The 53,615-nt window shown below is 65.2% G+C and carries 63 protein-coding genes (1 of these 63 running past the window's edge); 31 read left to right on the plus strand and 32 right to left on the minus strand.

Translation table 11 applies throughout. The features are described 5' to 3' along the window. The 3 genes from ADAD_RS15250 to ADAD_RS16235 all read left to right on the plus strand — a co-directional run. The coding region (locus ADAD_RS15250; RefSeq protein WP_010407765.1) for a hypothetical protein at positions 1-231 on the plus strand (231 nt) is incomplete at its 5' end. Positions 232-290: 59 nt separating this feature from the next. Continuing rightward, positions 291-1,499, plus strand: a complete 1,209-nt coding sequence (locus tag ADAD_RS0100010) for a DUF445 domain-containing protein (RefSeq protein WP_033193087.1) — start codon at positions 291-293, stop codon at positions 1,497-1,499. 28 nt (positions 1,500-1,527) lie between these two features. Next, complete coding sequence (locus ADAD_RS16235; RefSeq protein WP_010407770.1) at positions 1,528-2,634, plus strand: hypothetical protein; 1,107 nt, start codon at positions 1,528-1,530, stop codon at positions 2,632-2,634. A 21-nt stretch (positions 2,635-2,655) separates the two neighbouring features. Here ADAD_RS16235 and ADAD_RS0100020 read toward each other — a convergent pair whose 3' ends face one another. Together ADAD_RS0100020 and ADAD_RS0100025 are read right to left on the minus strand one after the other, a co-directional pair. After that, positions 2,656-3,585, minus strand: a complete 930-nt coding sequence (locus ADAD_RS0100020; protein WP_010407772.1) for an electron transfer flavoprotein subunit alpha/FixB family protein — start codon at positions 3,583-3,585, stop codon at positions 2,656-2,658. A gap of 39 nt (positions 3,586-3,624) precedes the next feature. Continuing rightward, complete coding sequence (locus ADAD_RS0100025) at positions 3,625-4,371, minus strand: electron transfer flavoprotein subunit beta/FixA family protein (RefSeq protein ID WP_010407775.1); 747 nt, start codon at positions 4,369-4,371, stop codon at positions 3,625-3,627. A gap of 253 nt (positions 4,372-4,624) precedes the next feature. Between ADAD_RS0100025 and ADAD_RS0100030 the strand changes: the two genes are divergently transcribed. Continuing rightward, positions 4,625-5,248 (plus strand): exopolysaccharide biosynthesis protein, encoded by a 624-nt coding sequence (locus tag ADAD_RS0100030; protein ID WP_010407776.1) that lies wholly within the window; start codon positions 4,625-4,627, stop codon positions 5,246-5,248. 33 nt (positions 5,249-5,281) lie between these two features. Here ADAD_RS0100030 and sucC read toward each other — a convergent pair whose 3' ends face one another. Beyond that, positions 5,282-6,481 (minus strand): ADP-forming succinate--CoA ligase subunit beta, encoded by a 1,200-nt coding sequence (gene sucC / locus ADAD_RS0100035; protein WP_010407778.1) that lies wholly within the window; start codon positions 6,479-6,481, stop codon positions 5,282-5,284. Between the two features lie 116 nt (positions 6,482-6,597). On the opposite strand from sucC, the gene ADAD_RS0100040 reads away from it, so the two are divergent. Next, positions 6,598-7,395: a 3'(2'),5'-bisphosphate nucleotidase CysQ gene (locus tag ADAD_RS0100040; RefSeq protein ID WP_010407780.1), complete on the plus strand. Its 798-nt coding sequence runs from the start codon at positions 6,598-6,600 to the stop codon at positions 7,393-7,395. An 88-nt stretch (positions 7,396-7,483) separates the two neighbouring features. Here the strand turns inward: ADAD_RS0100040 and ADAD_RS0100045 are convergent, their stop codons facing one another. Continuing rightward, a complete protein-coding gene (locus ADAD_RS0100045; protein WP_010407783.1) occupies positions 7,484-8,176 on the minus strand; it encodes an OmpA family protein in 693 nt (230 codons plus the stop codon). 189 nt (positions 8,177-8,365) lie between these two features. Here ADAD_RS0100045 and ADAD_RS0100050 point away from each other — a divergent pair, with 189 nt between their 5' ends. The 4 genes from ADAD_RS0100050 to ADAD_RS0100065 are packed head-to-tail and all read left to right on the plus strand — an operon-like array spanning position 8,366 to position 11,864. Then, on the plus strand, positions 8,366-9,688 hold the full coding sequence (locus tag ADAD_RS0100050; RefSeq protein WP_010407786.1) for a hemolysin family protein: 1,323 nt from the start codon (positions 8,366-8,368) through the stop codon (positions 9,686-9,688). Positions 9,689-9,722: 34 nt separating this feature from the next. Further along, complete coding sequence (locus ADAD_RS0100055) at positions 9,723-10,580, plus strand: diacylglycerol/lipid kinase family protein (protein ID WP_010407789.1); 858 nt, start codon at positions 9,723-9,725, stop codon at positions 10,578-10,580. 5 nt (positions 10,581-10,585) lie between these two features. Further along, positions 10,586-11,440, plus strand: coding sequence for a metallophosphoesterase family protein (locus tag ADAD_RS0100060; RefSeq protein ID WP_010407792.1), 855 nt, complete (start codon positions 10,586-10,588; stop codon positions 11,438-11,440). A gap of 7 nt (positions 11,441-11,447) precedes the next feature. Then, positions 11,448-11,864 carry a hypothetical protein gene (locus tag ADAD_RS0100065; protein WP_010407795.1) on the plus strand — a complete coding sequence of 139 codons (417 nt, stop codon included), beginning with the start codon at positions 11,448-11,450 and terminating at the stop codon, positions 11,862-11,864. A gap of 78 nt (positions 11,865-11,942) precedes the next feature. Here ADAD_RS0100065 and rpsI read toward each other — a convergent pair whose 3' ends face one another. The 5 genes from rpsI to ADAD_RS0100090 form a co-directional block, all read right to left on the minus strand. Continuing rightward, positions 11,943-12,503: a 30S ribosomal protein S9 gene (gene rpsI, locus ADAD_RS0100070; protein WP_010407797.1), complete on the minus strand. Its 561-nt coding sequence runs from the start codon at positions 12,501-12,503 to the stop codon at positions 11,943-11,945. Further along, positions 12,503-12,982 (minus strand): 50S ribosomal protein L13, encoded by a 480-nt coding sequence (gene rplM, locus ADAD_RS0100075; RefSeq protein ID WP_010407800.1) that lies wholly within the window; start codon positions 12,980-12,982, stop codon positions 12,503-12,505. The genes rpsI and rplM overlap by 1 nt, the downstream gene beginning before the upstream one ends. A 170-nt stretch (positions 12,983-13,152) precedes the next feature. Beyond that, on the minus strand, positions 13,153-13,857 hold the full coding sequence (locus ADAD_RS0100080; protein WP_139020280.1) for a hypothetical protein: 705 nt from the start codon (positions 13,855-13,857) through the stop codon (positions 13,153-13,155). Positions 13,858-13,880: 23 nt separating this feature from the next. After that, positions 13,881-14,192 carry a divalent-cation tolerance protein CutA gene (gene cutA, locus ADAD_RS0100085; RefSeq protein WP_010407805.1) on the minus strand — a complete coding sequence of 104 codons (312 nt, stop codon included), beginning with the start codon at positions 14,190-14,192 and terminating at the stop codon, positions 13,881-13,883. After that, positions 14,189-15,259 carry a COX15/CtaA family protein gene (locus ADAD_RS0100090; protein WP_010407809.1) on the minus strand — a complete coding sequence of 357 codons (1,071 nt, stop codon included), beginning with the start codon at positions 15,257-15,259 and terminating at the stop codon, positions 14,189-14,191. Before ADAD_RS0100090 ends, cutA begins: the two co-directional genes overlap by 4 nt. 114 nt (positions 15,260-15,373) lie before the next feature. Between ADAD_RS0100090 and ADAD_RS15260 the strand changes: the two genes are divergently transcribed. Together ADAD_RS15260 and thiS are read left to right on the plus strand one after the other, a co-directional pair. Then, on the plus strand, positions 15,374-15,781 hold the full coding sequence (locus ADAD_RS15260; RefSeq protein WP_010407812.1) for a MerC domain-containing protein: 408 nt from the start codon (positions 15,374-15,376) through the stop codon (positions 15,779-15,781). Positions 15,782-15,800: 19 nt separating this feature from the next. Next, on the plus strand, positions 15,801-16,793 hold the full coding sequence (gene thiS / locus ADAD_RS15265) for a sulfur carrier protein ThiS (RefSeq protein WP_010407813.1): 993 nt from the start codon (positions 15,801-15,803) through the stop codon (positions 16,791-16,793). Between the two features lie 25 nt (positions 16,794-16,818). On the opposite strand, the gene ADAD_RS0100105 is transcribed toward thiS, so the two are convergent. Continuing rightward, entirely contained in the window at positions 16,819-18,201 is a 1,383-nt protein-coding gene (locus ADAD_RS0100105; protein ID WP_139020281.1) for a hypothetical protein, read from the minus strand. A gap of 217 nt (positions 18,202-18,418) precedes the next feature. Between ADAD_RS0100105 and ADAD_RS0100110 the strand changes: the two genes are divergently transcribed. Next, a complete protein-coding gene (locus tag ADAD_RS0100110; protein WP_010407817.1) occupies positions 18,419-18,955 on the plus strand; it encodes a hypothetical protein in 537 nt (178 codons plus the stop codon). A gap of 56 nt (positions 18,956-19,011) precedes the next feature. On the opposite strand, the gene ADAD_RS0100115 is transcribed toward ADAD_RS0100110, so the two are convergent. From ADAD_RS0100115 to ADAD_RS0100135, 5 genes are all read right to left on the minus strand, one after another. Continuing rightward, positions 19,012-20,538, minus strand: coding sequence for a hypothetical protein (locus tag ADAD_RS0100115; RefSeq protein ID WP_237700698.1), 1,527 nt, complete (start codon positions 20,536-20,538; stop codon positions 19,012-19,014). A 378-nt stretch (positions 20,539-20,916) separates the two neighbouring features. Further along, a complete protein-coding gene (locus tag ADAD_RS0100120; protein ID WP_010407822.1) occupies positions 20,917-21,306 on the minus strand; it encodes a cupin domain-containing protein in 390 nt (129 codons plus the stop codon). Beyond that, positions 21,303-23,114, minus strand: a complete 1,812-nt coding sequence (locus tag ADAD_RS0100125) for an AMP-dependent synthetase/ligase (protein ID WP_010407827.1) — start codon at positions 23,112-23,114, stop codon at positions 21,303-21,305. The genes ADAD_RS0100120 and ADAD_RS0100125 overlap by 4 nt, the downstream gene beginning before the upstream one ends. A 67-nt stretch (positions 23,115-23,181) precedes the next feature. Continuing rightward, positions 23,182-24,948, minus strand: coding sequence for a gamma-glutamyltransferase (gene ggt, locus ADAD_RS0100130; protein ID WP_010407829.1), 1,767 nt, complete (start codon positions 24,946-24,948; stop codon positions 23,182-23,184). Between the two features lie 8 nt (positions 24,949-24,956). Further along, complete coding sequence (locus ADAD_RS0100135) at positions 24,957-25,991, minus strand: quinone-dependent dihydroorotate dehydrogenase (protein ID WP_010407834.1); 1,035 nt, start codon at positions 25,989-25,991, stop codon at positions 24,957-24,959. 205 nt (positions 25,992-26,196) lie between these two features. On the opposite strand from ADAD_RS0100135, the gene ADAD_RS0100140 reads away from it, so the two are divergent. After that, a complete protein-coding gene (locus tag ADAD_RS0100140; protein WP_139020282.1) occupies positions 26,197-26,592 on the plus strand; it encodes a hypothetical protein in 396 nt (131 codons plus the stop codon). Positions 26,593-26,694: 102 nt separating this feature from the next. On the opposite strand, the gene ADAD_RS0100145 is transcribed toward ADAD_RS0100140, so the two are convergent. Then, positions 26,695-27,342: a hypothetical protein gene (locus ADAD_RS0100145; protein ID WP_010407838.1), complete on the minus strand. Its 648-nt coding sequence runs from the start codon at positions 27,340-27,342 to the stop codon at positions 26,695-26,697. Between ADAD_RS0100145 and ADAD_RS16930 the strand changes: the two genes are divergently transcribed. Next, a complete protein-coding gene (locus tag ADAD_RS16930; RefSeq protein ID WP_010407840.1) occupies positions 27,341-27,481 on the plus strand; it encodes a hypothetical protein in 141 nt (46 codons plus the stop codon). The genes ADAD_RS0100145 and ADAD_RS16930 overlap by 2 nt on opposite strands. A 166-nt stretch (positions 27,482-27,647) precedes the next feature. On the opposite strand, the gene ADAD_RS17335 is transcribed toward ADAD_RS16930, so the two are convergent. After that, a complete protein-coding gene (locus ADAD_RS17335; protein ID WP_083825524.1) occupies positions 27,648-27,842 on the minus strand; it encodes a KTSC domain-containing protein in 195 nt (64 codons plus the stop codon). A 95-nt stretch (positions 27,843-27,937) separates the two neighbouring features. Continuing rightward, on the minus strand, positions 27,938-28,852 hold the full coding sequence (locus tag ADAD_RS0100155; protein ID WP_010407844.1) for an IS1595 family transposase: 915 nt from the start codon (positions 28,850-28,852) through the stop codon (positions 27,938-27,940). Positions 28,853-29,010: 158 nt separating this feature from the next. On the opposite strand from ADAD_RS0100155, the gene ADAD_RS0100160 reads away from it, so the two are divergent. From ADAD_RS0100160 to ADAD_RS0100210, 10 genes are all read left to right on the plus strand, one after another. Then, the gene (locus tag ADAD_RS0100160; RefSeq protein WP_010407847.1) at positions 29,011-29,433 is read left to right on the plus strand and encodes an SUF system Fe-S cluster assembly regulator; all 423 of its coding nucleotides are present in this window, start codon (positions 29,011-29,013) and stop codon (positions 29,431-29,433) included. After that, positions 29,430-30,923: a Fe-S cluster assembly protein SufB gene (gene sufB, locus ADAD_RS0100165; RefSeq protein WP_010407850.1), complete on the plus strand. Its 1,494-nt coding sequence runs from the start codon at positions 29,430-29,432 to the stop codon at positions 30,921-30,923. The genes ADAD_RS0100160 and sufB overlap by 4 nt, the downstream gene beginning before the upstream one ends. Positions 30,924-31,292: 369 nt before the next feature. Further along, the gene (locus ADAD_RS0100175) at positions 31,293-31,886 is read left to right on the plus strand and encodes a DUF559 domain-containing protein (RefSeq protein ID WP_010407856.1); all 594 of its coding nucleotides are present in this window, start codon (positions 31,293-31,295) and stop codon (positions 31,884-31,886) included. After that, positions 31,879-32,394, plus strand: a complete 516-nt coding sequence (locus ADAD_RS0100180; protein WP_010407859.1) for a hypothetical protein — start codon at positions 31,879-31,881, stop codon at positions 32,392-32,394. Before ADAD_RS0100175 ends, ADAD_RS0100180 begins: the two co-directional genes overlap by 8 nt. Continuing rightward, positions 32,391-32,726: a hypothetical protein gene (locus tag ADAD_RS0100185; protein WP_010407862.1), complete on the plus strand. Its 336-nt coding sequence runs from the start codon at positions 32,391-32,393 to the stop codon at positions 32,724-32,726. The genes ADAD_RS0100180 and ADAD_RS0100185 overlap by 4 nt, the downstream gene beginning before the upstream one ends. A gap of 2 nt (positions 32,727-32,728) precedes the next feature. Beyond that, positions 32,729-33,478, plus strand: a complete 750-nt coding sequence (gene sufC / locus ADAD_RS0100190) for a Fe-S cluster assembly ATPase SufC (RefSeq protein WP_010407865.1) — start codon at positions 32,729-32,731, stop codon at positions 33,476-33,478. Next, entirely contained in the window at positions 33,478-34,239 is a 762-nt protein-coding gene (locus ADAD_RS0100195) for a SufD family Fe-S cluster assembly protein (RefSeq protein WP_010407867.1), read from the plus strand. Before sufC ends, ADAD_RS0100195 begins: the two co-directional genes overlap by 1 nt. 2 nt (positions 34,240-34,241) lie before the next feature. Then, positions 34,242-35,471 (plus strand): cysteine desulfurase, encoded by a 1,230-nt coding sequence (locus tag ADAD_RS0100200; protein ID WP_010407869.1) that lies wholly within the window; start codon positions 34,242-34,244, stop codon positions 35,469-35,471. 151 nt (positions 35,472-35,622) lie between these two features. Further along, entirely contained in the window at positions 35,623-36,072 is a 450-nt protein-coding gene (locus ADAD_RS0100205; RefSeq protein ID WP_050803668.1) for an SUF system Fe-S cluster assembly protein, read from the plus strand. Next, positions 36,072-36,428, plus strand: a complete 357-nt coding sequence (locus ADAD_RS0100210; RefSeq protein WP_010407874.1) for a HesB/IscA family protein — start codon at positions 36,072-36,074, stop codon at positions 36,426-36,428. The genes ADAD_RS0100205 and ADAD_RS0100210 overlap by 1 nt, the downstream gene beginning before the upstream one ends. 20 nt (positions 36,429-36,448) lie before the next feature. On the opposite strand, the gene ADAD_RS0100215 is transcribed toward ADAD_RS0100210, so the two are convergent. Further along, positions 36,449-36,895 carry a hypothetical protein gene (locus tag ADAD_RS0100215; protein WP_010407876.1) on the minus strand — a complete coding sequence of 149 codons (447 nt, stop codon included), beginning with the start codon at positions 36,893-36,895 and terminating at the stop codon, positions 36,449-36,451. Further along, complete coding sequence (locus ADAD_RS0100220) at positions 36,888-37,622, minus strand: EI24 domain-containing protein (RefSeq protein WP_237700700.1); 735 nt, start codon at positions 37,620-37,622, stop codon at positions 36,888-36,890. Before ADAD_RS0100220 ends, ADAD_RS0100215 begins: the two co-directional genes overlap by 8 nt. A 112-nt stretch (positions 37,623-37,734) precedes the next feature. Here ADAD_RS0100220 and ADAD_RS0100225 point away from each other — a divergent pair, with 112 nt between their 5' ends. Further along, entirely contained in the window at positions 37,735-38,742 is a 1,008-nt protein-coding gene (locus ADAD_RS0100225; RefSeq protein WP_010407884.1) for an adenosine kinase, read from the plus strand. Here the strand turns inward: ADAD_RS0100225 and ADAD_RS0100230 are convergent. Both ADAD_RS0100230 and purD read right to left on the minus strand, forming a co-directional pair. Next, positions 38,739-39,077 carry a hypothetical protein gene (locus ADAD_RS0100230; RefSeq protein WP_010407887.1) on the minus strand — a complete coding sequence of 113 codons (339 nt, stop codon included), beginning with the start codon at positions 39,075-39,077 and terminating at the stop codon, positions 38,739-38,741. The genes ADAD_RS0100225 and ADAD_RS0100230 overlap by 4 nt on opposite strands. Before the next feature lie 61 nt (positions 39,078-39,138). After that, entirely contained in the window at positions 39,139-40,419 is a 1,281-nt protein-coding gene (gene purD, locus ADAD_RS0100235) for a phosphoribosylamine--glycine ligase (protein WP_010407891.1), read from the minus strand. Between purD and xseA the strand changes: the two genes are divergently transcribed. Genes xseA through ADAD_RS0100250 form a run of 3 tightly spaced genes read left to right on the plus strand, consistent with a single transcriptional unit; the run spans position 40,418 to position 43,084 of the window. Continuing rightward, positions 40,418-41,899 (plus strand): exodeoxyribonuclease VII large subunit, encoded by a 1,482-nt coding sequence (gene xseA / locus ADAD_RS0100240; RefSeq protein WP_010407894.1) that lies wholly within the window; start codon positions 40,418-40,420, stop codon positions 41,897-41,899. The genes purD and xseA overlap by 2 nt on opposite strands. Positions 41,900-41,939: 40 nt before the next feature. Then, on the plus strand, positions 41,940-42,143 hold the full coding sequence (locus ADAD_RS0100245; protein ID WP_010407897.1) for a DUF2093 domain-containing protein: 204 nt from the start codon (positions 41,940-41,942) through the stop codon (positions 42,141-42,143). Beyond that, the gene (locus ADAD_RS0100250; RefSeq protein WP_010407899.1) at positions 42,140-43,084 is read left to right on the plus strand and encodes a M23 family metallopeptidase; all 945 of its coding nucleotides are present in this window, start codon (positions 42,140-42,142) and stop codon (positions 43,082-43,084) included. The genes ADAD_RS0100245 and ADAD_RS0100250 overlap by 4 nt, the downstream gene beginning before the upstream one ends. Before the next feature lie 223 nt (positions 43,085-43,307). Here the strand turns inward: ADAD_RS0100250 and rpmB are convergent, their stop codons facing one another. Continuing rightward, a complete protein-coding gene (gene rpmB / locus ADAD_RS0100255) occupies positions 43,308-43,601 on the minus strand; it encodes a 50S ribosomal protein L28 (protein WP_010407902.1) in 294 nt (97 codons plus the stop codon). A gap of 133 nt (positions 43,602-43,734) precedes the next feature. Between rpmB and ADAD_RS0100260 the strand changes: the two genes are divergently transcribed. Together ADAD_RS0100260 and ADAD_RS0100265 are read left to right on the plus strand one after the other, a co-directional pair. Continuing rightward, positions 43,735-44,190: a nucleoside deaminase gene (locus tag ADAD_RS0100260; RefSeq protein WP_029139788.1), complete on the plus strand. Its 456-nt coding sequence runs from the start codon at positions 43,735-43,737 to the stop codon at positions 44,188-44,190. A 2-nt stretch (positions 44,191-44,192) separates the two neighbouring features. Beyond that, the gene (locus tag ADAD_RS0100265) at positions 44,193-44,519 is read left to right on the plus strand and encodes a hypothetical protein (protein ID WP_139020284.1); all 327 of its coding nucleotides are present in this window, start codon (positions 44,193-44,195) and stop codon (positions 44,517-44,519) included. A gap of 7 nt (positions 44,520-44,526) precedes the next feature. Here ADAD_RS0100265 and ADAD_RS0100270 read toward each other — a convergent pair whose 3' ends face one another. From ADAD_RS0100270 to ADAD_RS0100290, 5 genes are all read right to left on the minus strand, one after another. Next, positions 44,527-45,243: a ribonuclease T2 family protein gene (locus ADAD_RS0100270; protein ID WP_010407908.1), complete on the minus strand. Its 717-nt coding sequence runs from the start codon at positions 45,241-45,243 to the stop codon at positions 44,527-44,529. Positions 45,244-45,246: 3 nt separating this feature from the next. Continuing rightward, a complete protein-coding gene (locus tag ADAD_RS0100275) occupies positions 45,247-45,639 on the minus strand; it encodes a hypothetical protein (RefSeq protein ID WP_010407911.1) in 393 nt (130 codons plus the stop codon). A 61-nt stretch (positions 45,640-45,700) separates the two neighbouring features. Continuing rightward, on the minus strand, positions 45,701-46,576 hold the full coding sequence (gene nadC / locus ADAD_RS0100280; protein ID WP_010407915.1) for a carboxylating nicotinate-nucleotide diphosphorylase: 876 nt from the start codon (positions 46,574-46,576) through the stop codon (positions 45,701-45,703). 105 nt (positions 46,577-46,681) lie between these two features. Continuing rightward, positions 46,682-47,479: a LytR/AlgR family response regulator transcription factor gene (locus ADAD_RS0100285; protein ID WP_010407918.1), complete on the minus strand. Its 798-nt coding sequence runs from the start codon at positions 47,477-47,479 to the stop codon at positions 46,682-46,684. Positions 47,480-47,482: 3 nt separating this feature from the next. Continuing rightward, the gene (locus ADAD_RS0100290; protein ID WP_033193091.1) at positions 47,483-48,739 is read right to left on the minus strand and encodes a sensor histidine kinase; all 1,257 of its coding nucleotides are present in this window, start codon (positions 48,737-48,739) and stop codon (positions 47,483-47,485) included. Positions 48,740-48,832: 93 nt separating this feature from the next. Between ADAD_RS0100290 and ADAD_RS0100295 the strand changes: the two genes are divergently transcribed. Further along, positions 48,833-49,450, plus strand: coding sequence for an HD domain-containing protein (locus ADAD_RS0100295; protein WP_010407924.1), 618 nt, complete (start codon positions 48,833-48,835; stop codon positions 49,448-49,450). Here ADAD_RS0100295 and ADAD_RS0100300 read toward each other — a convergent pair. The 4 genes in view from ADAD_RS0100300 to ADAD_RS15270 are tightly spaced (at most 44 nt apart) and all read right to left on the minus strand, a layout consistent with a single transcriptional unit that may run on beyond the window. Further along, positions 49,447-50,415, minus strand: coding sequence for a hypothetical protein (locus tag ADAD_RS0100300; protein ID WP_083825541.1), 969 nt, complete (start codon positions 50,413-50,415; stop codon positions 49,447-49,449). The genes ADAD_RS0100295 and ADAD_RS0100300 overlap by 4 nt on opposite strands. A 44-nt stretch (positions 50,416-50,459) precedes the next feature. Further along, complete coding sequence (locus tag ADAD_RS0100305) at positions 50,460-51,179, minus strand: DsbA family protein (protein ID WP_010407930.1); 720 nt, start codon at positions 51,177-51,179, stop codon at positions 50,460-50,462. Between the two features lie 13 nt (positions 51,180-51,192). Continuing rightward, positions 51,193-52,572, minus strand: coding sequence for a M48 family metalloprotease (locus ADAD_RS0100310; RefSeq protein ID WP_010407933.1), 1,380 nt, complete (start codon positions 52,570-52,572; stop codon positions 51,193-51,195). A 12-nt stretch (positions 52,573-52,584) separates the two neighbouring features. Next, positions 52,585-53,615 carry the 3' portion of an alpha/beta hydrolase gene (locus ADAD_RS15270; RefSeq protein WP_237700701.1) on the minus strand. The gene runs 76 nt beyond the window's last position, so 1,031 of the gene's 1,107 nt are visible here — the last part of the coding sequence; the start codon falls outside the window, past its right edge; the stop codon is at positions 52,585-52,587.

Here is a 53,615-nt window from a genome sequence, read left to right on the forward strand (position 1 = left end):
GGATCGGGCGATGGCGCCTGGCGCGCGCCGATGGGCACGATGGTGATTGGCGGGCTGGTCGTATCCACCCTGCTGACGCTGCTGATCGTGCCTGCGGGCTTCAGCCTGGCGGACGGGTTCGAGAAGCGCGTCGGCCCGTGGCTGCGCACGCGCCTGCTCAGCTATCAGCCGGGCGACGACGTGAACCCTCAGGCGCGCGGTGACGAGGCCGACCCCGCACCCGCCGAGTGACCCTGCCACCCGCCCAGACCTTCGCCAGCATCCAGACCACGCCCGATCGCGCGCGCGCCATGCGCCGGGCCGCGACGGCAATGCTGGTGCTGATGGCGAGCGTCTTTGCGATCAGCCATACGCTGATCGATGCGCATCCGGCGTGGGGTTACGTCAACGCCTTTGCTGAGGCGGCGATGGTCGGCGGGCTGGCGGACTGGTTCGCGGTGACGGCCCTCTTCCGCCATCCGCTGGGCCTGCCGATCCCGCACACCGCGATCATCCCGAAGAAGAAAGACCGGATCGCCGACACCATGGCGCAGTTTCTGCGCGACAATTTCCTCACCCCTTCAGTGGTCGCGCGCCGGATGCGGCGGATGAACGTGGCGGGCTCCGCAGGCGAATTCCTTGCCCAGCGCGAAGGGGGGGAGCGTTCGCGGCTGATGGGCGGCGGGGCAGAACTGATCGCCGAAGTGCTCGAATCGCTCGATCCGGAAAGGCTTGGCCTGCGGGTGCGCGCGGGGCTCGCAAGCCAGCTCGCCAAGGTGGAGCTGGCCCCGCTGCTGGGCGGATTGCTCGAGAACCTGATCGCCGATGGTCGCCACCGGCCGCTGCTCGACGGGCTTATCCGCTGGGCCGGGCTGACGCTGGAGGACAACGAGGAGGCTGTGCGTGAGATCATCCGCAGCCGCGCCAATTCGGTGCTGCGCTGGACGGGGCTCGATTCGCGCATCTCCAGCTCGGTGCTGGACGGTGTGTATCGCCTGCTGGCCGAGGTTCTGGTCGATCCCGATCACCCGATGCGCGGCAAGATCGACACCGCGCTGGTCAAGCTGGCCGTCCAGCTCAAGACCGACCCGGAGATGCGGGCCAAGGTCGAGGCGGTGAAGATGGACCTGCTGGAGAACCCGGCGCTCGCCGACTGGTGGATGGGCGTTTGGGAGCGGATTCGCCGCTCGCTGATCGCACGCGCACGCGACCCCGACAGCGAGCTGGGCGAGGAGCTGCGCGGTGCCCTGCGCGAAGTGGGCAAGGCACTGCAGGACGATCCGCGCCTGCAACGCCAGATCAACCGCTTCGCGCGACGCACTGCGGTGGGGCTCACCTCACGCTATGGCGCCCAGATCGTGGCGCTGGTGTCCGAAACCGTGAAGCGGTGGGACGCTGGCACGGTGACCGACCGGATCGAGAGCGCGGTGGGCCGCGATCTGCAATTCATCCGTATCAACGGCACGCTGGTTGGCGGGCTGGTCGGGATTACACTGCACGCGATTACACAGGTGGTCTGAGGGTTTCGAAAAGCGAGGGAACTGCGGAATGGCAGCAGGCAATCTGTACGCAATCAATGCCGCCGGGGAGCTGGTCGAGATGAAACCCTCCGCGCCACAGGATGAAGACCAGATGCAGCAGTTGATCGCGCGTCATCCGGCTGTGATTGGCGATGACGATGGCGAACTCCTCCTGGTGCAACGAGAGCAGTCCATCGCGGATGGGGAATCGACGGGGCGGTGGTCGCTCGATCACCTTTACGTGACGAGCGCGGGAGTCCCGGTCCTCGTAGAGGTCAAGCGGGCCGTCGATACGAGGCTGCGGCGCGAGGTGGTAGGCCAGATGCTGGATTATGCCGCGAACGGCACGGCCTACTGGGAAGCTGGAACCATTGCGGGCAGTTTTTACGAGACGGCTTCGGAACATTCGCTCGATCCGGATGAGGTGCTGTCGCGCTTCCTTGGAGACGACCGGGATCCCTCCGAGTTCTGGGATCAGGTCGATGCCAACTTCGCAGCCGGGCGGGTGAAGCTTGTGTTCGTTGCGGATCGTATTCCAAGCGAACTGGCGCGCATCGTGGAGTTTCTCGACGAGCAGATGCGCGCCGACGTGCGGGCGGTCGAACTGCGCTGGTTCGAAGGTGCTGACGGCACGATGGCCCTCAATCCGCGCATTATAGGTGTATCCGAGAGGGCGCGGCTTGCGAAGCGGTCGGGCCAGTCCAAAACGCCCCTTACGATCTCAGAATGGATCGAAAGAACACCATTGAGCGACGAGGCGCGGCTCGCCGCACCCAAATTCATCGATCTCATCGAGAATGCAGGTGGGACCGTCACCGTCACCAAGGCGCAGGCAGCGCTGGTTGCGATCGTGAGCCGGGCGGAACCGGTCTATCCGCTGTCTTTCAGAAAGGATCGATCCGGATCGATACAGGTCCACTTGGAGCGGCTGGCCCGGACGAAGGCCTACGCGGACGAATCAGCGCGGCAGACCCTGTACGCCGATCTGACCGCAATCGTCGGCCCTCTCTTTTCCGAAAACATAGAGGGTCATCCAGGCTTTCCTGCCGAAAAACTCAACGACAGCGAAGCTCTTGCGGCCCTCTCATCCTTGATCGACGCGCTTTTCAGGAAGCTTGGGAGCGCCTCTGGCTGAAGCGCTCCCGCTTATCTTGGGTTAAAGCTTCTCGGTCAGCTCGGGCACGGCCTTGAACAGGTCCGCGACCAGGCCGATGTCCGCGACCTGGAAGATCGGGGCGTCCTCGTCCTTGTTGATCGCCACGATGACCTTGGAATCCTTCATCCCCGCAAGGTGCTGGATAGCGCCCGAGATGCCGATGGCGAAATAGGCTTCCGGGGCCACGATCTTACCGGTCTGGCCGACCTGGTAGTCGTTGGGCACGTAGCCTGCGTCCACCGCAGCGCGGCTCGCGCCGATGGCGGCACCCAGCTTGTCGGCCAGGGGCGTGATGTATTCCTCGAACGTCTCGGCATCCTTGAGCGCGCGGCCGCCCGATACGACGACGCTTGCGCTGGTCAGTTCGGGGCGGTCGCTCTTGGCGAGTTCGCGGCTCACGAATTCGGAGGTGTCGGCGGTTGCCGCTGCATCGACCGATTCCACCGTGCCGCTGCCGCCTTCGGGCTCGGCCTTGTCGAAGGCCGTACCGCGGACGGTCAGCACGAGCTTGTCGTCGGTGCTTTCGACCGTGGCGATCGCGTTGCCGGCGTAGATCGGCCGGGTGAAGGTCTTGTCGCCTTCGACCGACAGGATGTCCGAAACCTGCATCACATCGAGCAGCGCGGCGACGCGCGGGGCGATGTTCTTGCCGGTGGTGGTGGCGGGCGCCACGAAGGCGTCGTGGCCGTCCATCAGCTTGACCACCAGCGGCGCGATGTTTTCAGCCAGCATATCCTTGTAGGCCGCGTCGTCGGCGCAATAGACCGTGCCGACGCCGGCGATCTTGGCGGCGGCATCGGCCACGCCCTTGCAGTCCGCACCCGCGACCAGCAGGTCGACATCGCCGAGCTTCGATGCGGCGGTCACCGTGGCGAGTGTGGCATCGGCCACCTCGCTGTTGTCGTGTTCTACCAGAACCAGAGTCTTCATGTTCTTACCTCGAAATCTATAACCGGGCTCAGGCGCCAATCAGGCGATGCCGAGCGCCTTGATCTTCGCGACCAGCGCATCGACATCCTCGACCTTTTCGCCGGCCTGGCGAACGGGTGGTTCGGCGACCTTGTGGGTCTTGAGGCGCGGCGCGGTGTCGACCCCGAAATCGCCCGGCGTCTTCGTGTCGAGCGGCTTCTTCTTGGCCTTCATGATGTTGGGCAGCGAAGCGTAGCGCGGCTCGTTCAGGCGCAGGTCGGTGGTGACGATGGCGGGCAGCGTCAGCTTGACCGTTTCCAGACCGCCGTCGATTTCGCGCTTCACGGTCACGCTATCGCCTTCCAGCGTGATCGTGTTGGCAAAGGTGCCCTGCGGGCGGTCGAGCAGCGCGGCGAGCATCTGGCCGGTCTGGTTCGAATCGTCGGAGATCGACTGCTTGCCCAGCAGCACGAGGCCGGGCTGTTCTTCCTCGACGATGGCCTTGAGGATCTTGGCAACCGCGAGCGGCTCCAGATCTTCGTCCGTTTCGACCAGGATTGCACGGTCCGCACCCATGGCGAGCGCGGTGCGCAGCGTTTCCTGCGCCTTTGCCGGGCCGATCGAGACGGCGACGATTTCTTCGGCGTTGCCCGCTTCCTTGATCCGGATCGCTTCTTCGACCGCGATCTCGTCGAACGGGTTCATGCTCATCTTGACGTTGGCGAGGTCGACGCCGGAGCCGTCCGCCTTGACGCGTGGCTTCACGTTGTAGTCGATCACCCGCTTGACGGGCACGAGTATCTTCATTTCATATCCTTTCGTCTGGCAGCCCGGCGATTGCCGACCGGACCGCAGAATGTCCCGACTTTCAAATGGCCGGGGCCGGTGTTGCGTTCCGGATACTGTGCCGTCAAGGGCGTGCGCGCAGCTTCGCCAAGGCGTAGCGTAAGCGAGCAGATCCTGAACTTCGTGAGATCGCGCAAGGGCCGCCGCGAATCACCTTGGAGGGTTTGCGGGCGGCACGGCCGGAACCAACGGCGGTCAGGAATCTTCCACCTTCATGGCCGATACGCCGAAAAACGTCTGTGGGATCATCGATCGGCTGACCGAGATCGGCGACAAGAACGACAAGGTCTCCATCGGGGATATCGTCGGCGCGTTCGGCAGCCGCTCCTACGGGCCCGTGTTCCTGGTGCCCGCGCTGATCGGCGTATCGCCGGTGGGCGGAATTCCCGGCGTCCCGACCTTCCTCGCGGCAACACTCCTGCTGATCGCGGTGCAGCTGGTCTTCGGAAAGGACCACCTGTGGCTACCCGGCGTCCTCAAGAACCGATCGGTGGAGGGCGAAAAGCTCGCCAATGCGGCGGAGGACATGGAAGGTGTGGCCAGGAGGATGGACAAGATCTTCCACGGGCGGCTGGAGATGTTCACCGGGCCTACCGCCGCGCGCGTCGCGGCAGGCGTCATCGCGCTGCTATGCCTCGCGGTTCCACCGCTCGAACTGCTGCCCTTTGCGGTCGCCCTGCCGATGGCGGTGATCGCGGCGTTCGGCATCGCGCTGATCGTGCGCGACGGCCTGCTGATGCTGGTCGCGTTTCTCGGCAGCGGCGCGGCGTTCTACGTGCTCGTCACGCAGGTTCTGCTGGGTAGCAGCGGTTCGGGCGGCAGCGGCGGAATGTTCTGACGAACGCCACCGCTGCCGCCGGGAACCACGGGCCTACTTCGCCTTGTTGACCTCGGCCACGATCTTGCGGGCCGCATCGCCCAGATCGTCCGCCGGGACAATTGCGAGGCCGGAATTGGCGAGGATTTCCTTGCCCTTCTCGACATTGGTGCCTTCGAGGCGGACCACCAGCGGAACCTGGATGTTCACTTCCTTGGCCGCCGCGACGATGCCTTCGGCGATCACGTCGCACTTCATGATCCCGCCGAAAATGTTGACGAGGATGCCTTCGACCGCCGGGTCCTTGAGGATCAGCTTGAAGGCGGCCGTCACCTTCTCCTTGTTGGCGCCGCCGCCCACGTCGAGGAAGTTGGCCGGGAATGCGCCGTTGAGCTTGATGATGTCCATCGTGGCCATCGCCAGGCCGGCGCCGTTGACCATGCAGCCGATGTTCCCGTCGAGCTTGATGTAGGCGAGGTCGTATTCGCTCGCTTCAACCTCGGCTTCGTCTTCCTCGGTCACATCGCGCAGCGCCTCGACATCCTTGTGGCGATACATCGCGTTCGAATCGAAGCTCATCTTGGTGTCGAGCACCAGCAGATTGCCGTCTTCGGTCTCCACCAGCGGATTGATCTCCAGCATCGCGCAGTCGTAGGCGATGAAGGCTTCGTAGAGCTGCTTGGCCAGCTTCTGCGCCTGCTTGTTGAGATCGCCTTCCAGCTTGAGCGCGAAAGCCACTTCACGGCCGTGGTGCGGCATGAAGCCCTGCGCCGGGTCGATGGTGATGGTGGTGATCCGCTCGGGCGTCTCGTGCGCGACGGTTTCGATGTCCATGCCGCCTTCGGTCGAGGCGACCATGGCGACCTGTCCGCTCGCCCGGTCGACGAGCAGCGCGAGGTAGTATTCCTTGGCAATGTCCACCCCGTCGGTGACGTAGAGGCGGTTCACTTCCTTGCCCGCATCGCCCGTCTGCACGGTGACGAGCGTGTTGCCGAGCATTTCGCGCGCGCTCGATTCGACTTCCTCGATCGACTTGGCGAGGCGCACGCCGCCGCCTGCATCGGGGCCCAGTTCCTTGAACTTGCCCTTGCCGCGTCCACCGGCGTGGATCTGCGCCTTCACGACGTAAAGCGGGCCGGGCAGCTCCTTCGCGCCGGCAACGGCTTCCTCCACGCTCATCGCCGGAATGCCCTTGGGGATGGCGATCCCGTGCTGGCTGAGAAGATCCTTGGCCTGATACTCGTGAATGTTCATGGGGGCGGTCCGTCCTTACGTCGGCTGAGGCTGAAGCGGGTGTTCGGCACGCGCATAAGCATGGATGTGGCCGCTTGAAAAGGGCGTGCGGCCCACGCACATCACGCCGTGTCGTCATGATAGACTATTCACGCCTCGATGCGATTGTCCGCGAAGCGGGGCTGATCGCCATGAACCGCTGGCCGGTGGCCGGTAAAAGCGTGAAAAGCTGGGACAAGGGCGACAATGATCCGGTCTGCGAGGGCGACCTCGAAGTCGATGCCTTCCTGCGGCGCGAACTGACGGCCCTGTTGCCGAGCGCGGGCTGGCTTTCCGAAGAAAGCGTGGACGAGGCCGCGCGCCTGACGGATCGGCTGGTATGGGTGGTCGATCCGATCGACGGCACGCGCGATTATCTTCGCGGGCGGACCGGTTGGGCGGTGTCGGTCGCGCTGGTCAGTTCGGGTCGCTCCCTGATCGCCTGCCTCGAGGCCCCGGCGCGCAAGGAAAGCTGGCAGGCCACCGCCGGTCGCGGAGCCACGCTCAATGGCGAGCGTCTGGTCGCCTCGACGCGCACAGAGCTGCCCGGCGCACGGATTCCGGCGGCCGACCTTGCCAAAGCGGACCGGCAGCTGGTGCCGGTGGAGCAGCCCAACGGCATCGCCCTGCGCGCGGCCATGGTTGCATCGGGGCAGGCGGACCTGCTGGCGACCATGCGCTGGGGTTACGAGTGGGACATCGCCGCCGCGACGCTGATCGCGCGCGAGGCCGGCGCCGCGGTGAGCGATATTTTCGGCCAGCCGCTGGGCTACAACAAGCGCGATCCGCGCAGTTTCGGCCTGCTGGTCTGCGCGCCGGACATCCAGCAGGCGGCTATCGAGCATTTCGGACCGCGTGCGCGCGATCGGCTGGGCAGCGCAAAAGGCCCGGCCTGACGCGCTTATATTTTGCCGCCCGAATAGAAAGAGGGGGCCGACGCACGCGGCGCCGGCCCCCGGTCGGATTGGTCGCTGACGGTCCGGCTTAGCGGCGCGCGGCGTTCACCTGTTCCTGGCTGATCGGAACGATCTTGATTTCCACGCGGCGGTTGAGCGGCTCGTTCACGCCGTCACCGGTCTGCACGCGCAGATACTGCGGGTCCTCGCCATAGCCGCGCGTGGCGATGCGCGAACGCGAAACGCCGCGCGACACCAGGTAGTCGGCCACGGCCTGCGCCCGGCGTTCCGAGAGCTGCTGGTTGTAGCCCGGGCTGCCGGTCGTGTCGGTGAAGCCATACACGTCGATCAGGCTGTTGGGATATTCGATCAGGCTGTTGGCCACCGTGTTCAGCGTGTTGCGGAAGTTGGTGTTGATCGTGGCCGAATTGGTGGCGAAGGTCACGCCGTCCGGAAGACGCACGAGAATCGCTTCCTGATCGCCGATTTCCTCGACATCCACGCCGCTGCCCGCGGTCTGTTCGTCGAGTTCGCGAATCTGGTCGTCGAACTGGTCGCCGATCACCGCGCCTGCGGTACCGCCGATGCCTGCGCCGATGATGCGCGCGGCATCGCCGCCGATCACGCCGCCCAGAAGATAGCCGAGCGTACCGCCAAGGGCGGCGCCAACGGCCGTGCGGGAGAAGGTCTGCTCGCCGGTATTCGGGTCGGTCACGCAAGCGGAGGTGCTCATCAGGGCCGCTGCGGCCACCGAGGAGAGCACGATACGGGAGGTTTTCATATTTTCTGTCCCTCTAGTGTTTTTATGCGCGAATGGGTCGCGCACGTTTGGGGGCTCGCGTTCCACCCACGCTCGCCGCCTCCGTAACGTAGCCCCTGCCTCGCCGGTTCCCGTGGACCGCCGGCAAGAACGCTGCAGGTGGGATGATGGCTGGCGCGGCGCCGCATTTGTGCTAGCGCGAACAATGTTGTGACACCTTTCCCCTGGACAGACCTGCTCGTCATCGCGGCGCTGATCGTGCTCAACGGCGTATTTGCGATGTCCGAACTCGCCATCGTTTCCGCCAAGACCACGCGCTTGCAGGCCAGGGCAGACGCTGGCAGCAGCGCGGCCGCAGTTGCAATGGATCTCGCTTCCAATCCCGGCAAGTTCCTTTCCACGGTGCAGATCGGGATCACGCTGATCGCGATTCTCACCGGGGCCTTTTCAGGCGCGAGCCTTGAGGCGCCGGTGGGCGAAAGGCTGGCCGCGCTGGGTATTCCGGCGGATATCTCGCGCGAAGTTGCCTTTATCGTGGTGATCAGCCTGACCACCTATTTCAGCGTGGTTGTGGGCGAACTGGTGCCCAAGCAGCTTGCCCTGCGCGCCGCCGTGCCGGTTTCGATGATAATGGCGCGTCCGATGAAACTGCTCGCGATGCTGGGCGCGCCGATCGTCTGGCTGCTCGACACGTCCTCGGCCACGATCGTTCGCCTGTTCGGCGTGCGACCCGGCGGGCAGAACAGCGTGACGGCCGAAGAACTGCAGATGCTGTTCGCCGAAGCGACCCGGACCGGTGTGCTCGAAGCCGAACAGAGCGCGATTCTGAAAGGCGTGGTCCGGCTGGCCGACCGTCCGGTGCGGGAGGTGATGACGCCGCGCACCGAACTCGACTGGATCGATGCCAGCGCCGATCGCGCAGAGATCGAGCAGACCATCGCGGAGAGCCCGCACTCGCTGCTGCCGGTCGCCGATGGATCGCCCGACAAGGTCGTGGGCGTTGTGAAGGTGCGTGAAGTGCTCGCCGCGATGGTCTCGGGCCAGTCCTTCAAACTCACCGATCTTGCGAAGCGGGTGGAAGTGGTGCCCGACCAGCTCGATGCGATGGACGCGCTGCGTGTATTGCAGCAGGCCGATGTGGCGATGGCGATGGTGCATGACGAATACGGCCATCTGGACGGCATCGTCACCCCGATCGACCTGCTGACCGCCATCGTGGGCCAGTTCGAGAGCGACAAGGATCAGGGCGACATACCCGAGGTGATCGAGAGGGCCGACGGTTCGCTGCTGATATCGGGCGCGCTCCCCGCCGAAACGCTCGGCGACCGGTTGAACCTGGATTATGGCGAGGATCGAGAGTTCGCCACCGCTGCAGGCTTCGCGCTGTCGGTGCTCAAGCGTCTGCCCGAGGAAGGCGAGGTTTTCACCCACCAGGGCTGGCGATTCGAGGTCGTCGATATGGATGGCCGCAAGATCGACAAGCTGCTGGTGGAAGAGATCGCACCCGCTGCCACGTCTCCGCAGGCAGGCTGACGGAACCACGCCGCGCGCGCGCGCTTTCCTAAGCATGGCGAAACAACGCGATATCTGGCTGGTCGCTAACGAAGGCAGCGGCTCCGTGCGCGAGGAGCTGCTCGAGGCGCTGCACGATACCTGCGCAAGCTCGGACCTGTGCATTGCTCACCGCGCGGATTTCCCCGGCGATCCGATCCCTACCGCGCAAGAACTGGATCGCGCAGGCGTCGATACGCTCGTCACGCTGGGCGGGGACGGCACGATCAACGCGGTCGTTTCAGCGCTGGCCGGCTGGGGCGGCGCGATCCTGCCGCTGCCCGGCGGCACGCAGAACCTCCTGACGCACCGCTTGCATGGCGAAGCCCGGGTCGAGGATGTGATCAAGGCCTTTGCCGGTGGCAAGGCGAACAAGGTCCGCCCCAAGATCATCCGCTCCTCGCAGGGCATCGCGCTCGCCGGGCTGATGGTGGGCCCCGGCACCAGCTGGAACGACGTGCGCGAGGCGATGCGCGCAGGCGATCCGGCGCAGATGCTTCGCGCCACGGGCGCCGCGATCGAGGGTACCACGGGGCGCCCTCCGGTGCGCATTGCTGTGCCTCCCGAAGGTCAGAGAGAGGGCTATCCGATCATCGAGCTGGTGCCCCATGCGAAGGGCATGGACGCCGCCGCCTATCACGCGCGCACCGGGGCCGACTTCGTCGCGCAGACCTGGGCGCTCATGCGGCAGGAATTCCGCGAAGGCCCGCATGATACGCTGGGCCCGTTCGACCGGCTGGAAATGGAAAGCACCGGGGGTGAACCGCTTGACCTGCTGCTCGACGGAGAGCCGGCCGATGCAACCCCGCGCGAGACCTTCAGCCTCGAACAATGCCCGGTCGATCTGATTGCCACCATGCCGGGAGGGGGCTGACGCCGATGGCCAAGACTCTGCTTTTCCACGTCAGCGACATTCACTTCGGGCTCGAGAATAACGAGGCGCTCGACTGGTTTTCGGCCGAGGTCACGCGCCTCCGGCCTGCCGCGATAGCCATTACCGGCGACCTGACGATGCGCGCACGGCATCACGAATTCCGGGCCGCGGAGGAGTGGATCGGTACGCTCGATGCGCCGGTCACGCTCGATGTCGGCAATCACGACATGCCCTATTTCAATCTGATCGAGCGTTTCTTCGATCCCTACAAGCGGTTCGGGCGGATGCGCGATGTGGTCGAGCGCGAGATCGACCTGCCCGGCATCGCGCTGGTCCCGCTGAAGACGGCGGTGCGCATGCAGCCCCGCTTCAACTGGTCGAAGGGCTGGGTCACGGGGCGAGCGCTGGAGAAGTGTCTTGCCCGGATCGATGCGTTGCCGCCGGGAACACGGGCACTGGTGACGGTCCACCATCCGCTGCGCGAAGTCGGCACGCAGGGCACGGCGCTGACCCGGGGCGGCTCGAAGGCGCTGGCCGAGCTGGCGAAGCGCAATGTAATCGGCGTGCTGTCGGGCCACGTGCACGATGCGTTCGACATCATGGAGGACACGCCGCACGGCCCGGTGCGGATGATCGGGGCCGGCACGCTGTCACAGCGGCTTCGTTCGACCCCGCCGAGTTTCAACGAACTGCACTGGGATGGCGAGAATTTGCGGGTGGATATCCGCACCCTCGAAGATGTGGACGACGAGGCGATGAAGATCGACGACGTTCCCGAAGACGCGCAACCGCCACGCCATGAGGGCGAGCCGGTGGCGCCCGTTGGCGCGGTCCCGCGAACCGATCCGCCGGTGAACTAGGCGCCAGATGGCCAACCAGGGGCAGCTGACAGGGAATGCCGGCCTGAACTACGTTCTCTGGCAGCTCTCGCGCAGAGGCTGGCATGCCATGCCGACCATCCGCAACGCGCGCGGGTCTGATATCCTGGCGACTGATGCCGCCGAAAGCGTATTTCTGGGAATACAGTCAAAGGCCTTGAGCAAACGCAACCCGGTGCCCCTTGGGACCGACCTGGCGAAGCTGCGTTCCGATTGGTGGGTAATCACGATCCACGCCAATGCGGATCAGCCGATCTGCTTCATCATGACCTTGGACGAGGTGCGCGAGCTCGCGCATCGCGGAGAGAAGGACGGTCGCGTAACCTACTGGCTCCAGCCCAAAGCCTACGATCACGAAGCGTTTCGAGACGCGTGGGACCGTCTCGGCACCCCGGTTCTGAACTGACAAACAAAAAGGGCGGCGCCTTGCGGCACCGCCCCTCCTGGTGATCTTGTACGGGTATAGCCTAAGCCGTACCTGCCATCAACGCTTGGAGAACTGGAAGCTGCGGCGTGCCTTCGCGCGGCCGTACTTCTTGCGTTCCACCACGCGGCTGTCGCGGGTCAGGAACCCGGCGGACTTGATCGTGCTGCGCAGCTTGGGCTCGTACTTGCTGAGCGCCTGGCTGATGCCGTGCTTGACCGCACCGGCCTGGCCCGACAGCCCGCCGCCACGCACCGTGGCGATCACGTCGTACTGGCCCTGGCGTTCGGTGATCGAGAAAGGCTGGTCGATGATCAGACGCAGCGTCGGACGCGCGAAGTATACGTCCTGATCCTTGCCGTTGATCGTGACCTTGCCGCTGCCCGGCTTGAGCCAGACGCGTGCGGTCGCATCCTTGCGGCGGCCGGTGGCGTAGGCGCGGCCATGCTGGTCCAGCTCCTGCTCGCGCAGCGGGGCGGTGCTTTCCGCAACCACGGCAGCGTCGGCGGCCGGTGCATCGCTTGCGATGTCGCCCAGATCGGCGAGGTCGCGGATGCTGGCAGTCTTGGGTTCGGATTCCGAACCCGCCTGCGACTCGTTCTGGTTCTTGTCGTCGGCCATTAGCTGAGAGCCTTGTTCTTGCGGTTCATGGAAGCAACGTCGAGCACCTCGGGCTTCTGCCCGTCATGCGGATGCTCGGTACCGGCATAGAGGTGCAGCGCCTTCATCTGCTGGCGGCCAAGCGGCCCGCGCGGAACCATGCGTTCCACTGCCTTTTCCAGCACGCGTTCGGGGAACTTGCCCTCGAGAATCTTCGCGGGCGTGGTTTCCTTGATGCCGCCGGCATAGCCGGTGTGCTTGTAATACTTCTTGTTGCCCATCTTGCGGCCGGTGAACTTCACCTTGTCCGCGTTGAGGACGATCACGTGATCGCCGCAATCGACATGCGGAGTATAGCTCGGCTTGTGCTTGCCGCGCAGATGGTTCGCGATGATCGCCGCCAGACGGCCCACGACGAGGCCTTCTGCGTCGATCACGTACCAGTTCTTTTCGACCTCGGCCGGCTTGATCGACCGGGTCACCTTGCTGAGAGCCTTCATGGCTTTGCTTTCCCTTTTGGGCTTTCCCTTGCGGGGCGGCCCTGTGAAATTCGGGGTATCGCCGGAGCGCTGGCCGCTGGAGTTGCGGATTCGCCTGCCCGGTCGTGGAGCGCGCTAATGCGTGCCGAAGGGCGGCAAGTCAAGCATTCATGCGGGATAGAGAAGAGGTATTATGATACCGCATCCATCAGCCGCCAGGTTTCGCCGCCCTTGCGCGAGAATTGCGGTGAGCTGGTTTCGGCCTCGCGCTGGAAGCTGCGCAGAAGGCCCGATGCCGGGTCGCTCACCGCGATTTCGCGCATGGTCACGATGCCGCTCGTGCCGTCGGGCAGGTCGATGGCCTGGCTGGCCTCGCGTTCTCTCGGCGCGGGGAAGAAGAGATCGCGCGGCAGCCTGGTCAGCCATCGCTGGCCGCTTTGAGACATGTCCGCGACGAACTGGCGGGACGCGGAAACCACCTCGCCCCCGGTCGCGCGGGACCGGGCGAAGGCCACTGCCGCAGCAAGGGCCTCCTCGGGCAGTGGCGCAGGTTCACCCGCCCCGGCGGACAGGATATGGCCCGATTCGTCGAGATGAAGCGGCAGAAAGCCCGTCTCCTCCCGGCGGGCCTCGAGATCGGCGATCGCCTTCAATGGCGGCGGCGCATCGACCTGCACGAAGGACTGCGCGCCGGAAACGCCCATTGCACCGACCTGGGAAGGGCCAATGGCGATGGCCCAGCGGCGCGTGACCCGGATCTGGTTGCCATCCGAAAGCCAGCGCACCAGCACCCGTTCCAGCGTGAAATCCCCCGCCACGGCGGCAGGCTGCGCATGGGCGACAGGCGCGAGGAGGGCGGTGGCCCCCATCCCCAGAAGCACGGCGCGTCTGTTCACGCCCGGTCCCGTGCTTCTCCCGCTCATCCGGTCAGGCCGGCAAGCCAGTCGGCCGTGGCCGCGCCTTGCGCCTCCGCGCGCCAGCCGAGAATTACAGGCGTATCATAGGGGTGGAGCGTCTCGAGGCGCGCGACTGCATCATCCAGCCGCGCTTCGTGTGTCTTGAAGAGCACGGCGAACTCCTCGCCCTCTCCGCGCTCACCCTCCCACTCGAACATGGCTTCGATCGAGCCCAGGAGGTTGGCGCAGGCCACGAGTTTCTCGTCGAGCAACCGCGCGGAGACCGCCCGCGCATCCGCGCGGTTGGCGAACACCGTGTAGATCAGCGCGCTCACTCGCCATGCCCCTGGGGACGGCGGCCGACAGCGTGGGCGGCAGTCGCAGTGGCTGCGACCAGCAATGCACCGGTCACCTGGTGCGCCACCGCGATCCACAGCGACACGCCTGTCACCACGGTCACGATACCCAGCAGAACCTGCCCCATGGCCAGTCCGATCAGCGCCTTGCCCGCATTGTCTTCGCGCGAGAGCGCGCGCAAGCCGAGCCACAGCAGCGCCCCGAAGGCCGCCCAGGCGAACCAGCGATGGAGAAAATGGAGCAGGAAGGGATCGTGGGTAACGGCGAAGAACAGGCCTTGCGACAAGTCGGCCTCGGGCACGATGCGCTCCTGCATCAGGGGCCAGGTATTCGACGCGTGCCCGGCATTGAGCCCCGCGACCCAGGCGCCGAGCAGGATCTGAAGAAACAGGACAGCGCCGGCGAGCATGGCGATCGGGCGGAACCTGGCAGGCCGCGCCGCCCGGTCCCGATCGAGCGCCTGGAGATCGAGTGCGGTCCACACCAGCCCCGCCAGCGTGACCAGTGCGGTACACAGATGGATCGACAGCCAGAAATGGCTCACATCGGTCATCGTGCCTCCCAAGCCTGAGCGGACCATCAGCCATCCGAACACGCCCTGAAGACCGCCCAGCGCCAGCAGCGCCAGCAGGCGCGGTGCGTAGCCTATGGGAATCCAGCCCCTTATCCATGCGAACGCGAGCGGCAGCGCAAAAGCGAGGCCGATGACGCGCCCGAGCAGGCGGTGGAACCACTCCCAGAAGAAGATCGCCTTGAAATCGGCGAGCGTCATGCCCGCCGGGCCCGCCTCGTAGCGGTATTCGGGCGTCGCACGGTATTTTGCGAACTCGGCCTGCCACTGCGCGTCGCTCAGCGGGGGAAGGACGCCCGAGGCGACGTTCCATTCGGTGATCGACAGGCCCGATTCGGTCAGCCGCGTGATGCCTCCAACCGCGACGATCAGCACGACCATCGCCGCGACCGCCAGCAGCCACCACGCCAGCCAGCCGGGACGACTCCGATCGTGCGCAAGATCGCTGGACTGATCCAAAGGTGTGCTGGCCATGCCGTATGAATGCGTAAGGCGTGAAGGACTTGCAAGCGCGCAAACCCGCATGGGCATTGAATCTTCTGCAAGCACGCCCTTGCCGAATGAAACAACATAACATAAATGCCCTGCATGGATCGGCCCTACGCCTCTAACCGCATGAAGCTGGATGCGATCGGCATTGCGCTGTCCGCGCTGTGCGCGGTCCATTGCGTGCTGACCATCGTGATCATCACTTCGATCGGGTTGGCCAGCCACTGGCTGCTCTCTCCCGAACTGCATCGGTGGGGCCTCGCCGCCGCGACGCTGATCGCCGGAATCGCTATCGGGATGGGGGTGGCCCGGCACCGTCGTTGGTTGCCCCTCGCCATCGCCTCGGTGGGTTTGGCGCTGATGGGCGGCGCACTGTTGGGCCCGCACGGCACGCAGGAAGCGCTGCTTACCATCTCGGGCGTGGCGCTCGTCTCGGTCGGCCATCTTCTCAATCTTCGGCGCGGCGCGGCGATGAATGGCCCGGATGGCTTGCGCGAAAAGCGCTGAGGCCCCAAGTCGCCCGCCTATGAGCGACACCAAATCGATCCGGCTGAACGGCGAGAGCCGCACCACCTCCGCCACAAGCATTGCCGCGCTGGTGCGCGAACTCGGCCTCGCGCCGGAGAAGGTCGCGGTCGAACATAATGGCGAGATCGCGCCGCGCTCGCAGCTGGGCGAGATTGCGCTGGGCGAAGGCGACACGCTGGAGATCGTGCATTTCGTAGGCGGGGGCGACCACGCGCAGCCGGATGACGACACCTGGACCGTGGCCGGACACACCTTCCGCTCCCGCCTGATCGTGGGCACCGGCAAGTACAAGGATTTCGCGCAGAACGCCGCCGCGCTGGAAGCCAGCGGGGCCGAGATCGTCACCGTCGCGGTGCGGCGCGTCAACGTGTCGGATCCGAATCAGCCGATGCTGACCGACTTCATCGACCCCAGGAAGGTCACTTACCTTCCCAACACCGCCGGGTGCTTCACCGCAGACGAAGCGGTACGCACGCTGCGGCTGGCGCGCGAGGCGGGCGGCTGGGATCTGGTCAAGCTGGAAGTGCTGGGCGAGGCGAAGACGCTCTATCCCGACATGCGCGAGACGCTGCGGGCGACCGAGACCCTTGCCAACGAAGGCTTCCACCCGATGGTCTATTGCGCGGACGATCCGATCGCCGCCAAGCAGCTGGAAGAGGCGGGCGCGGTGGCGATCATGCCGCTCGGCGCGCCGATCGGTTCGGGCCTGGGCATCCAGAACCGCGTCACCATCCGCCTGATCGTGGAAGGGGCGAGCGTTCCCGTGCTGGTCGATGCAGGTGTCGGCACGGCATCCGATGCAGCCGTAGGCATGGAACTGGGCTGCGACGGCATCCTGATGAACACTGCCATCGCCGAGGCGAAAGACCCGATTCGCATGGCCCGCGCGATGAAGCTGGCGGTGCAGGCCGGGCGCGACGCCTACCTTGCGGGACGCATGGCAACGCGAAAATATGCCGATCCCAGCAGTCCGCTTGCGGGGCTGATTTAAAGCGGACTTAATGCTCCGCCAAGGTTCAGGCAATCTCCGCCGCGAAGAATTCGTCCAGCTTGGGGCCGTGCTCTGCACAAGCATGCTCGAGTAGCGCGAGCTGCAACTCAAGGGGGAAAGACAGGCGGTGCGTCTCTGAGGAGCGCAAACGGTTGCAGATGCGTAGCAGGTCTTCGGTCGCACGGCTCCCAGTTGGCTTTAATCGATAGGCTTCTGACTTCGCGAAACGCCCTGAAAGATCGCTTTCCTCGGCAGTGTACTGGCTGATCTTGTCCAACTCGTCTGCCGAACAGGAAAGGCGAGAGATGAAGAAAAATTCCGGCTTTCCGCCTCTGAAAAGATAGACACAGAATCCCAGGGGCATTGCTCTGACCGTCACTGCGTCGATCAGGGTGTTCACCTCCGCCGTAAATTCGTCGGCACACGCGATACCCAGTTCCTCAAGCAATTCGCGCTTGCTTGCACTGGTAAGCCAATCGACAAGCGAACCCTCGCAACCTGCGTCGTGTAGATCGTCTTCGTCGAGCGACCCAGATCCGCTCGGAGCGACCAGCCCTGCCGACTGGAGGTTCTGCTGAGTCTGGTCGACCAGGATCAAGTAGTGATCGGATGTGAAAGCCAGGGTCGAAACTCCAATTTGGTTTGCACAATCCGATTGTTCCAATCCACGAAAAACCAAATCTGCGCCTTCTGCCTGCAGAAACCCCGAGAGACCGTCATATTGGCATTCGCGACTGTGGCGATTGATCACTTCCTTGAAGGACAGATCATTGGTCGCAAGCGTCGCCAGATAATTGGTACGCTGAAATTGCACCACTTGGGGGAAGTTTCCGCTCTCATCGCGCACCAGATCCGTTCGCATGCGTATCTTGCGATCATTGCTAAATCGGCGCGCCGATGCAGTCCGGCTGAATTCGATGAATGGGGCTATAGAGTCGCGGACGGCAGGCGGGCCGTCGTACTGGGAAGTATCATGTGTGTATTTCGTACTGTTTGCCCGCCCCGAAATCAGCCATGAGCTGACCTCTGGGCTCCAAGCACCAAAGCCATGATGGAGGTATTCTATCCTGTAGCCGCTTTTCAGATAGGCCTTGGGTAGTACAATGCGGTCCGTCAGCCTCACCAGAGAATAGGTAGCGTAGTCTATCACCTTGAGAGTGTTGAACCGGTCGAGCGTTCGTTGGCGAAGCGCCCTCAACTGCTTTCGGTCCGCGAAGAACTGGCGAAAGGTGCCGAGAACCCCTAGCGCAGTAGCGGGTAGACCGATGAATGCGGTCAGGTCGCCAGTCCATGTCAGGAATAGCATCGCGACTGAGAAAACGGTGAGGGCTACACCAGCCCAAAATGCGATACGATTGCCTTTGCCCAAGTCCTGGAGATCGTCCCGTCTGTCGACGAGCGCCTGCACCCGGGCTTCGTGAGCTCTTCGTAGTCGCCGCACTTGAATTTCGTATCGAAGCTCCGCTGTGATGGTACGAAATCCAAGCATTCCCCGGATCATGCATCTTGCGCTTTGCCAAGCCAACCCTCCCCGTAAGTGGCAAGCGAAAGCAGACTTAGCGGATTGTTAACCAAGTTCGGCGAAACATGCTCCCCATCGGATGAAAGCCCGATGGAGGGGCACGATGGCGACCAAGAACAACACCACCAGCCTGAGCATCGCGGAGATGCGCGAATTTGCCAGTTTCTCGCCCTGCGAGCAGCGTTTCATTCGCCGCAACCTCGATATCGGCCTCGGCCGGTGCGACGCGTTCAAGCTGTGGGCCCGCAATTCTTCGGAAAATGTCGCGATTCGCCGCCAGTATGTCGCCTATCAGGATCTCAAAGCCCTGCGGCGCTCCATCCCGGGTGCCGATGGCGGCGAGGCGATCTCGCCCTTCATGGGCCAGCTCTCGCGCCTTGCATCATTCGATCTTGCGCAGGAACGGCTCGACGGTTTCTCGCCCTTCCGCTTCCTTTACGAACGCCTGCTTGGCGCCGATGTGCGCCCCTGGCTGCCCAGCGCCTTCTGTGCCGGGGCCGCCATGCCGAACCTGCGCCCGGCACGGCGCAAGCTGCTGCTGCAAAGCCTGAGCGAAGCGGCCGCGACGGCGCCCGCCTGGTCCAGCCGCGCACCCACGTTCTATCCCGAATATGTCGATCTTGAAGACGAGGCGGCCTGAACCGGCCTGAACCGGACCGCCCCTTGCGAGCGGCCCGGCACTGACGGCGAGTCGGTTCAGAACGCGACCTGCGCGCCTGCCAGAATCACATTCGTATCCGCATCCTGGTTCGACCAGGTGCCGCCATCGGGGAAATTGCCCCCCGACAGGAAGTTGAGCGGGACGTAACCGTTCACGCGGATGAACTCGCCGAACAGGTTCACGTTCGGTGCGGGGAACCACGACCCGCCCAGCACGATCTGGTTCTGCCGCCGCCAGGGGGAGCCTTCCTCACCCGAAATGAACTTCGAGAATTCCGCCGACAACGCGAATTCGCGACGTTGCATCGTCAGGCTCTCGGCCCCGAAGCCGAAGCGGCCGCCGACCGTGAACGCCTCGGGCTTCACTGCGTCATACACGCTCCGCGGATTGGCCGGATCGGGCACGGCGGTGCCCGCCCATTCCTTCGTCGTCTTCGCATATTCGCCAATCAGCGTCAGCGGACCATAGGTCAGCTTGCCATAGGCGGCGATGCCCGGGTTGTTGTCCTGACACGGGTTGAAGTGCGTGACCGGATAATCCTGGCAATAGGCGGTCCCGCGCTGGTAGCTGGCACCGGCCATCAGCGCATTGCCTTCCCCGCCGAGGTCGATCGTGTAGCGCGCATCGACCGCGAAGTTGTTCGCGCGCGAGGGCACGCTGGTGCCCAGCACCGGCACGTTCGCCGAACGGAACTGCGCGCCGCCTTGGATGATCATCCCGCGCACATGCAGCCCGCCCGAGACGAAGCCGACCTGCCCGCCATAGGCGAGCCCCGCGAAGGCGTGCCAGTTGGTCGAATTGGTGAACGGGTTGACCGTGTCGTTGAGCCCGAAGGGCGTGTCCATCTTGCCGATCAGGGCATAGACCGGCAGCTGGTCCAGATCGCCGAACATCACCCAGCCGCGCCGCAGCTGGATCTGGTTGCGCGCCAGCGCGGTGATCGTCCCCTGACCGAAGCTCTGTTCCGGATCGTACAGCAGTTCCGCATAACCGGTGACGTTGGGCAGCAGCCGCGCGGTCAGCGCGAGGTTGGCCGAATGCAGCACCACTTCGGAAACATTGTCGCCCAGCTGGTTGGCGCTGGTCGGGTGGCGCATGAGGTAGCCGAACTTGGAGTCGACCGTCGCCCACTGATAGTTCGCGATCGCGGTGATCCCGCCCGACAGCGTGACCCGGTCGGTCAGCTCGCCCGATTGCAGCGCGGCCAGCTGGACCAGCGGCTTCGTGTTCACGTTCTCCGCATGGTCGAGCATCTGGTACGCATAGGCGGCGTTGGTGCCGACGAAGTTCTCCGACCCGGTTACCTGCATCTCGCGCGGGTCGTCGGCTTCGGTGACCACGTCGACCGGGCGGGCTGAGCCTGCCGTCGTTGCGACGCGCGCCGTGCCGGGTATCTCGGCTTGCGCAGCCGCTGCGGGCACCTGCGCGTCGGACGCCGCGACGACGACATCACCTTGCGCGGTGTTCACGCTGCGCAGGTCTTCAAGCTGCGCGCGCAGCTGCTCGTTTTCGCTCTGCAGCGCATCGAGCCGGTCTTCGAGCGCTTCGAGACGCTCGAGCACGGCCGAGTCCTGAGCCAGAGCCGGCGTCGCCAGCGAGAAGAGCGAAATACCCCCCAAAAGGATTGCGCATCGGCGCACACGGCCGCGTGTTGCGGTTGAGCAACTATTGGTGTTCATCATGTATCCCTATGTCCAAACGGCGGCGCCATTCAGATTGCAAATAACGACCCCGATATAAGTGCAATCCCCAAAAACCGCCGATTGGCGCGTTATCGCGCGTCTCCTTTTCTGCCAAGGCTCCCATTGTGGGCTGCGCGAAAAAAAGTTGCTATCGGGCAACACCGGCTGCCGCGGTAGGGGCGGGGCAGGCGTTTGCCCGAGTGCGGGCGGATCTCGATTTCGGTAAGAACTCGCCAGCGCGGCGCTGGCAGGAGTGGCCTAGCGCTCTTCCACCATGAGGTAGATCACCGGCGTATCGCCGACATTGACCACCTCGTGCCACGCTGTCCCATCGCTCGAATAGTCCGAGCCTGTTTCCAGCGTGACGGTCCGAACCCCTGTCCCGTCGGTGATCCGCATGGTTCCGCCACTCAGCGCGTAGCCGTAATGGGCCGGATGGAAGTGCCTTTCGTGGCCAACGCCGGGCGGAAACGTGCAGCGCAGCACGCGATGAGTCTGCGTCTGGTGCTGCAGCGTGCAAACGCGCGCTCCCTCCCAGCCCGCTTCCAGTGCGCTCGGCAGGGGTTCGGGCGCGGCGCTGACGCTGGCGCAGGCCGATGCAAGCACGGCACCGCCGGCAAGCAGCGCCAGTCGATAAATCGCGCTCATCCGCGGTACAGCCCGTCCAGCCGGTCGCCGTAGCGTTCGCGGATCTTGTGCCGCCGGATCTTCATGCTCGGCGTCATTTCCTCGTTCTCGATGGAGAAGGGTTCGTCCGCGAAGGCAAAGCCGCGCACTTTTTCGACCACCGACAATTCGGAATTCACGCGGTCGACGGCCTTGCGGATCGCCGCGCGGAATTCGGGCAGCTCCTGCGCCTTCGCGCAATCGAGCGGCTTGCCCTGCGCCTTGCACCAGTCCAGCGCCCATTCGGCATCGGGCACGATCAGGCCGACGATGTAGGGCCGGCGATCGCCCGCGACCATCGCCTGACCGATCTCGGGCTGCAGGGTCAGCATGCCTTCGACCTTCTGCGGCGCGACATTGTCGCCCTTGTCGTTGACGATCATGTCCTTCTTGCGGTCGGTGATGACGATCCGGCCCTTGTCGTCGATATGGCCGATATCGCCGGTGTGCAGCCAGCCATCCTGCAGGGCGCGATCGGTCTCCGGCTGGTTCTGCCAGTAGCCGTGCATCACCAGTTCGCCGCGGCACAGGATTTCGCCGTCCTCGGCGATCCGGATCTCCACGCCCTTCATCGGCGGCCCGACCGTATCCATGGAAACGCCGGCCGACGGCCTGTTGCAGCTGATGACCGGCCCGGCCTCGGTCTGGCCGTAGCCCTGCATCATCGGCAGGCCGAGTGCCTGGAAGAAGGTGCCGACTTCGGGATTGAGCGGAGCACCGCCCGATACCATCGCCTTGATCCGGCCGCCGAACTTCTGGCGAATCTTGGGGCGCAGCAGCCGCCCGACGAGCAGATCCATCGGCTTGTCGCGCAGCCGCTTCTTCCCGTTCGGGCCCGCCCGCTCCTCGATTTCGAGCGCGCGGTCCATCAGGTAGCTTGCGGCACCGCCCTGCTTGGCGATCTGCTTCATGATTCTCGTGCGCAGCACTTCGAACAGGCGCGGCACCACGACCATCACCGTGGGGCTCGTTTCCTCGATATTGCTGGCGAGCTTCTCCAGCCCTTCGGCGTAGAAAATCTGCGCGCCCACGCCGATCGGCAGGAACTGCCCGCCGGTATGTTCATAGGCGTGGCTGAGCGGGAGGAAGGAGAGAAAGCGCTCGTCATCCGAAAGCTTGAAATCGTCGATCAGGATGTCCGCCGCGCCCGCCACGTTGCACAGGATCGCGCCGTGGTGCTGCAGCACGCCGCGCGGCGCGCCGCCGGTGCCGCTGGTGTAGATGATGCAGGCGGTGTCCTTGCGGCCGATTCCCGCGATCCGTGCCTCGACCGCACTGCGCGCCGCCTTGGCATCGCCTTCGATCATGCTCGCCCAGCCGTGGCAGGCAAGGTTGCCGCCCTGGTATCCGCGCACGCTTTCGATCGGGATGATGTGTTCGGCAATGCCGGTGTGAAAGATCGCCGGGATCAGCGGCCCGGACAGCTTCTCGTTCGAAACGATCACCGCCTTCGCGCCCGAATTGTCCAGGATATGGATGTGATCGCGTTCGGTATTGGTGATGTAGGCGGGCACGGTGATGCAGCCCGCAGCCATGATCGCCAGATCGGCAATGCACCATTCGGGGCGGTTCTCCGACACCAGCATCACCCGGTCGCCATCGGTGAGGCCCAGCCCGCGCAGGTTTTCGGCAAGAATGCAGACCTGTTCGGCGGCTTCCCGCCAGCTGATCGTCTGCCACTCGCCAGCGACCTTGCGCCCGAGGAAGGGCTTGTCACCGCCTTCGTCGGCGCGTTGCAGGAACAGCGAGACGAGATTGCTCGCCTGTTCGATCTCTCTAAGCTGCGTCAAAGGCGCACCTGCTCCCAGTTTTTGGTCTGTTTATAACGGTGCAGCGCGGCCTAGGCTCCCGCGAACCCTACGGCAAGCTGCCAGAAGGAAGCTGCGTCGTGTCCTCATGCCGGGTATAGGCGACCCCGCGCAGCCTTGGATCATAGGCCGCAACCCAGCCTTGGGGCGTTTTGAGCGCCCCGTTGGTGCGGAACAGGAAGTCGCTTGGGATCACGCTTTCGTGGCCGAGCGCGTTGAACTGCGGTGCGGCATCTTCGAACCAGCTGCCCTTCTCGACGATCAGCCGGTCGCCGAAGATCATCACCATGGGCAGGGCGAGCGCGTCTTCGAGGTCCAGGCCGAAGTCGATCACGCCGATAATCGTGCGCGCGGTCTGTATCGGGATCGTCGCGCCGCCCGCCGCACCCAGCGCAAGAAAAGGCTCGCCCTGCGGATCATAAACGACCGTGGGCGCCATCGAACTGCGCGGACGCTTCCCGCCCTGCACGCGGTTGGCGGAAAGCATCCCGTCCCGCACCGGCGCGAAGTCGAAATCGGTCAGCTCGTTGTTGAGGTAGAACCCGCCGAAGCGCAGGCCCGATCCGAATGCGCCTTCGATGGTGGAGGTATAGCTGACCATGGTGCCGTCGGCGCCGATGGCGACGAAATGCGTCGTGCCGCTCTCCGGATAGCCTTCCCCCGCGGGCGTGGGCGCGGGCGCGCCGGGCGGGGTGCCGGGCGTGACGCTGTCCATCCGCCGGGCCGGGTCGATCAGGAGCGCGCGGCTGGCGAGATAGTCCGGATCGATCAGCCCTGCGGTGGGCACCTCCACGAAATCCGCATCGCCGGTGTAGATCGCGCGGTCCGCATAGGTGAGGCGCTGTGCCTCCACGAACAGGTGCCATGCCTCGACCGAGCGCGGGCCGAGCGCGGCGAGATCGAAGCGTTCGAGCTGTTCGAGAATGCCGATCACCGCGATCCCGCCCGAGGATGGCGGGCCCATGCCGCATACCTTGTAACCGCGATAATCGCCGCATACCGGCGCGCGCTCTCGCGCTTCGTAGGCCGCGATATCGGCGGGGGTCATCGCCCCGTCGCGCGGGGTTTCGGCGGCGATGGTCTGGGCCAGGGCCGTGGCTGAGTCGCCTTCGTAGAAGGCCTGGGGGCCTGCGCTTGCGATCCGTTCGAAGGTGGCTGCAAGGTCTGGCAGAACAATGCGTGTCCCCACCGGCCTGGGCGTGCCGTCCGCCTGATAGAACAGCGCGCGCCCTTCCGGGGTATGGCCTGCCCGATCGAACTGGCCTTCGAGCGAGGAATGCAGCCTCTCGTTGAGAACGAAGCCCTCGCGCGCAAGGGCAATCGCGGGCTGGAACAGCGCCGCCCAGGGTAGCCTGCCGTGCTCTGCGTGGAGCTTCGCGGCGACCGCGACATTGCCGGGCACGCCCACGCTCAGCCCGCTGATCGTCGCCTCAGGTCCGGGCAGGGGATTGCCGTCCTCGTCCAGAAACCATGCGGGCGTTGCGGCGAATGGCGCCGTTTCGCGCCCGTCGTAGCTCTGCACCGTACCGTCGGGCGCGCCGTAGAGGATGAAGCCTCCCCCGCCGATTCCGGAACTCTGCGGCTCCACGACCGTGAGCGCGAGCATCGTGGCGAGCGCCGCGTCGACGGCATTGCCGCCTTGCGCCAGCATTGCTTCAGCCGCCGCCGTGGCGCGCGGGTCCGCCGAAGCGACCGCCCCGCCGAAGGTGGAAGCCGTCGGTGTCGGTGCCGGCGGCGTGAGCGGTGCGTCCGGCACGCTGGCACACGCGCCGAGCGAGACGATGGCGGCAAGGCCGGCGAGCGGGCGAAAGAGCATGGCGATCCTCAGCTTTGCGATCCGATGGCCTCTTCAATCGAGGCAAAGCCTGCGCGCTGCAACCTTTGCTTGAGGCCGCGCGCGATCCGTCGCCCCAGCGTCGGTCCCTGATAGACCATCGCGGAATAGAGCTGCACCAGGCTGGCGCCCGCCACGATCCGCTCCCAGGCGGCATCCGCGCTGTCGATCCCGCCTGCCGCGATCAGCGGGATTTGCCCGCCGGTGGCCTTGCGGAAATCCTTCAGTCGCTGGAGCGCGATGGGGGCGAGCGGCGCGCCGGAAAGGCCGCCAGCCTCCAGCGCATGCTTCGACCGGAGCGGCGGGCGGGCGAGCGTGGTGTTGGAGATGATGAGCGCCGCCAGCGGGCTGTCGCCGGCGATCTTGGCAATCGCATCGATCTCCTTCGGCTCCAGATCCGGCGCGAGCTTGAGGAATACGGGTGTGGTCCGCTCTCCGCGCGCCTCGAAGACCCCGTCCAGCAAGTCCTTCAGCGCATCGCCCGCCTGCAGGTTGCGCAGGCCCGGCGTGTTGGGGCTGGATATATTGACCGTCAGATAGCTGGCGAGCGGCGCCATCAGTTCGGTCAGCAGCGCATAGTCTGCAATGCGATCATCGCTGTCCTTGTTGGCACCGATATTGATGCCGACGACGCCGGGACGCCCCACGCGCTTGCGCAGCCGTTCGTGCGCGGCCTGTGCCCCGCCGTTGTTGAACCCCATGCGGTTGATGACGGCGCGGTCCTCCACCAGCCGGAACAGGCGCGGTTTGGGGTTGCCCGCTTGCGGGAACGGCGTGATCGTTCCCACCTCGACGAAACCGAAGCCCAGTCCCAGCAGCGCGTCGGGCACCTCGGCATCCTTGTCATAACCGGGCGCAACCCCGACGGGCGAGGGAAAGGTCAGTCCGCCGAGCGACACTGCCAGCGCAGGGTCGTGCCGGGGCGGCTTGCCGGTTGGCATGCGTTTCAGTCCGGCGAGCGACAGGCGATGCGCGCGCTCGGGATCAAGGGTGAACAGCAGCGGGCGCAGGGCTGGGAACAGCATGGCACCATGCCCTATGCCGCCCGTGGATCGCTGTCGACAGCCCTTTCCACCAGCGTGGCCGCAAGGCGGTCGGACCGCAACACTTCTCATGGAGGACCGCAGGGGCGCGGGCGGACTGTCCGATCTACCAGTGTGCACCACATGGTGCAGGGATTACGTTGCCCTTCGATCCCGCCCGGCGGGGGCGATATGCTCGGAGGTGACGATGAAACGGTACGGTTTGGGCATGATGATCTGCGTGCCGCTGTGCATGACGGCAGCCGGGGCGAAGCTGGACGAAGCAGGCGTGGCTGCGGCAACCAACCTCGACGAAGCGGTCATCTGCCAGATCGTCACGCGAGAGGCCGCGAATACGCGCGTGAAATCGATCCACCCGGCGCGCGACTGGGACAGTGCGGTGGAGATCCTCTACGCATCGAGCATCAGCAGTCCCGATGGCCTCCGTCCCGAACCCAAGGCAGAGGAACTGACCGCCGACTTGCAGCGCCGCAAGGGAACGACCAAGCGCGACGAAATCAGGTTCACCAAATGGCTGACGGACAAGGTGAACGGGTGCGATGCGGCGATGACGAAGATTCTGGCAATTATATACTTTACTTAGCAGGCGCCGAGTCGCATATATCGGGCCTGCGATGTCAACGTAGGTGCCAAATGGCTGACGCCACTGAGATTGAGATTACGCCTGAGATGATTGATGCGGGGGTTAAAATTCTGCGTCGTGAGTTCGGCGGAGAGTCGGAAGGTCGGAATCGGTTTGTCGACTTTCCTGAAGCGGTCCGTGAACTTCTTCAAACTTGCGAAGCGCAGCGGTAATTCGCCGATCCCTCTTTGTGGCAAACGCGAAGCTCGCAGCCTCAGTCGCCAATATAAGTTGCTCAAGATCGTCGATGACCTGCTGGAGGTCTTCGGCTGAGAGCTTTTGATGTTTGGGGGGCTTGGTCGAGCGCGGGGACTTTATCTTGGCGTGCAGTTTATCCGTTCTGCCATGCACCACATACTCGGCGTGGATGAGCTCGTTGCGTCGATCTGCGAGCGTTTTGGTTTTTTCAATAACATAATTGAGGATGCCTGCTTGCTGCTTGGTCAGTTTCACGGTTTGCAGGGCGAGGGCTAGCAGGTCGCGGCGAGCTTGGTGCGTCGGTTGGCGCTCCCAAATGGCCATTGCGTATTCCGGTCGCTTGGAGGCAATTAGCTTGCTGTAGATCTTGGCCAGCTTCAGCTCCTGGCGATTCCACAGTATTGTGATAACGCCGATCATCTCCGCTTCTTCAGGGAAGAAATCGCGTATCTCGTGCTGGTGCTCAAGCTCACCTAGAGGCCAATACCAATCTGCTTTAGGATCACGAGCCATGAAAGACACCAAACAAAGCGAAGAAACCTATTCCGAAGAAGAAACCAAACGCCGCCGGGAGGCAGCGCTAAAGCGGATGCTGGCGACCCCGCCCAAGCCGCAAGAGAGGGTCAAGAAGGGCGGGAAGCGCAAAAAGTGATGACATGGACCGTGCGCTTCTGGCGCGCTCTTCTTTCCCTTGCTCCCACTCACAGCCTCCAAGAGGCTTTGGGCGGTAGGGAGGGTGTTGTCGCTCGCTTCCTTGGCCCCGGCGAAACTATGAGCCTCGATGTTCGGGGCGTATGCTGGGTGACGATCAACGAGGATTAGCACTGATAACGCCCGTCGATATGGGCGTTGAAGTATCGGCCCTTCGATGGGGCGTTACAAAGTCCTTCCCATATGTGCTGGGGCACGTTGCAGTAGTCATAGGGCTTCCCCTCGGGAAACCAGATCGTCAGACCCCCGGTCGCTGAATTGTATTCGGCTCGCTTGATCGCACTCGAATTGAAATAAGGCATTTGTCACCCCGCTCGCTAAAATACATAATCGCTTAAATCACGATTGAGTCCAGCGTTTGCGAGGCGTTCCGATCTGGCGGGGTATCTCCGCAAACCTAGGCGGCGAGTTTATCAACCCGCCGATAGGTCAGGCGGCGACCAATACCCCCGCGCAGGATTTCGCTAGCGCGCTCCGCGTCGTTCATGTCGCGGGTATTGTAGCGTAGATCGAACTCGGCACAGTAGCGACCAAGGTGGGCCTCGCTCATGTGGTGATAGGTGCCGATCACGCCGCGCTTGAAGATCGAGAAGAAGTTTTCGGCGCTGTTCGTGTGGTCGGTGCCATCGCGGGTGTATTCGCCCGCACCGTGGTTCACGGCAGAGTGTGCAGCGAACTCTTGGCCGAGACGGAAGTAAATGTGGCTGCGGTCGGTCTGTAGCGTGCTGGCTCGGTCGATATTGGTCACGATCAGGCTGCGAACGTCCTTGGCGTTGACGTTGGCGACATGGAACGAGCGGGCAACGCCAGTTTCGCGGTCGATCAGGGAGACGACAGCCTTCTTCTTGGCAGGCTTGCGGTGGGCACGGTTCTTGGCCTTGCCGCCAACGTAAGTCTCGTCGGCTTCAACCGACTTACCAGCGCCGCCCATGGGGCCAGTGGGGGCGGCGCCTTCCATGGCTTCACGGATGCGATGACAGAGGAACCACGCGGTCTTGTAGGAAACGCCGATCATGCGGCCCATCTGCGCCGCGCTCATGCCCTTCTTGGAAGCGGCCATGATGTGCGTAGCCAGAAGCCACTTGTGCAGGGGAACGTGGCTGCGCTCCATAACGGTGCCAGTGCGGACGGTGAACTTGTCGCGGCAATCGTTGCAGAGGAACATACCGGCTTGGGTCTTGCCACCCATCTTACGGACAGCAAGCGAACCACAGTGCGGGCACACAGGCTCGCCATTCCAGCGCTCCGCTTCGATGTGAGCGGTGGCCTTGGCTTCGTCATGGAAGATCGGGTTGGTGATGTTGATGTCCATGCCCGAGTATATGCCACGAACAGGATGCTAAGTAAAGTATATAATTGCCAAGATTCTCGACGCCCGCTGAAGCGCGGCGAGGATGGCAAAAGACGCTAACGACTCGCAAGAGTCGGGTTTTGGTTGAAATCGGACTGATTTAATCCGAATTGGGCGCCATGCGCCTCAGCAACCTCGCCGATTATGCCATTCTCATCATGGCCGCCGCCGCCAAGCATTGCGGCGGTGCGCGCACGAGCGCGTCGGCGCTGGCCGAGGAAACCGGCCTTCCCGTTCCCACCGCGCAGAAGATCGTCAGCAAGCTCTCCGCAGCAGGGCTGCTGCGCTCAACCCGCGGCGCGGGTGGCGGATTGCAGCTCGCGCGGCCCGCGGCGGCGATCAGCATGGCCGATATCGTCGAGGCGATCGAAGGCCCGATCGCGCTCGTCTCCTGCATCGATACCGGTGACTGCGCCGTGGAGCACGAGTGCAGCGTCAAGCCGCACTGGCCGGTGGTCAATGCTGCCGTGCGCCGCGCGCTGGCGGATGTTTCGCTCGCAAGAATTGCGGGCGCAGCCCCTGTGAAGAAAGAACTGGCATGAACGAAACCATCGACCTCAAGAACCCCGAGCAGGATCGGGAAGCCAGGGAAGCCGCCGCAAAGGCCGCCGACTACGAGTTCGGCTGGCATTCGGACATCGAAACCGACTACGCGCCAAAGGGGCTGAGCGAAGACACGGTCAGGTTCATCTCGGCCAAGAAGAAAGAGCCCGAGTGGATGCTCGAGTGGCGTCTGAAGGCGTTCCGCAAGTGGCTGACCATGACCGAGCCGGACTGGGCGAAGCTCGGCTATCCGGAAATCGATTACCAGGACGCGTATTATTACGCCGCGCCCAAGAAGAAGGAGGAGCTCGAAAGCCTCGACGAGCTCGATCCCGAGATCAAGTCGGTCTACGACAAGCTGGGCATCCCGCTGGCGGAGCAGGAAGTGCTCGCCGGCGTGAAGGGCGCGCGCAAGGTTGCGGTGGATGCGGTGTTCGATTCCGTCTCGGTCGCCACGACCTTCCGCGAGGAGCTCGAAAAGGCGGGCGTCATTTTCCGCTCGATCTCCGAAGCGATCCGCGAATATCCCGAGCTGGTGAAGAAGTGGCTCGGCAAGGTCGTACCGCAGAACGACAACTACTTCGCCTGCCTCAACTCGGCGGTCTTTTCGGACGGCACCTTCGTCTACATCCCCGAAGGCGTGCGCTGCCCGATGGAGCTCTCCACCTATTTCCGCATCAATGCGGAGAACACCGGCCAGTTCGAACGCACGCTGATCGTCGCCGAAAAGGGCAGCTATGTCAGCTATCTCGAAGGCTGCACCGCGCCGATGCGCGACGAGAACCAGCTCCACGCCGCCGTGGTCGAGCTGGTCGCGATGGACGATGCCGAGATCAAGTATTCGACCGTGCAGAACTGGTATCCCGGCAACTCCGAAGGCGTCGGCGGGATCTACAATTTCGTCACCAAGCGCGGGCTGTGCCAGGGCGCGCGCAGCAAGATCAGCTGGACGCAGGTCGAGACCGGCTCTGCGGTTACGTGGAAGTATCCGAGCTGCGTGCTCAACGGTGAGAATTCCGTGGGCGAGTTCTATTCGGTCGCGGTCACCAACAACCACCAGCAGGCCGATACCGGGACCAAGATGATCCATAACGGCAAGGGCAGCCGTTCGACGATCATCTCCAAGGGGATCAGCGCCGGGCAGAGCAACAACACCTATCGCGGCCTTGTCCGCGTGGCCGCCAATGCCGAGGGCGTGCGCAACCGCACCGAGTGCGATTCGCTGCTGCTGGGCGACCGCTGTGGCGCGCACACCGTGCCCTATATCGAGGTGAAGAACCCCACCGCGCAGATCGAGCACGAGGCGACCACCTCCAAGATCTCCGACGACCAGCTGTTCTACGCGCAGCAGCGCGGGCTGGACGAGGAAGCGGCGATTGCGCTGATCGTCAACGGCTTCGCCAAGGAAGTGCTGAAAGAACTGCCGATGGAATTCGCGGTCGAGGCGCAGAAGCTGCTGGCGATCTCGCTGGAAGGCTCGGTCGGATGAGCACAACCCTCTCCCCCCTCGTCATCCCGGCCCCCGAGCCGGGATCCCGCTTTTTCCAGCGTGGCGCAAAAGGCAGCGGGACCCCGGATCAAGTCCGGGGTGACGGCTGTGTTTGTGGCTCTGTCGCACTCAGCTTTGAAGGGAATGCGGGGTGATGTTTGCGCGCAATGACCCAAACGGGAGCATGCGGTGGCTTTTGCTAGTCCTCGGCATCTGGTGGCTAGTTACCGCACCCTTCATTTCGCAGGGCTGGTGGTTGCTCGGGCACGCCGCCCTGATTCTCTTTGTTCTGAGAGAAGCATTCCTCTCGTTTCGCCGGCACAAGCGAGCGCAAGACGATGCAGATTCTGATGTTCCCACGGTGATTGAATGACCGACCGCAAAACCCTCAACCTCCGGCCCGCCTCCGAAGACACCACCGCCCCCGCCGTCAAACGCAAGGGCCGCGGGTGGGAAATCTCGGAGAAGCGGCTCGATGCGCTGCATGATCGTGCGCGCGAGATGCGCCGCCATGCGAGCCCGGCGCACAAGGCGCTGGCCGAGAAGTTCTCCAAGGCCGATTTCGGGCGCTATTCCTTCACCCGTTTCGCGGTGGTCGGCAGCGCGATCGTAGACTTCAATTCGCACAATATGGGCCTCGCGATCCTGATCGACGAGGAGGGCGTCGAGCCCGCCATCGCGACCCGGCGCGACAAGAGCCTCGAGGCGGTCGGCATCCGCGTGGTCCACATCCCTGCGGCCGATATCCTCGCCGATATCGACGCCGTGCTGGCCAAGCTGACGCAGGAAATGCGCGCCGCCATCGCCGACCGCAAGGAAGCGCGCCGCCGCCACGAGGCCGAGAACCCGCGCCAGACCAGGCCGCGTTACGATCGCGACGGCAACGGCCCGCCGCGCAATACCTCCCCCCGAGACCGAAAGCCCCGCGATTCCAACCCAGGCAGGAACCATCGCGATGCATGACCTCGAAACACTTGCCCATACGGACCTGCGCGGGGCCTCGCGCGATCTGCGGACGATGCAGGCCTTCGCGCGCGATCTGCTGAACGCCGACGCGCCGCGCCTCGCGCCTCTGGAACGCACGCTGCGCCGCGACCTCGATGCGGCGATCAATGGCCGTGCCGCTCCGTGGACCGCCACGCGCACCCGGCTCGAAGCGCGCAAGCTTGCGAAGCTGGCGCCCGCCGATGCCGGGTCGCCGCCTGTGCAATCGGCTCCGCGTTTTGCCGCGACCAGACCTGAACCCACCGCCGAGCGCAACGAGTTGCTCCATGTCGGCGCCGCGCTTGCCGCGCTGGCGCTGTGGCTCGCATGGGCCGCGCAGCTCGCGACGCAAACCTCCATCGCGTGGGACGGCGGCACCGGCCCGGCGCAAACGCAAAACCTCGTCTCGCTCTATGCCCCTGCAGTGCTGGCGCTGCTCGCCACGCTGATCGCGATCAACCCTCCCTCCCATGGGAGGCGTGCGTGAAGACCGCCCTGCCGATCCTGGTGCTTCTGGCGCTCGACACGCCCGCTATGGCGCAGGAGTCGCTCAGCCCCGAGCAGGCGGAGACGCGCCTGCGCGGCTGCCTGCAGGCAGGGGCCGCGGGCGCGCCCCGGACCGGCCTGCGCGATGCGGTGGTCGCCACGCGCGCCTTCTGCGCGCCGCAGATCAGGCGGGTGCGGGCCAACCGCGTGGCCGCCGCAACGCAAGGCCTGACCGGCGAGGCCGCCGAGCGTGCCGCGCGGCAGGCGACGCAAGAACTGAACGACGAGATTGCTCTCGCCATCGCAAATTTCACTGGATTGAGAACACTTTAGACATGCTCCAGATCGACAATCTCCATGCCGAAATCGACGGCACCAAGATCCTCAACGGCCTCACGCTCAGCGTGAACGCCGGCGAAATCCACGCCATCATGGGCCCCAATGGCGCGGGCAAGTCGACGCTTGCCTATGTGCTGGGCGGGCGGCCCGGCTACGAAGTCACCGAAGGAAAGGTGTTCTTCCGCGGCGAGGACCTGCTGGCGATGGACCCGCACGAACGCGCGGCGGCGGGCCTGTTCCTCGGCTTCCAGTATCCGGTCGAGATTCCGGGCGTCTCCAACATCCAGTTCCTGCGCGAAGCCCTGAACGCGCAGCGTGCCGCGCGCGGCGAAGAGGCGATGACCGGGGGCGATTTCCTCAAGCTCGCCAAGGAGAAGGCCGGGCTGCTCAAGCTCGACATGGAGATGCTCAAGCGCAACGTGAATGTCGGCTTCTCGGGGGGCGAGAAGAAGCGTGCCGAGATGGTCCAGATGGGCATTCTCGACCCGCAATTCGCGGTGCTGGACGAGACCGACTCCGGCCTCGACATCGATGCGCTGCGCGTGGTCGGTGACGGGATCAACGCCATCATGCGCCAGAGCGACAAGGGCGTGCTGCTTATCACCCACTACCAGCGCCTGCTGGAGGTGGTGCAGCCGACCCATGTCTCGATCCTCTCCAAGGGCCGCATCGTGCGCACCGGCGGGGCCGAGCTGGCAACCGATCTCGAGCGTGAAGGCTACGACGCCGTCATGGCGGAGGCGTAATGACCGAAGCGATCCTCCGCCCCACCCGCAAGAACGAAGCCTGGCGCTATTCGGACATCGACGCGCTTGAAGGCACCCCGCCGGAAACCTTCGAAGCGTGGGAAGATGTCCGCGTGGCCGAGGGCGAAACCTGGTCCGACCTGATCGTGATCGACGATGCGGATGGCCTGCAGATGCGCCGCTTGCGGATCGTGCTGGAAAAGAACGCGCGTGCCGAACTTGCGGCCCTCGTGGCCGGTGGCCAGCTCGGACGGCTCGAAGTGGTCGTGACGCTGGCCGAGGGCGCCCATTTCGAGCTTGGCGGGATTACGCTGGGCGGTGGCGACACCACCCGGGAGATCGTGACCCGCATGGCGCACGAGAAGCCGGGTGCGACGAGCAACCAGACCGTGCGCAGCGTCCACTGGGGCAAGGGCACGGGCAATTTCCTCGGCCGGATCGACGTTGTGCGCGACGCGCAGAAGACCGACGCGGCGCAGAGCTTCAAGGGGCTGCTGCTGGAAAAGGGTGCGAGCGTGAACAGCGTTCCGCAGCTGGAAATCTATGCCGACGATGTGCAGTGCGCGCATGGTGCGACCGTGGGCCAGCTGGACGAGTCCGCCCGCTTCTACATGGCTGCGCGCGGCCTGCCGCCCAAAACCATCCGCCGCCTGCTGGTACAGGCCTTCATCGGCGATGCGACCCGCGAACTGGCGGACGAGGCCACGCGCGAGGCGCTGCTGGAAAAGGCGCTCGACAAGCTGGAGGAGCGGGAGGGGTAGGCATGGTCGATACGCTCACCAAGGACGGCGCTCTGGTCGACAAGGCCGACTTTCCCGGCATGCTGACCGAGGATGGCAAGCCCTGGCACTATCTGGACAGCGCAGCCTCGGCCCAGAAGCCGCAGGCGGTAATCGACGCGATGAGTCGCGCACTGGGCAAGGATTACGCGACCGTTCATCGCGGCGTCTATTCGCGCAGCGCGCAGATGACGCTGGGGTACGAAGCCGCCCGCAAGCGCGTGGCGGACTTCATCGGCGCCGCTAGCCAGGACGAGATCGTGTTCGTGCGCGGCGCGACCGAGGGCATCAATCTGGTGGCGGAAAGCTGGGGCGGCGCGAACCTGAAGGCGGGCGACCGGATCGTGCTTTCCGTGCTGGAGCATCACTCCAACATCGTGCCCTGGCAGTTGCTGGCGCAACGCACGGGCGCCTCCATCGATGTGTGCCCCATTACCCAGGACGGGCGGATCGATCTCGACGCACTGGAGCGCATGCTCACCCCGAAGCACAAGATCGTGGCCCTGGCGCACCTTTCCAACGTGCTCGGCTCGCGGCTCGACGCGCGCCGCGCGGCCGATCTGGCGCATTCGGTGGGTGCCAAGCTGCTGCTCGACGGTTGCCAGGCCGCCCCGCGCGAGCCGCTGGATATGCAGGCGCTCGGCTGCGACTTCTACGTCTTTTCGGCCCACAAGCTGTACGGGCCGACCGGCATCGGCGTCCTGTGGGCGCACGAGGCGCTGCTGCAGGCCATGCCGCCCTGGCAGGGCGGCGGCGCGATGATCGACAAGGTGAGCTTCGAGGGGACGACCTACGCCCCCGCACCGCAGCGCTTCGAAGCGGGTACGCCGATGATTACCGAGGCGATCGCGTTGCATGCGGCGCTGGATTACCTGGCCGATATCGGAATCGACCGTATCCGCGAGCATGAAGCATCGCTGGTGCGAACACTGCGCAGCGAGCTTGCCCGCATCCAGGGCGTGCGCGTGTTCGGCCCGGATGATGCACTGGGGATCGTCTCCTTCGAACTGCCGGGGGTTCACCCGCACGATCTGGGCACCATATTGGATGAAGAGGACGTGGCGATCCGCGCCGGGCACCATTGCTGCCAGCCGCTGATGGACCACCTCGGCGTACCGGCCACCGCCCGCGCCAGCTTCGGGGTCTATTCCGACGAAGCCGATGTCGCCGCGCTGATGCGCGGGATCGACCGCACACTCAAGATTTTCGCCTGAGGACGCCACTATGAGCGACGAAGAGAACAAGGACTATATTGCGGCCCCATCGCCGACCGACGATGTGACCGAGCTGCCGCCGCATCTCGCCCGTTCGGAAGGGAACGCGGCGCAGGCGGCGGAGCAGGCGCTGCCGCAGCATATCGCCGAAATGCCGGAAAAGCCCCCGCGCGCGCGGGTGGAGGACGCGGTCGATCCGGACGAGGAATCCGCAGGCGAGAAACTGTCGCGCAAGCGCGACTATCTGGACGGATTCCTGAAAAAGAAGCCAGAGAGTGCGGGCGAAACCGGTGCTGGCGGCGCGTTGCAGGAAGCGGTGATCGCCGCGCTCAAGGAAATCTACGACCCGGAAATCCCGGTCAATATCTACGATCTGGGCCTGATCTACGGAGTCGAGGTGAGCGAGGACAAGGACGTGGTCGTCACCATGACGCTGACCACACCGCACTGTCCGGTGGCGGAATCGATGCCCGCCGAGGTGGAAATTCGCGCAGGCTCGGTGCCCGGTGTACGCGACGCCGAGGTCAACCTCGTCTGGGACCCGCCATGGGGGCCGGACAAGATGACCGATGAGGCACGGCTCGAACTGGGGATGCTGTAATGGCCGATACGAAGACCAGAGAACGCCCCGCCGCCGTCACGTTGACCGAAGCGGCCGAGCAGCGCGTGGCGGACCTGATGGCGAAGGCACCCGATGATGCGATCGGGGTCAAGCTCTCGACCCCGCGTCGCGGCTGTTCGGGCCTTGCCTACTCGGTCGACTATGTCAGCGAGGAACAGGCCTTCGACGAGAAGATCGAAACGTCCGGCGGTGTCTTCTACATCGACGGCGCCTCGGTGCTCTACCTCGTCGGCAGCGTCATGGACTGGGTGGAGGACGATTTCTCCGCCGGGTTCGTGTTCGAAAACCCCAACGCCAAGGGTGCCTGCGGCTGTGGCGAGAGCTTCATGGTCTGAGGGCCCCGAAGGCCACTGGGCTAGCGCCTGAGCGCCTTCGCGCAGGCGGCCCGGTCCACATCCAGCGCATCGCTGGACCGGCGGGCATCGACATAGGTCGCCGTCGGCTCTGCACCGGGGCGGAGCGGGTAGAGATAGACATCGAGCACGCATTGCTCGCCCGCGAATTGCAGCTTGCGCGCATCGCCTTCCAGCACGTCCAGCCGGGCGGGGCCGAAGATCTGCTCAAGCTGGCTCGCCCGCGATCCGATCACGAATTCCAGCCCCGCGACCGCCATTACGCGTGGCGCGATGAACCCGTCGCGCGTAACGGGGCGCGGATTGGTGGGCGGCACGGTGACCGTGCGCGGGGGCGGTGTGCGCCCCGTGTCCGGCTGGCCGGAGGATGAGGCCTGCGGGATCGGCGTGGCACAGGCCGCGATCAGCGGGACCAGCGCGAGGGCGAGGAAATTCCGGGAGTTACGCATCGCGCAGGCGTCCTTGCACGAGGTGAGTGGCGGCGGCGGCGCCGATGATCGGGGCGAGGAAATTGAGGCCGGGGACGGTCAGCATGCCCGCAATGATCAGCCCGAGTGCAAAGCGCGTGCCGCGCCCGATGGGCGGTTCATCCTTGCGATCGTGCCGGTGGCGCAGCCAGGCCATGTCGCGCAGCTCGCGCCCCAGCAGCCATGCGTTGACCAGCGCGAACAGCACCACCGTGCCGAACCCCGTAATCAGCAGAACCAGCGCCAGCGGCAGGATCAGGATATTGACGAAGACCACCCGGACCGCGCCCTTGAAGCTCAGCCACATGCTCTCGCCAAAGCCGATCCGGCGCGCGTCTTCCAGAGCCTGCGGGTAATACTGCGCTTCCACCACCTCCACCACATCGTCGGCGAAGAACTGGATCGCGGCGAGCGCGGTGACGCGGAACAGCAGCCAGCCGCCCAGCACGACGGCCAGCAAGGTGCCGATCGTGGCGACGACCTCCGCGAAATCGGCCGGCAGGTTCTCGTCCAGCAGCGATCCCAGCCCGCGGTCCACCAGCCACATCAGCCCGAGATACAGCAGCGCGCCTGCCGCGACGAACAGCAGCAGCGTGACGATCAGCGATTTGAGCAGCAGCCACAGGATGCGTGGGTCCGCCAGTTGCGCGAAGGCACGGGCAAGGGATGCGGGCAGCGACATCATGGCGGGCAGCTTTTCCGTTGCCACGCCCGGCAAGTCAATCGGTTGTGCGCGATGACTGGCCTTGGCCCTGGCTCGCTTGGTCGCTAGGTCGGCGGCAGAAGACACTGCTACCAGCAACACAGGATCACAACCGCCCATGCCCGACACCCAGTTCGACGTCATCGCCATCGGCAACGCCATCGTCGATGTGATCGCCCCCGTGACCGACGATTTCCTGGAAGCGGAAGATCTGCCCAAGGGCACGATGCGGCTGATCGATGCGGAACGCTCCGTCGATCTGTACGGCAAGATGGGCCAGACCAAGGAAATCTCCGGCGGTGCGGCTGCCAATACGCTGGCAGGCGCGACCATGCTGGGCCTGAAGACCGCCTTTATCGGGCAGGTCGCGGACGATCAGCTGGGCGAAATCTACCGCCACGATCTCACGTCGGTAGGCGTCAGCTTCGATACGCCCGCGCGCCCCTACAGCGACAAGGAAAGCGAGCCGCCCACCGGGCGCTGCCTGATACTGGTCGCCCCCGACGGGGAGCGCACGATGAACACCTCGCTCGGCGCATCGCAGTTCCTGCCCGCCAGCGCGATCGACGAAGACGTCATTCGCGCCAGCGGCGTGCTGTTCCTCGAAGGCTATCTGTGGGATCCGGAAGAACCGCGCGCGGCAATGCGCCGGGCGATTCAGGTGGCGCGCGATGCGGGCCGCAAGGTGGCCTTTGCGACCTGCGCCGACTTCTGCGTCCACATGCACGGCAAGGATTTCCGCAAGCTGATCGACGACGGCCTGATCGACATCCTGTTCGTGAACGAGGAAGAGGCGGGCATTCTCGAAGGATCGGACCCCGATGCGGCGCTCGAATCGCTCGCCAAGGACGTGCCGCTGGTGGTGATGACGCGCGGTGGTGACGGCGCTGTCGCAGCCCGTGGGGACGAGCGTGCTACCGTGAAGCCCGAACCGGTGGAGCAGGTGAAGGACCTGACCGGCGCAGGCGACCTGTTCGCGGCCGGGTTCCTCTCGGGCTACTGCCGCGATGCCAGCCTCGAAGAATCGCTGATCCGCGGCGCGGTGGCGGCGGGTGAGGTCATCTCGCACTGGGGCGCGCGGCCCGAGGCGGACCTGCAGGCGCTGGTGGCGAAGCGGTTGGGTTAGGGGGCGACCGGGTATCGCTGCCCGATCCACCAGTCATTCATCCAGTCTGCATAGCCAAGCAACTCGCCTTCGCGCCGCTCCTCAGTCGCGCTCCAGACTGGCGAGCGCATAAGCTCAATCATCGCCTCCATGCGCCATTCTTCTCCGGGAAGCGCATAGAGGATGCGATGCAACCGTAAATCCGGCCGACCCGGGAATTGGTCGAAGGAATCACGTCGCAAGATTTGTCCGGCGGCAACATGCCTGTCGAACATACGCAGGTATCGCAGCATAGAGAGCGGGTAGCCGCCTTCGGCGTCTGCGAAATGGGCCAGCGGCTTTTCACCGCGAAGCATCAGCCCCAACTCCCGATTGGTATGGATGAGATAGGGCGGTCGCTGAGTACACTTAGTCACGCTATCCGGCGGTCTCCCGCTCCACCTCGCGCCATCCGATATCCCGGCGGCAGAAGCCGTCGGGGAAGTCGATCGCGTCGACCGCCTCGTAGGCGGCGGCCTGCGCCTGCGTCACATTGCTTCCCAGCGCGGTCACGTTGAGCACGCGGCCGCCACTGGAAACCAGCACGCCATCGTCGCCCCGCGAAGTGCCGGCGTGGAAGACCTTGGCGCCGCCATCCTCGGCAGACCCGAGACTGATCGCAACGCCTTTCCTGGGCGTGCCCGGATACCCCTGCGCCGCCATCACCACGGTCAGCGCGGTTTCGTCCACAAACCGCACGGGCTCCGCCTGCGCCAGCGATCCGGTCGCGCAGGCGTGCAGCAGCTTGGCGAGATCGCCCTGGAACCGCATCATCAGCACCTGGCATTCCGGATCGCCGAAGCGGATGTTGTACTCGACAAGCTTGGGACCTTCGCTGGTCAGCATCAGCCCGGCATAGAGCACGCCGACATAGGGCATGCGTTCTTCGCCCAGCGTGCGCACAGTCGGCACGACGATCTCCCGCATGGCCTGGTCGAGCAGGTCCTGCGTCAGCACCGGGGCGGGGCTGTAGGCGCCCATTCCGCCCGTGTTGGGGCCGGTATCGCCTTCGCCCACGCGCTTGTGATCCTGCGCGGTGCCGAAGGGCAGGATCGTCTCTCCATCGGTGAGCGCGAAGAAGCTTGCCTCCTCACCCTCCATGAATTCCTCGATCACCACTTCCGAACCCGCCGATCCGAACCTGCCGTCGAACATTTCGGACAGCGCTTCCTGCGCTTCGTCCCGCGTCTGCGCGATGACCACGCCTTTCCCCGCTGCCAGGCCATCCGCCTTCAGCACGAATGGCGGGTCGAAATGTTTGAGCGCACCCCACGCCGCCTCCAGCGACGTCGCGCGTTCGTAGCGCGCGGTGGGGATGCCTGCGCGCTTGCACAGGTCCTTGGTGAAACCCTTGCTGCCTTCGAGTTGCGCGGCAGCCTTGCCCGGCCCGAACACCGCGATCCCCTTCGCCCGCAGATCGTCCGCCAGCCCCGCGACCAGCGGCGCTTCGGGCCCGACCACGACGAGGTCGATATGGTTCTCGTGACAAAAGGCGGCCACGGCCTTGTGATCGGCGGCATCCAGCGCGACACTATCGGCAAGGCTGGCGGTACCCGGATTGCCCGGTGCCGCGTAGAGCATGGCACAGGATGGGGAGTGGGCGAGCTTCCATGCCAGGGCATGTTCGCGGCCTCCCGAGCCGAGCAAAAGGATATTCATGGGCGCTTCCACTCCGTACGATTCTGGCGATGATGCTGATCCCTCGCTGCTAGCGAACAGCAGGCCGGGCGACAATTCCGAGCCGCTCAGCGTCACCGATCTCTCGCGCAGTCTCAAGCGCGTGGTGGAGGACCGGTTCGGCTTCGTGCGGATGCGCGGCGAATTGTCGGGCGTGAAGCGCGCGGCATCGGGCCACCTCTACTGCAGCCTGAAGGACGAGAAATCGGTGATCGACGGGGTGATGTGGAAGAGTGCCGCCCCGCGCCTCGCCTTCCTGCCGGAGGACGGGCTTGACGTGATCGCGACCGGAAAGATCACCACCTATGCCGGGCGCAGCAAATACCAGATCGTGATCGAGCGGATGGAGCTGGCGGGCGAGGGCGCCCTGCTCGCGCTGCTGGAAAAGACCAAGGCGCGGCTGGAAGCCGAGGGGCTGTTTGCGCCGGAGCGCAAGAAGCCGCTGCCATTCCTGCCGCAGGTGATCGGCGTCGTCACTTCGCCCACGGGCGCGGTGATTCGCGATATCCTCCACCGCCTGCACGACCGTTTCCCGAGCCGCGTGATCGTGTGGCCGGTGCTGGTGCAGGGAGAGGGCGCCAAGGCGCAGGTCAGCGCGGCCGTGCGGGGGTTCAACGCTCTCGAACGTGGGGGCAGCGTACCCCGGCCGGACCTGCTGATCGTCGCGCGCGGCGGCGGCTCGATCGAGGATCTGTGGACCTTCAACGAGGAAGAGGTCGTCCGCGCGATTGCCGATTCGCACATCCCGGTAATCTCCGCCGTGGGGCACGAGACCGACACGACGCTGGCCGATTTCGCCGCCGATCACCGTGCCCCCACACCCACCGCCGCCGCCGAACGCGCGGTGCCGGTGCGCGCCGAGCTGGCCGCTGCCATCGCCGATCTGGGTGCGCGCCAGATGCGCTGCGCCTCCCGCCCCGTCGCGCTCGGGCGTGAGCGGCTGGATGCCTGCGCGCAGCGGCTGCCCAAGCCGGAAACGCTGCTGCAACCCGCTGCCCAGGCCCTCGACGAGGCGACCGAGCGGCAGCGCCGTGCGCTGGTCGACCGGGTGGGCGTAGGGCGCGCCGCGCTCGATCAGGTGGCTGCGCGCCTCGCCCCGTCGACGCTGCGCTGGCGCGTGGCACAGGCGAGGGAACGGCTCGATGCGACGCGGCTGGCGCCCGCCATGCTCACCTCCCGGCTGGCGCGCGCGGGCGAACGGCTGGATGCGGGCGTGACGATGCTGCGTTCGCTCGATCCCAGGGCCCCGCTCAAGCGCGGATATGCGCTGGTTTTCGGGCCCGAGGGGGAGCTGGTCCGCAGCGCGGGCAAGGCACGCGAAGCGGGCACGCTGCGGCTCGAATTTGCCGACGGGCAGGTCTCGGCCACCACCGGCGATTCGGCGCCTGCGCCCGCCGCCCCGCCTCCGAAGCCCAGACGCAAAAGCCCTCCGCCGCCCCCGGGGCAGGGCGACCTGTTCTGAAGAGGGTGTTTAGGCGGCGCAGGATTGCTATATCGCCCGCATGCTTACCACTTCCAGCGATCAGCCCGCCAAGCTTCAGTTCGGCCCCAATTCCTTCCGCGTGATCCGCGCGGGACGCTACGTGCCCTGTGCGGTGACGGGCGAACCGATCGAGCTCGAAGCCCTGCGCTACTGGAGCGCGGAGTACCAGGAAGCCTATGCCAGCTGCGAGATTGCGACCCGCCGCCTGACTGGTCAGGCGTGAATCTGCGTCTGGCAAAGGCGGGGGCCGGATCGATCGCGGTCCTGATGGCGCTCGGCAGTTGCACGAGCGGCGCGGATGATGGCGAGCCCCTGCGCGAGGTGGCCCAGCCGCTGCCGCAAGCCACTGCGCCAGCGCCAACTGCGATTATCCGCGTCCCACCGCCTGCACCCGTGACCGCGCGCACGACCTTCACCTATGACGGCGAGCTGGAGCAGGGCGGCTGGATTCGCGGGAAGGTCCCCTCGAACACGCGCAGCGCCCGTCTGGAAGGGCAGGAAATCGGCTTCGACGACGATGGCCGTTTCTTCGCTGCCTTCGACCGTGACCAGGGCCCCCGGGCCGCGCTGGTGGCCACTCTGGAAGATGGCCGGACCGTCACCAGCGAACTCACCATCGCGCCGCGCGACTGGGACCTCGAATATGTGAACGTGCCCTATCGCGCGGGCCGCAGCAGCGCGGAGTTCCGGCGTCTGCGCGAAGGCGAGATCGCGCAGATCGTTGCCGCGCGCGCGCAGGAGACCGGGGCGGAAGGCTGGCGGCAGGATTTCATCTGGCCCGCCACGGGGCGCATTTCGGGGCGATTCGGCGCGCAGCGCGTCTATCAGGGCAAGCCCGGCCCCTATCACTCCGGCCTCGACATCGCGCAGCCCACGGGCACGCCCTACAAGGCCCCGGCGGACGGCGTGGTGACGCTGGTCGCGCAGGATCCCTTCACGCTTGAGGGTAACCTGCTGATGATCGACCACGGGATGGGGCTGAACAGCGCCTTCCTGCATTCGGCGACGATCGTGGTGCGCGAGGGCCAGCGCGTGCGGCAGGGGCAGTATCTCGGCACGATCGGCGCGACCGGCCGCGCGACCGGCCCGCACCTGCACTGGAGCCTCAAATGGCGCGATTCGCGGCTCGACCCGCTGCTGTTTCTGGGACCGATGCCGGACTGAGCCCTGACACACCTGACACAGTGTCCAGGGCCTGAAAATCCACGCTCACGAAGAGGGTGAATCCCGCGGGGTATCGACGGTTTGAAAGAGCCGCGCGCAAGCTAGCGCGGGCGCAGCATGTAGGACAGCGACGAAAGCGGACCGCACACGAACGACGGGCGCGATCGCAGCGAACTGCGAACGCGCCCGTCGTTCGTATCCAGGGGTGAAACCCGGTGAGGGCTCAGGCTGCCGGAGCGGCGGCGGCCTTCTTCAGCTCGCGCTTCACCTTGAGGGCGCGCGCGGAGAGCTTTTCGTCCTTGGTCTTGAGCAGCCAGTTGTCCAGCCCGCCATTGTGCTCGACCGAACGCAGACCCTGCGTGGAGACGCGGAACTTGAAGCTGCGGTCCAGCTTCTCGCTCAGCAGCGTGACGTTCTGCAGGTTGGGCAGAAACACGCGCTTGGTCTTGTTGTTCGCGTGGCTGACATTGTTGCCTACCTGGCGACCCTTGCCGGTCAGTTCGCAGATGCGCGACATGGCTTATCTCTTCTTAAAAAGGTGATCGGTCTGTGCCGGAAAGTCGCCGCGCTTAGCGGCCAATATGCGAATCGTCAACAACCGATAGTGGCGCTTGCCGACCCGACAAGGGGCTTATAGCGCACATATCACGATGACGCGATGGCCTTTGCCCGATCCCATGCAAGCCGCTCTGGCGCAGGCGCAGCTGGCCGCCAAAGCGGGCGAGGTGCCGGTGGGCGCGGTGGTCGTGCGCGATGGCGCGGTGATCGCAGCTGCGCATAATGCCCCGCGCGGGCAGAACGATCCGACGGCCCACGCGGAAATTCTCGCGCTGCGGCATGCGGCACAAACGCTGGGTCAGGAGCGACTCGAAGGCTGCGACCTGTGGGTGACGCTGGAGCCCTGCGCGATGTGCGCGGGCGCCATCGCCCACGCGCGAATCGCGCGGCTCTACTACGCCGCGCCCGATCCCAAGGGCGGCGCGGTGGCGCACGGCGCGCGCGTTTTCGAACATCCGCAATGCCATCATAGGCCCGAGGTCTATTCGGGCATGGGTGAGGAGGAGGCGGCGGGGCTGCTGCAGGGGTTTTTCGCGGGGAGGCGATGAAGATGGGGCATTCCGAAGCCCATATTCGCTGGACGAGCCGACTGATGAGTTGGGCGTCCTACGGTGCGATCCTGCTTATCCTGGCAACCACCTTGGTAGGCATTTCTCGACCGAACACCGAGATCACAACGGTCTTCGTGATGCTCGTATTCACTCTTGGGCCGATGCTGATGCTGGCTGGCTTTGGGATCGGACTTTACGCAACGCTACGAATACGATGCCCAGAATGCGGGGATCGTTTCTATTCGTCGATTACGCCGACATTCCCGGTGAGTTGGCCGCTGCAGAATCACTGCGTTTCGTGCGGGCATGACGTCGATGTCGTCTGACCGCCGTCTATAAACCCCGCCAGATTTTTGCCGGAGCATCGTCCGCCGCCCCGCGCGCGGAACGCCTGCACGCCGCCGGCATCCAGTCGCGCCCGTAGCAAAGCCGCAGCTCCTCCAGCCAGCCGCGCTCGTTCAATTGCACCGCGATCATCTCACGCCGCCAGTGGGGATTCGCCTGCATCCACGCCATGCGGATATCGCCCGCGGTCAGCTCCTCCTTGCGGGAAAGCCGGTCGAGATCGGGCCAGCGTAGCGAGCGGTGCAGGATGCGGGTGATGCGGAAATAGCGGTCGGGCGTATCGGTGAGGCAGGAGCCGTGCTTGGCCCATTGCCGCATGGCAAGCTGCGCGGAGGGCTGCACGCACATCTGCCGGGCGAGCTGCGCGCCGCTTGGCCGGGCGCGCCGCGCGGCGCACCATTGCGGCCAGTTGCGCCCGCCTCGGCCGGCGCCCTGCGGCCACAGCCCATGCACGATCAGCCCGAAGCTGCCTGCCTGTCCGGAACATTGCCGGGCGTGGCGCGGTGAATCCCTGCGGGTGCGGCAGAATTCCGGGCTCCAGCTGAGCGACAGGACGTAGCCGGTGACCGGCATTGCCCGGCTCGGCCCGTCGCGTGCGATCTTCGGCACGGGCACGCTGCGCGGCTGGTTGCACTGGTAGCTCTGGGCGCTCGCCCCGCTGGCCAGCGCTGCACCCGATGCCAGTGCCAGCGCTATCCGCAGCATCGCTCAGGCATCGGAGCGTGGCGGCGTCTCGTCCGCGTCCCTGCTGTTGAGCCAGCGGATCGAGTCGCTGCGGAACAGCAGCCCCACCGCCACCGCCTGCGCGACCAGACCGGCCAGCGCATAAATCTCGGACAGGGCCATGCTGCCCACGAACAGTCCGCCCACGCTGATCAGCGATAGCAGGAACAGCGCCACGATGATCCACTTGGCGATGATGCTGCGCCTGCGGCTCAGCAGATACCACAGGATCAGCCGGATCACCTCGCCCACGAAATATGCGATCACGTAGCTTACCGGCGCACTGGCACTGAAATATCCGGTCGCAAATCCAAGAAAGCCGAGGAAGATCGAGCCGAGGTAGAAATAGTCGAACAGTTTGATGGAGTTGGGTTTCACGGTGCTCTCCCCTGCATGCCGCCCGCAGGGTGGCGCAGCGCGCGCCTGCCTGCAAGCGCGGTCAGCCCAGAGAGGTGAAATCGAGCCCGATATCCGCCGCAGGGGCGCTCTGGGTCAGCCTGCCGACCGACACGAAGTCGACACCGGTCGCGGCCTTGGCGGCAATGGTCTCCAGGTTGATGCCGCCGCTCGCCTCGGTCGGTACGCGGCCCCCCGAGAGTTCGGCCACCAGCGCAGCGGCTTCGCGCAGGGCCGGAGGCTCCATGTTGTCGAGCAGCAGGCGCGTGGCCCCGGCGGCAAGGGCAGGCTCGATCTGTTCGATCCGGTCCACCTCGCAGATGATCTGCGCAACGCCCGCCTCGCGCGCGCGGCGCACCGCTTCGCCCACTGATCCGGCGACCGCGACGTGGTTGTCCTTGATCATTGCGGCATCCCACAGGCCCATGCGGTGGTTGCTGCCGCCGCCCATGCGCACCGCGTATTTCTCAAGGTGGCGCAGGCCCGGCAGGGTCTTGCGCGTATCGAGCAGGGTGCAATCGGGGTTGTCCATCGCGTCGACATAGGAGCGCACCAGCGTTGCGATGCCCGAGAGGTGCTGCACGGTGTTGAGCGCGGCGCGTTCCGCGGTCAGCATTGCGCGGCCCTTGCCCTCGAGGCGCATCAGGTCCGTCCCGGCGGGGACGCGCGTACCATCCTCGACCAGATGCTCGATCGTGCAATCGGGATCGAGCGCGCGGAAGAAGGCGGCGGCGATCGGCAGGCCTGCAACGGTGATCGGGTCGCGGCTGTCCATCACCCCGGCAAAGCGCGCATCGGCGGGAATTACCGCTTCGGAAGTGACGTCGCGCCCGCCGCCGGGCAGACCTTCGCCAAGGTCTTCGGCCAGCGTTTCGCGCACGAACGCATTGAGATCGAATCCTTGAAGCTGAAAACCCACACCAAATCCAATCCTGGTCGCGTCAGCCAGAGGGCGAGAGCCCGACGGCCATCGGGCCGCCCCCGTGGAGGCCTTCGCGCTAGCGAACTGTCGCGAACGAAAAAATCAATGCACGAACCGTGCCACGACGTCGCGGTAGCTGCGCGAGACCTTCACCTCGGCGCCCGATCCCAGCACCAGGAAGCATTCGCCATTGGTATGCGGCTTCACCTGCCGCACCTGGTCGAGATTGACGATGGTGGAACGGTGCACGCGCTGGAACTTGCGCGGGTCCAGCCGCCGTTCGAGGTCCTTCATCGTCTCGCGCAGGATCAGCGAATTGTCGCCGGTATAGATGCACATGTAGTCGCCTGCGGCCTCGATGTGTTCGATCGAATCGACTTCGACGCGGAAGATCTTGCCCCGGTCCTTCACGTTGAGCAGCTTTTCGAAGCGGTCGGCGCCGTCGCCCGATCCTTCCTGCAGCTCCTCCGCCGTTTCGGGGGCGACTTCGGCGAGCACGTTCATCAGCTTTTCCGCCTCGTCCGCGCCGCGCTTCTCGTTCATGCGCTGGCGCACACGCTCGATCACGTCGGCCAGCTTGTCCTCGTCCACCGGCTTCATCAGGTAATGCAGCGCATTGGCCTGGAAGGCGCGGATCGCGTGTTCCTGGTAGGCTGTGACGAAGACGAACAGCGGCGGTTCGATATCCATCACGCCCTGGACCACGCCGAACCCGTCGAAACCGGGCATCTGGATGTCGAGGAAGACGAGGTCGGGGCGCAGCGTCTTGATCTTGCGGATCGCCTCGCGCCCGTTGGAGCAGGTGTCGATGATTTCGACGTCCTCGAACGGTTCCAGCCGCAGCTGCAGGCCCTGGATCGCGAGTTTCTCGTCGTCCACGATGATCGCTTTGATGGTCATGATCTATTGTCCCATGGCGCGGGGGTACGCCGAATTTTCAACGGACGGCGCGCCGTCCTGTTTCCCGGACGCGAGCCTGCCGTCCTGCACACCTTCGCGCAGCGAGGGATGGGTGGTCAATTCGGGCGGTGGCACCAGCAGCGCCTCCTCCTCCTCGCCTTCGCGTTCGAACGGTATCTCGATCACCACGGTGAAGCCGCCTTCTGCCGGAGACCGGATTTCGAAAAGATGTCTATTGCCATAGGCTTGCGCAAGCCTGTCGCGAATATTGGCGAGCCCCACGCCGGTCGAATCGGGGCTGGTGCTCTGCGGCAGCGAGGTGCGCGTCGATTCCACAGGATTTTTCAGGCCCGGCCCCGTGTCCGAAACAACCAGCCGCAGGCGCGAGCCCGAAATCTGCGCCGAGAGCGAAATGCGCGCCCCGTCCTCCAGCGGCGAAACGGCATATTTGATCGCATTCTCGATCAGCGGCTGCAGCAGCAGCGAAGGCAGGATCGCTTCGGCAGCATCCTCCGAAATATCGAATTCGGTCTGCAATCGCTCTTCGAAGCGCATGCGTTCGATGTCGAGATAGAGCTTCAGCGTCTCCACTTCCTGCGCCACCGTAACCGTGCCGCCGGGTTCGGACACCAGCGTGTGCCGCAGGAAGCGCGACAGGCGGGTGAGCATCGCGTTGGCGGGCTCGGTTTCCTTGAGCAGTACCAGCGTGCTGATCGAATTGAGCGTGTTGAACAGGAAATGGGGGTTCAGCTGGTACCGCAGCATGGCCAGCTGCGCGCTGGTCGCCTGCGCTTCCAGCCGTTCCAGCCGGTCGATCGATTCTTCCAGCTGGAGGAAGTAGTTGATGGCGTAATACAGCCCCGTCCACGCGCCCAGCAGCGGCAGCTCCACCGCCAGATACAGGAAGAACAGCTGCGTCAGCGTGGTTTCGCGGTCGGTATAGTACAGCCCCGCGACCCAGGCTTCGATCAGCACCTGGAGGCTGAGCGCGGTCGCCAGCGCGATGGCCGTGAAGCCCCAGGTGACGATCGGCGGGCGCCCGATCAGGTTGCGGTAGATTACCGAGAGCACGAGGCTGAAGGAAAAGCCCGTGACCGTGGCGATGAACACGATCATCAGCAGGCCGAAGCCCTGCCCGTTGGCCAGGCCCTGCACGCTGCGCAGCACCATCGCGCTGCCCCAGCCCGCGAATTGCAGGTTCCAGAACGCGCGGTTCTTGTTGGCGAAAAACGGTGCAGGGCGGGAGGGCAGCACGGCCATCATCCGGCGTGTCTAGCGCAAGCTTGCGCGCAAGCCCAAACTTTTGCGCGCCGATCTGCGATGGGTTACATTCCACGCAAGAGGAGAGGACATATGCAACCCGCCGACACGCTGCATTCCGCGCAGGAGCGCGCCAAATTTCGTGAGATGAAGGAAGGCACGGCGCAGGACTGGGCGATCATCGGCAGCGAATACCGCGCCTTCGCCAAAGGCCTGCCCGACCGGGTGCTGGACCATCTCAGGCTGCTCGACGGTGATTTCGGCGGTTTCCCGATCTGCCGGCTGGAGCATTCGCTGCAGACCGCGACCCGCGCGCACCGCGATGGCCGGGACGAGCCCTATGTCGTGATGGCGCTGCTGCACGACATCGGCGACACGCTGGGCAGCTACAACCACCCCGAAGTGGCGGCCGCGATCCTCAAGCCCTTCGTCAGTGAGGAACTGCACTGGATCTGCCAGAACCACGGCGCCTTCCAGGGATATTACTATTTCCACTTCCTCGGCATGGATCAAAACGCGCGCGAAGCCTTCCGCGACCATCCGCATTTCGAGGCGTGCCGGGAATTTTGCGAGAAGTACGACCAGGCGGCATTCGATCCCGAGTATGAGAGCGAGCCGCTGGAATTCTTCGAGCCGATGGTGCGCCGGGTGATGGCAAAGCCGCTTGCCTCCGCCTACGCAAAGGCGATGGAGGACGAAGCCGCCGCCTAATCGGAGGGCATGTCCTCGCGCCGGAAATGCTCCGCCCAGTCGGCCTTGCCCGTTTCGGCGACGAGCGATTCGATCAGCGGAAACTCGGCCTCGATGAAATCGCGGCGCTCGTCCCAGCCGTCGTGCGTACGCTTGCGGAAGATCCATCCGCCATGCCGCGGCCCCCATGTTTCCATGAACGCGCTCGCCGCGGAAGGTTCGAAGCCTGCGTTCACGAGCAGCCAGGGCATCAGCCTGTCCGCCTCGCGCTCGGTCAGGCGCACGGTCTTCTGCTGGCGACCGCCATTGGCGTCGAACCAGGCGCGGTGCTTGAGCACGTTATGCGCGAATTCATGCGCGAGCACGGCGGCCAGCAGCGGGTCGGGATAGTCGAGCCCGGCAAAATCGGGGCCGATCACCACCCGATGCCCGTCCGCCACCGCACTGCTGCCTTCGCCGATCTCGAACCGGCTGCGGCAGGCGGGTGATCCAGCGATATCGAAAGTCAGCGGCACGCCATCGCGCAGGACGGAGACCGGTACGGCGCCGGTTTCGGCCAGCACACGCTCGGTCTCGGCCCGGACGGCTTCGATCCGCGCCCACGGCCTGGCCCCTGCCATCGGGATATCGGCGATCCGCAGGTCGCCGATTGCGGTCACCGTGTCGTCCACCCGCAACCCCGCGCGCATCGCCGGGCCATCGGGCACCAGCGCCTGTACGCCCACATCGCCTTCCAGCCGCAGCAGGTCGCGCAGCTTGTCCCCCTCGCCATAGGAGGCCATGTCGTGCAGCAGCATTCCGGCCGAGGCGGTCACATCCTCGCAGAAATCCACATTGCTGGTCGCCAGGCGATAGCCGAGCCACAGAACGCGCGCGTCCTGCGCCCGAAACGCGACGAGCGCGGCGGGCAGCGGGGCGCGTGGCTCAGCCGAGGGCGTGCTCTGGTCAGCGGTCGCGGGCGTATCCTGCGCTGCCGACTGAGCCATCGCAGGCGCTGCAACCAGCGCGAGTGCCAAGATGGCGCGACGGATCACGAATCGTCGTCGGCGCTGTCGGCCGCAGCTTCCACCGCCGTGGCCAGCGCCTCCACACCCTGAGCCCCGTGCAGGATCGTGTTGCCGGTGATCCATGCGGGCGTCCCGGTGAAGCCCAGTTCCTCGGCCAGCAGCGCGTTGCGCATCAGCTCCATCGTTACGTCCTGGCCCTCTGCGTCGGCTCGCGCCCGTTCCATGTCGAGCCCGGCGGCCTCGCCCGCGCGTGCCAGCGCATCCGCATCGGCCGTTTCCTGTTCGAACAGCGCCCCATGGAAGGCGGCGAACCTGCCCTGCTTCGCGGCAGCCAGCGCCAGCCGCGCGGCAGCCTCGCTGCCTTCGAAGATGGGCCATTCCTTGATCACCACGCGCAGCTGCGGGTCCTGCGCGATCAGCTGTTCCAGATGGCCGTGGCTGAGGCGGCAGTAGCCGCAATTATAGTCCGAGAATTCGAACAGGGTGCGCGTGCCTTCAGGGTTGCCGAGCACCGCGCCGGGGAAGGGTGCGCGCCATTCGTCGCCTGCCTTCGCCAGCCGGGCCTGCGTCTCGCGTTCCTGCAGCTCGGTTGCCATGCGCGGGAGCATGTCCGGATTGTCGAGCAGGAAGGCCTCCGTCTGCCGGTCGGCCAGCCCGGTCGCCTGATACAGCGCCGCGCCCAGCACTCCGCCAAGCAGGGCAAGGGCGAACACGCCCACGATGCGCAGGATGGTGTCTTTCATGGTCGCGGGGCCCCTAGCTGTCTTCGCGTTCGCGTTCGAGCGCGGCCTGCGCCTGCATGCGCACGTCCTGCGCGCGCAGCCAGTCGGCAGAGCCCACCGGCAGTTCGGATTCGGCGCGCTGGGCATTGCGCAGTGCCTCGATGTAGCGGCGGGTCATCACCTGCTGTTCCGCGCTGGCGAGCTGTGCGCGCGGCATGTCGCCCTTGGCGGCGTAGACCACGCCCAGCTGATACCAGGCGAAGGGATTGAGCCGGTCCTTGGCGACGGCCGCGCGCAGCACCTGTTCGGCCTCGTCGTAATGGCTCGCATCCTCGGTCGCGATCAGCGCGTGGCCGAAGAGCGATGCGATCAGCGGCTGGCTGCCGCTGAGCGTGCTGGCCTTGCGCAGGTCCGGCAATGCCTCGTCGGGGCGCCCCGATTCGAGCAGCACCTGCCCGCGCAGTTCGAGGAAGTAGGGGTTCTCGGGATTGATCGCGATCAGCGCGTCGGCCTCCGCCAGTGCAGCCTCGACCCGCGCATCCTTGTGGTAGGCATAGGCGCGCGCATAGCGCGCCGGCACGCTTGCATCGGTGACAGGGTAGGTCCGCAGCGTTCGCACGGGTTCGGAAAGATAGCCGAACAGCTTTGCACGCACGCGCTGGAAGCGCGCCTCCAGTTCCGGGTCGGGCGGCGTGTCCCATGCCGGGTCGCGCGTATAGACCTCGCGCAGGCGGCTGATGCGGTCGCCCGAAAGCGGGTGGGTGCGGTTGAAGCCCGCCTCGTCGCTCTGGCTGCGCGCGTAGCGATATTCCTGGTTGAGCAGCGTTTCGAAGAACGACAGCGATCCGCGCCCGGTGATCCCTGCGTCGGAAAGATATTGCGCGCCCGCGGCATCGGCGGCCGATTCCTGCACGCGGCTGAAGGCGAGATACTTGCCGAGCGCCGCGCGCTGGCCCGCCATGATGACGCCCATCGCCGCATCTCCCGCGCCCGCTGCCGCGGCCACCGCGCCCAGCAGCAGCGAAAGGATCGAGATGTTCTGCGCGCTGCGCATGCCATCGCCCGAGCTGACCACGTGGCCGCCGGTGATGTGGCCCAGTTCGTGCGCGATCACGCCCTGCACCTCGTTGGCGCTACCGGCCGCGTTGATCAGGCCCGAATGGATATAGACCACCTGTCCGCCCGCCACGAAGGCGTTGATCGACGGATCGTTGACGAGCACGACATCGACATTGCCGGGGCGCAGCCCGGCCGCCTCCACCAGCGGTTCGGCCATGTCTTGCAGCAGTGCCTCGGTCTCGGCATCGCGCAGGATGCTCTGCGCCATGGCCGGCTGGGATGCGAGCGTGAGAGCCAGCAGGCAGGCGAGCGCCCGCGCCGTGAAGCGGACAAGGAAGCGGGGAGCAGTCACCATGGTGACGCCACGCTAGCCTTCCGGGGGCTGAATGTCTCCTGAAGCTTGCGCTTGCTCTTGCGCGCCGCCTTCGCCCGTGCCGGTTCGCGTGGCCTGCAATTCCCGTTCCCGACGCGCGGCGCGCGTGCGTTCGCGCGCGGCTTCCTGCAGCCTTTCGCGCAGGAAGGTCGTCACCGTATCCTCCACCCGGGGATCGCCGATCCGGCTGCCGTCGAAGGGCCGGGCCAGCGTCATGATGATGCCCGCATGGCCCATATCGTTGAATACGGCGTGCCGCGCGCGCGCGCCCTTGGCGGCGAGCGCGTCGTAGAGAGCCCTGGAATTGGCCGGTTCGACCGCTTCGTCCTGGAAACCCGTCGCGAGCAGCATGGGCGGCGCGTCGGCCCGGGCGAAGTTGACCGGCTGTGTCTCCGCGATTCTCTGGGTCTCGCCGAAGGCATCCTCGGCATTGCCTTCTTCCAGCGGCAGGAAATCGTACGGTCCGGCCAGGCCGATCACGCCGTCGATCGTATCGTCGGGCAGGCCGAGGCGGCGCGTCCAGCGCCGGTCGAGCCCCAGCATCACCGCGTTGTAGGCGCCTGCCGAATGGCCCATTAGGTAGATCCGTTCGGGATCGCCGCCATATTTGCGGATGTTCTGCGTGGTCCACCTGAGCGCTGCCGCCCCGTCGGCGAGCATCGCGGGGTACTTGCCTTCGGGCAGCAGGCGATAGCCCGCGTTGACCACCACGAAGCCCTTGGGGGCGAAATTGCGGCCGATGAAGCCGTATTGCGCCGGGTCGCCATTCGCCCAGCCGCCGCCGTGGAAGAAGATCAGCACCGGCTGCAGTGCATCTTCGGGCGCATCCTCGCTGCGATAGATATAGAGCTGCCGGTCCTCGTGGTTGCCGTAGGCGAGGGGGCCACGCTGCTCGATCCGGTCATTGGCGCTGAAGGCGCGATCGATCGTGTTGGGAATATCGTGGCGCACATTGGGCCAGATCCAGTGCCACAGATTGTAGGCGAGGATCGTCAGCGCCAGAACGAAGATCATCTGGAACAGGC

The sequence above is a fragment of the Citromicrobium sp. JLT1363 genome, from assembly GCF_000186705.1.
Lineage (GTDB): Bacteria > Pseudomonadota > Alphaproteobacteria > Sphingomonadales > Sphingomonadaceae > Alteriqipengyuania.

Bases quoted from the DNA above. Each gene is read 5' to 3' on its own strand.
- ADAD_RS0100010 (WP_033193087.1), top strand. From the start codon at position 291: ATGCGCCGGGCCGCGACGGCAATGCTGGTGCTGATGGCGAGCGTCTTT.
- ADAD_RS16235 (WP_010407770.1), top strand. From the start codon at position 1,528: ATGGCAGCAGGCAATCTGTACGCAATCAATGCCGCCGGGGAGCTGGTC.
- ADAD_RS0100020 (WP_010407772.1), bottom strand. From the start codon at position 3,585: ATGAAGACTCTGGTTCTGGTAGAACACGACAACAGCGAGGTGGCCGAT.
- ADAD_RS0100025 (WP_010407775.1), bottom strand. From the start codon at position 4,371: ATGAAGATACTCGTGCCCGTCAAGCGGGTGATCGACTACAACGTGAAG.
- ADAD_RS0100030 (WP_010407776.1), top strand. From the start codon at position 4,625: ATGGCCGATACGCCGAAAAACGTCTGTGGGATCATCGATCGGCTGACC.
- sucC (WP_010407778.1), bottom strand. From the start codon at position 6,481: ATGAACATTCACGAGTATCAGGCCAAGGATCTTCTCAGCCAGCACGGG.
- ADAD_RS0100040 (WP_010407780.1), top strand. From the start codon at position 6,598: ATGATAGACTATTCACGCCTCGATGCGATTGTCCGCGAAGCGGGGCTG.
- ADAD_RS0100045 (WP_010407783.1), bottom strand. From the start codon at position 8,176: ATGAAAACCTCCCGTATCGTGCTCTCCTCGGTGGCCGCAGCGGCCCTG.
- ADAD_RS0100055 (WP_010407789.1), top strand. From the start codon at position 9,723: ATGGCGAAACAACGCGATATCTGGCTGGTCGCTAACGAAGGCAGCGGC.
- ADAD_RS0100060 (WP_010407792.1), top strand. From the start codon at position 10,586: ATGGCCAAGACTCTGCTTTTCCACGTCAGCGACATTCACTTCGGGCTC.
- ADAD_RS0100065 (WP_010407795.1), top strand. From the start codon at position 11,448: ATGGCCAACCAGGGGCAGCTGACAGGGAATGCCGGCCTGAACTACGTT.
- rpsI (WP_010407797.1), bottom strand. From the start codon at position 12,503: ATGGCCGACGACAAGAACCAGAACGAGTCGCAGGCGGGTTCGGAATCC.
- rplM (WP_010407800.1), bottom strand. From the start codon at position 12,982: ATGAAGGCTCTCAGCAAGGTGACCCGGTCGATCAAGCCGGCCGAGGTC.
- ADAD_RS0100090 (WP_010407809.1), bottom strand. From the start codon at position 15,259: ATGGCCAGCACACCTTTGGATCAGTCCAGCGATCTTGCGCACGATCGG.
- ADAD_RS15260 (WP_010407812.1), top strand. From the start codon at position 15,374: ATGGATCGGCCCTACGCCTCTAACCGCATGAAGCTGGATGCGATCGGC.
- thiS (WP_010407813.1), top strand. From the start codon at position 15,801: ATGAGCGACACCAAATCGATCCGGCTGAACGGCGAGAGCCGCACCACC.
- ADAD_RS0100110 (WP_010407817.1), top strand. From the start codon at position 18,419: ATGGCGACCAAGAACAACACCACCAGCCTGAGCATCGCGGAGATGCGC.
- ADAD_RS0100120 (WP_010407822.1), bottom strand. From the start codon at position 21,306: ATGAGCGCGATTTATCGACTGGCGCTGCTTGCCGGCGGTGCCGTGCTT.
- ggt (WP_010407829.1), bottom strand. From the start codon at position 24,948: ATGCTCTTTCGCCCGCTCGCCGGCCTTGCCGCCATCGTCTCGCTCGGC.
- ADAD_RS0100135 (WP_010407834.1), bottom strand. From the start codon at position 25,991: ATGCTGTTCCCAGCCCTGCGCCCGCTGCTGTTCACCCTTGATCCCGAG.
- ADAD_RS0100140 (WP_139020282.1), top strand. From the start codon at position 26,197: ATGAAACGGTACGGTTTGGGCATGATGATCTGCGTGCCGCTGTGCATG.
- ADAD_RS16930 (WP_010407840.1), top strand. From the start codon at position 27,341: ATGAAAGACACCAAACAAAGCGAAGAAACCTATTCCGAAGAAGAAACC.
- ADAD_RS0100145 (WP_010407838.1), bottom strand. From the start codon at position 27,342: ATGGCTCGTGATCCTAAAGCAGATTGGTATTGGCCTCTAGGTGAGCTT.
- ADAD_RS17335 (WP_083825524.1), bottom strand. From the start codon at position 27,842: ATGCCTTATTTCAATTCGAGTGCGATCAAGCGAGCCGAATACAATTCA.
- ADAD_RS0100155 (WP_010407844.1), bottom strand. From the start codon at position 28,852: ATGGACATCAACATCACCAACCCGATCTTCCATGACGAAGCCAAGGCC.
- ADAD_RS0100160 (WP_010407847.1), top strand. From the start codon at position 29,011: ATGCGCCTCAGCAACCTCGCCGATTATGCCATTCTCATCATGGCCGCC.
- sufB (WP_010407850.1), top strand. From the start codon at position 29,430: ATGAACGAAACCATCGACCTCAAGAACCCCGAGCAGGATCGGGAAGCC.
- ADAD_RS0100175 (WP_010407856.1), top strand. From the start codon at position 31,293: ATGACCGACCGCAAAACCCTCAACCTCCGGCCCGCCTCCGAAGACACC.
- ADAD_RS0100180 (WP_010407859.1), top strand. From the start codon at position 31,879: ATGCATGACCTCGAAACACTTGCCCATACGGACCTGCGCGGGGCCTCG.
- sufC (WP_010407865.1), top strand. From the start codon at position 32,729: ATGCTCCAGATCGACAATCTCCATGCCGAAATCGACGGCACCAAGATC.
- ADAD_RS0100195 (WP_010407867.1), top strand. From the start codon at position 33,478: ATGACCGAAGCGATCCTCCGCCCCACCCGCAAGAACGAAGCCTGGCGC.
- ADAD_RS0100200 (WP_010407869.1), top strand. From the start codon at position 34,242: ATGGTCGATACGCTCACCAAGGACGGCGCTCTGGTCGACAAGGCCGAC.
- ADAD_RS0100205 (WP_050803668.1), top strand. From the start codon at position 35,623: ATGCCGGAAAAGCCCCCGCGCGCGCGGGTGGAGGACGCGGTCGATCCG.
- ADAD_RS0100210 (WP_010407874.1), top strand. From the start codon at position 36,072: ATGGCCGATACGAAGACCAGAGAACGCCCCGCCGCCGTCACGTTGACC.
- ADAD_RS0100215 (WP_010407876.1), bottom strand. From the start codon at position 36,895: ATGCGTAACTCCCGGAATTTCCTCGCCCTCGCGCTGGTCCCGCTGATC.
- ADAD_RS0100225 (WP_010407884.1), top strand. From the start codon at position 37,735: ATGCCCGACACCCAGTTCGACGTCATCGCCATCGGCAACGCCATCGTC.
- ADAD_RS0100230 (WP_010407887.1), bottom strand. From the start codon at position 39,077: ATGCTTCGCGGTGAAAAGCCGCTGGCCCATTTCGCAGACGCCGAAGGC.
- xseA (WP_010407894.1), top strand. From the start codon at position 40,418: ATGGGCGCTTCCACTCCGTACGATTCTGGCGATGATGCTGATCCCTCG.
- purD (WP_010407891.1), bottom strand. From the start codon at position 40,419: ATGAATATCCTTTTGCTCGGCTCGGGAGGCCGCGAACATGCCCTGGCA.
- ADAD_RS0100245 (WP_010407897.1), top strand. From the start codon at position 41,940: ATGCTTACCACTTCCAGCGATCAGCCCGCCAAGCTTCAGTTCGGCCCC.
- rpmB (WP_010407902.1), bottom strand. From the start codon at position 43,601: ATGTCGCGCATCTGCGAACTGACCGGCAAGGGTCGCCAGGTAGGCAAC.
- ADAD_RS0100260 (WP_029139788.1), top strand. From the start codon at position 43,735: ATGACGCGATGGCCTTTGCCCGATCCCATGCAAGCCGCTCTGGCGCAG.
- ADAD_RS0100265 (WP_139020284.1), top strand. From the start codon at position 44,193: ATGGGGCATTCCGAAGCCCATATTCGCTGGACGAGCCGACTGATGAGT.
- ADAD_RS0100270 (WP_010407908.1), bottom strand. From the start codon at position 45,243: ATGCTGCGGATAGCGCTGGCACTGGCATCGGGTGCAGCGCTGGCCAGC.
- ADAD_RS0100285 (WP_010407918.1), bottom strand. From the start codon at position 47,479: ATGACCATCAAAGCGATCATCGTGGACGACGAGAAACTCGCGATCCAG.
- ADAD_RS0100290 (WP_033193091.1), bottom strand. From the start codon at position 48,739: ATGGCCGTGCTGCCCTCCCGCCCTGCACCGTTTTTCGCCAACAAGAAC.
- ADAD_RS0100295 (WP_010407924.1), top strand. From the start codon at position 48,833: ATGCAACCCGCCGACACGCTGCATTCCGCGCAGGAGCGCGCCAAATTT.
- ADAD_RS0100300 (WP_083825541.1), bottom strand. From the start codon at position 50,415: ATGGCTCAGTCGGCAGCGCAGGATACGCCCGCGACCGCTGACCAGAGC.
- ADAD_RS0100305 (WP_010407930.1), bottom strand. From the start codon at position 51,179: ATGAAAGACACCATCCTGCGCATCGTGGGCGTGTTCGCCCTTGCCCTG.
- ADAD_RS0100310 (WP_010407933.1), bottom strand. From the start codon at position 52,572: ATGGTGACTGCTCCCCGCTTCCTTGTCCGCTTCACGGCGCGGGCGCTC.